The organism is Acinetobacter ihumii (genome assembly GCF_900625095.1).
In the GTDB taxonomy this organism is placed as follows: Bacteria; Pseudomonadota; Gammaproteobacteria; order Pseudomonadales; family Moraxellaceae; genus Acinetobacter; species Acinetobacter ihumii.
On record NZ_LR130760.1, the window covers coordinates 119,796 to 177,466 of the forward strand.

A 57,671-nucleotide genomic window follows, 5' to 3' on the forward strand; every position below is an offset into this window, starting at 1 on the left:
GACAGTAGTCATACACCGTCATTCCGCAGACATAGATATCAATCTGACCGTCAACACGTGGGACAAATTCAACTTTTTTACGTTGCTCTGAGTTATATAAAACGAATGGTTGCATAAGGCTCTTAAAACGTTCACCAAAAATAGTGTTACATCATAACGTAAGCCACATATTTCACAAAGACTTATCCATGATTTTTATGGGTATAGGAAAACTTGTACATTTTAAAATGTGCCAAGAATGGAGATGTGTTAGAATAACGCAAATTTTTTAGTAAAAAGATTATAGTCATAGCGGCTATAGTGAATTGTTTGAGTTCATTATTTATGACCCATGCCATCGATTTTAAAAAAATTGCATTGGAAACCATTGCGATTGAACAACATGCCTTAGATGTATTAGCCAATCAAATTGATGATCATTTCAATCAGGCTTGCGAGATTATTTTGCAATGTCAGGGGCGCGTAGTGGTAACAGGTATGGGCAAGTCTGGGCATATCGGTCGCAAAATGGCAGCCACCTTTGCCTCTACAGGCACACCTTCTTTCTTTATGCATCCGGGTGAAGCAGGGCATGGCGATTTAGGCATGCTGGTTCGGGGTGATGTCCTCATTGCGATTTCCAATTCAGGAAAAAGCGATGAAATTATGATGTTGATGCCTTTAATCAAACATCTTGAAGTGCCATTAATTACCATCAGCCGTGATAACACCGGTCCAATGCCTAAAAATGCAGATGTGGCCTTAACATTGGGTGAATCTAATGAAGCTTGCCCTTTAGGTCTAGCACCCACCTCAAGTACAACAGCAACATTGGTATTGGGCGATGCCTTGGCTGTGGCTTTACTTGAGGCACGTGGTTTTACTGCTGATGACTTTGCGCGTTCCCATCCAGCTGGGGCTTTGGGTAAACGGTTACTCTTGCACGTTAAGCACCTTATGCATACAGGTGAAGAGCTTCCTAAAGTTTCGCCGAATACGCCGATGAATCAAGTGCTTTATGAAATTTCAAATAAACGTTTAGGTTTAACCACGATTGTTGATGAACAAGATCATTTATTAGGTATTTTTACTGATGGTGATTTACGACGCCTGATTGATAAACAACAAGGTTTTGATGTGAAATTACCAGTGTCTGCGGTCATGATTCAACACCCAGCAACAATTTCTCAAGAAGCCCGTGCAGTTGAAGCATTGAAACAACTCAATGCTAAACATATCAACCAGTTTGTGGTAGTAGACGATCAAAATAAAGTCATTGGCGTAATTAGTATGCATGATCTGATTCAGGCAGGAGTAAATTAATACATGGCTTCTTATGCATTACTTGAACAGGCACGTCATATACAGGCTTTGGTTCTGGATGTTGACGGCATCTTAAGCGACGGATTTGTGACGCTGACCAATAATGGCGATGAAATTAAATCTTTTGACATCCGTGATGGATTGGGGATGAAGCTGGTGCAACAGGCTGGCTTAAAAGTCATTATTATTACCGGGCGTAAAAGTCAAATCGTTGAAAAAAGAATGTCTGACTTGGGTGTTGATCTGGTCTTTCAAGGGCGAGAAGATAAAGGTGTGGCACTGCGTGAAGCATGCGCTCAATTTAATTTAACCCCGAATGACTGTTTATATATGGGCGATGACTGGCCTGATCTGTCTGCCTTTGCGATAGCAGGCATGAGTGTGACTGTGCCAAATGGACACGTAGAATTACGCCGTAGAGCGGATCTGGTTACTCAGGCGATGGGTGGTCGTGGAGCTGTGCGTGAAGTCTGTGATATGTTACTGAATGCAAAAGGAGTTTACGAAGAACTTCTTGTAAAATATCTTACAGTACCTCATTAATAGTTTAAGCCAGTGAAAAAGGTGATATTGCGTCGCTTATGGATACCAGAGTTTTATATATTGTCGCGATTCTCATCGCAGCCATAAGTGGTGGTTATTATTACTACAGTGGCAAAGCCAAGAGACTTGAGGCAGATGGCAGTCGTAATATGACTTATTCTGCTCAAGACATTCACTTGACACAAACCAATGATCATGGACATCTTTACATACGGGCTCAAGTTGATCGACTCGAGCAAAATATGCAAAAACAAACGTCACGATTAGAAAATTTGCACGCTGCAATGTATGAAAATGGTCAGGTGAATGCGACCTTCTTTTCAAAAGTTGCCAATGGCTATGATGACAACGAAAAAGTGATTCTTTCTGGAGATGTTGTGGCAACTAAACTGGCTGAACAAGGTGAGATTGTTTTTCGTACAGATGAGTTAACCACTTACCCATCCACAAAAATGATTGAAACCAGTCATCAGGTTGATGTGCAATCACCACAGGCTTCTTTTATCAGCAATGGTTTAAAAGCTAATCTGGAAAATGGACAATACGAGTTTTTTAATATTCGAGGAAAGTATGCACCAAACTCTTAATTCGATGTCTTGTTTGACTTTCCTAAAACAAATTTGCAGCTTGAGTGTGGTTGCGATGATCTCTGCGTCTGCTTTGGCACTTCCTTCAGACCGAAATCAACCCATTTCTCTGGTGGCTGATAAAGCAACCTACAATGATAAAACAGGAATCACCACTTATACGGGTAATGTCGTCATTGAGCAGGGCACGATGAAGCTTCAGGCAGATTCGATCGTCGCGCAGCTGAATGAAAAACGTAAAATACAAACTATTACCGCCAATGGACGACCATCGAAATTTCAGCAACAAATCAGTGCTGAAAAAGGAATTGCACGTGGTGAGGCGCAAAAGATTGTCTACAACGCAGATAGCGGGATTATCACCTTAAATGGAAATGCCTATTTATTTCAGGATGGTGCCAGCATTCGGGGTAATAGCCTGAAATATAGTATGAATAAGGGTGATATTGAAGCACAGGGCTCAAGTTCTAATCGTGTCCAACTGATTATTCCACCATCAAGTTCGAGAAGTTTTCCAGGAGCGCGTGATTAATGGAGCAGTCACTTCAAAAACCACAAACCCTTTGCATCAAACATCTAGCAAAAAATTATAATAAACGCTGGGTGGTGAAGGATGTATCTTTTCAAATGCAAAGTGGACAGATTGTGGGATTGCTTGGTCCAAATGGTGCAGGTAAAACCACAAGCTTTTATATGGTGGTGGGGTTGGTGCGTATGGATAAAGGAGAAATCCATTTAGATCAGCAGGATCTTTCTCATTTGGCCATGCATGAACGTGCCAGAAAAGGCATTGGCTATTTACCACAAGAAGCTTCTATTTTTAGAAAGCTTACCATTGCCGAAAATATTATGGCGATATTGGAAACACGTAAAGATTTAAATAAACAACAGCGTGAACAACGTCTTAGTGAATTACTGGCTGACTTTAAAATTGGTCATATTAAAGATTCTTTAGGAATGAGTGTTTCGGGTGGTGAGCGTCGTCGTGCGGAAATTGCGCGTGCTTTAGCAGCTGATCCTAAATTTATGTTGTTAGATGAACCATTCGCAGGGGTTGATCCCATTTCAGTGGGTGATATTAAAGAAATTATTCGCAATCTGAAAGAACGTGGAATTGGTGTTTTAATTACGGATCATAATGTACGTGAAACATTGGCCATTTGTGAACATGCTTATATTGTGAGTGAAGGTTCGGTGATTGCTGAAGGTTCTCCACAAGAGATTTTAGAAAATGAACAGGTCAGAAAAGTCTATCTTGGTGATGACTTTACGGTTTAATTATATTACTTGATAAAAGTAAATTCGTTAAGAATATCGAATTTACTTTTATCTGATATTGAAAATTTTTATCATAATTTTCTTCAATAATTTTTTAAAAATTAGATGAAATTTATAATAAAAATATGTAATATTTTTAATTATTTTTTCCTATTTAGCTAAATACTAAAAATTTATACTTTATTGTTCTATTGAGTTTTAATGGCTTGACTTGGGAATTGCTTAAATTGAAATAATTTAAGATCATAAAAATTTAAGACAAAAAAGCTTTCTATTTTATTTTAATAGTTTATTAATTTTTTAAATAAAAAATATATGTTCTTGTAAAATTTCCAAAATCATTTTGTTTGTATGATTAACTTTATATCAATTTTTTTTATATATAAGCAAAATATATCATTTTCCCTAATGCAAATTATTCATATATTTTTTATAAAAAGTGTGACATGTTTAACTTTTTAATGTAATTTATAAGAATTAATTTTTATACAAAATTTTACATTTATTGGGGGTTTTTATGGTTCGTAACTATTCTGTTGCTGTTTTAAGTCTCAGCCTAGCAGCATGTATGACATCACTCAGTCCTTACTCAAAGCCTTCGGATTTATTATTTCAGAAAAAAGATACAGTTAAGACTCAAGTCATACATGTGTCACGAGATAATAAGCTATGTGCCAATGATAATGAGAATAGACAGACTTGTCCGATTGGTTTTTTTGTGGATGATTTTAAAGCTGGAAATTTCTACATTAATAATCAGGCAGATTTTTATTTAAAGCCTGATAGTTATGTTATTAAAGTCAAAAGTTGTAAAACAAAATGCGAAACCTATCAATTGAAAATTAATCTACATGATCCTTATCAGAATAAGAATTTTAAAATCTCAATCGATAGCAATGACAAGCCTTTTATCACTCAAGTCAATACTAAAAAGTGAGTTGACTCTAAGAAATTTATTCTGACTGGCTAAGTAAGAGTGAAAAGAAACGAGATGTAATTTTTTAAAAAAAGATTATGTCTAATCAAATAGATGATAACCAATCTTTTTAATGATATTTGATGAAAAAGTTGGTGCTTGGCGGAATTTGATCTTTCTTGACAGGCTAATGCTCAAAGGATTGAGCATAACAATAGAAAGCAAATTACCAATTATGTATTAAGGGTTTAAATAATGGGGTCGCCCATTATATTTGGGTATACAGGTATGACTAAATTCATTGTTACAGAAAAGAAATCTTTAGAAAAAAATACGGTAGATAACTCGCAAATTATATTAAAAGCGGCTGCTATCGTTCAGGTCAACTTACATCGAAAAGATGTCGCTGAGTTTATTCAGAATGGCAATAATTTAATTTTAAAACTTCAGAACGGCGATATTATCACAATTGAAAATTTCTTCGTTCAATACGAAGATAAACTCGTTTCAGATTTAGTTTTTGAAGACAATGAGTGCGCTTTTTTATGGTTTGATTGGAATAATGGAGCACCACTATTTAAAGAAATTTCAGGTTTGGAAAGTCTTTTACCAATAGCAAGTGGGGCTAGTTCAGGTGCATTATGGCCTTGGGTTGCAGGTGGGGCTGCGATTGTTGGTGGTGTTGCATTGGCAGGTGGTGGAGGCAGTGGAGGTGGAAACTCCAATAATGCGACTCCGAATAATAAGGTCCCACAAGTTCTTGATATCGATAAAGAACAGCCTATCAGTGTTGTGGAAGACAAACCTAAAACTGGGACAATTGTAAATGTTACAGATCCAGACGGTGATGATCTTACCTATACAGTCAGCAGCAACCCAAGCCACGGTACCGTAACGATTGACCCGGCGACAGGTGCCTATACCTATACACCTGCTGCCAATTACAATGGCAACGATAGCTTTGTGGTGACGGTTGCTGATGGCAAAGGGGGCAGCACCACAGTGACTGTTCCAGTCACTGTGACTGCGGTGAATGATGCACCAGTGGCACAAGCGATCACAGCAACAGGAGCAGAAGACAGCATCATTGCGGTGAGCCTCAGTGGTACCGATGTGGATGGCACGGTAGTGAGCTTCAAGCTCAGCACACTTCCAGCCAATGGCAGCTTCTACAGCAATGCTGCTGGGACAGGCATTGCATTAACGACCACAGATGTGATCACAGCGAGCACAAACGGAGCGACGATCTACTTCAAACCGAATGCGGACTGGAATGGCAATACCAACTTCCAATACAGTGCAACCGACAACAATGGTTTAGTCTCAAGCAGCACTGCGACAGGCACCATTACTGTGACTGCGGTGAATGATGCGCCAACTGCAACAGCCAGTTCAATCAGCACCGATGAAGACACGCCGGTGAATGGCAGCGTAGTTGGACAAGATGTCGATGGGGACAGCTTAACTTATAGCGTAAGCGGTAATCCAAGCCACGGTACCGTGACGATTGATCCGGCGACCGGTGCCTATACCTATACACCTGCCGCCAATTACAACGGCAATGACAGCTTTGAAGTCAAAGTAGATGATGGCAAAGGTGGCAGCACCACAGTGACTGTTCCAATCACTGTGACTGCGGTGAATGATGCACCGACAGCGACAGCCAGCTCAATCAGCACCGATGAAGACACGCCAGTGAATGGCAATGTAGTTGGACAAGATGTAGATAACGACAGCTTAACTTATAGCGTAAGCGGTAATCCAAGCCACGGTACGGTGACGATTGACCCGACGACCGGTGCGTATACCTATACACCTGCTACCAATTACAACGGCAATGACAGCTTTGTGGTGACGGTTGCTGATGGCAAAGGGGGCAGCACCACAGTGACTGTTCCAGTGAGTGTTGCAGTCGTTAACAATGCGCCAACTGCAACAGCCAGTTCAATCAGCACCGATGAAGACACGCCGATAAATGGCAATGTAGTTGGACAAGATGTAGATAACGACAGCTTAACTTATACAGTCAACAGCAACCCAAGTCATGGTACGGTGACGATTGACCCGGCGACCGGTGCGTATACCTATACGCCAGATACCAATTACAATGGCAACGATAGTTTTGATGTTCAACTAGATGATGGTAAAGGTGGTATAACTATTGTCACCATTCCAGTCACGATAGTAGCAGTCAATGATGCCCCAGTACCACAAGCAATCACAGCAACAGGAGTAGAAGACAGCATCATTGCGGTGAGCCTCAGTGGTACCGATGTAGATGGCACTGTAGCGAGCTTCAAACTCAGCACACTGCCAGCCAATGGTAGCTTCTACAGCGACGCTGCTGGGACAGGCACTGCATTAACGACCACAGATGTGATCACAGCCAGCTCAAACGGAGCGACGATCTACTTCAAACCGAATGCGGACTGGAATGGCAATACCAACTTCCAATACAGCGCAACCGACAACAATGGTTTAGTCTCAAGCAGCACAGCCACAGGCACCATTACTGTGACTGCGGTGAATGATGCGCCAGTACCACAAGCGATCACAGCAACAGGAGCAGAAGACAGCATCATTGCGGTGAGCCTCAGTGGTACCGATGTAGATGGTACAGTCGCGAGCTTCAAACTCAGCACACTGCCAGCCAATGGTAACTTCTACAGCAACGCTGCTGGGACAGGCACTGCATTAACGACCACAGATGTGATCACAGCCAGCTCAAACGGAGCGACGATCTACTTCAAACCGAATGCAGACTGGAATGGCAATACCAACTTCCAATATTACCGAACACCGATTTCTTAAAAGGTTCGGTGGAGTTAAGCCCACGTGGTGAGATTATCATCAATGAGCGTAATGAAACCAATGTTGCAGGGGTATTTGCAGCGGGTGACTGTACCACTGTGCCGTATAAGCAAATCATCATCGCCACAGGTGAAGGTGCGAAAGCATCGCTATCCGCATTTGATTATATTATTCGGAATAGTTGATCACTTGCTTGACTAAAAACCTGATCTGGTTTTATAGGCTTAGCCTCCTCGAATGCTAAGCCTTTTTTTTTATTGCATTTTTTAACATTTTAATTACAAATTATAATCGCGTTATGCAACCTGTTATAGCTAATATTTAGCTATCCAAATTTTTCTGGATGCCACAATTAAAAAGGAACATATCATGAATAAGTTAATGATGATCATTGGTCTTGCTGCGACCGTTGCCCTTGTTGGTTGTAATAAAGACAAAGCACCTGAAACTGGGGCAACCACAGGTGAACATCTTGAAAACGCAGCAACTCAGGCGAGCCATGATGTTGAACATGCAACCGCTGACGCCGCTACAAAAATTGATGCTGCCACAGATAATGCTGTCGCGAAAATAGACGCAGCGGCAGATCATGCTGCTGCAACCACTGAACATGCTGCGGATAAAGCTGAGGCTGCAACCCGTGAAGCTGCACATGATGCAGCGACTTCAGTTGAGAAAACAGCACAAGATGTGAAAAAAGATACTCAGAACTAAGTGATCTGCTTCAAAAAAATCCCGCTTATGACAAGCGGGATTTTTGATTAAACTTGTTCATCACGCTTAAATACCAATTCTGATTCACTCGAATTGTCCGCATCAAAATAGTAACCATCACTATTAAATGCTTTTAGGTCTTGTACTTTCTCCAATTTATTTTCGATGATAAACCGAGCCATTAAACCTCTGGCTTTTTTAGCATAAAAACTAATGACTTTGTATTTGCCATTTTTTTGGTCTAAAAATACGGGCTTTATAATTTGCGCGTCAATCAATTTTTCATTGACAGATTTGTAGTATTCATCAGAGGCAATATTCACCAAAACATCAGTTTTGGTATGTTCCAAATCTTTTATAATCAATTGGGTAATTTGATCATCCCAAAATTCATACAGATTATGCCCTTGCGGGTTTTGTAATTTGGTTCCCATTTCTAAACGATATGGCATCATCAAATCCAACGGACGAAGCAGCCCATATAAGCCAGATAACATGCGTAAATGTGTCTGAGCAAATTCGATATCAGCCTGCTTTAAACTATATGCATCCAAGCCAGTATAAACATCACCTTTAAAGGCATAAATGGCTTGTCTTGCATTGGCAAGCGACAAATCAGCTGTCCAGTCACGAAAACGATCGGCATTTAAAGTGGCAATTTTGTCGCTGACGCTCATCAAATTGGCAATTTGGGAAGCCGACAATTCACGACAAACTTCAATCAACTGCTCAGATTGAGTCAATAATCTTGGTAAAGTATGTTTATCTGTTGGTAATGTTGTTTCGTAGTCTAAAGTCTTGGCTGGAGAAATGACTGAAAGCATAAAAACCTCAATAAACCGATGAATGAATAATAAGTTAGACTATAACATTTTCAATATGAAAGCTCATTTAGGATTTTGTTCACGATCATCGTTTATTCAAATGTCAGGTTGTGTACCGCACTTTAGAGTCGTCGATTACTGATAGATTCTGGAGTAAGCCAATCCTGCTTCTCCAGAATCATAGTATCTATTCACTATTTGACACTTTCCAAAGCGGTGACCAATAACTTCCAGCATTTTTCCACTGTATCTACTTTCACCCGCTCACCCGGTGCATGAGCCCCTTGAATATCGGGTCCAAATGACACCATTTGTAAGTCAGGATAGTGTTCAGCAATAATGCCACACTCTAAACCCGCATGAATAACTTTCAAATGTGGTTCGATCTTAAATGCGGTTTGATAAGCTTGCTGTAAACATTTTAATGCTTCAGAGTCAGGGTTGGGTGTCCAGCCTGAAACTAACGGCGTAAGCTCGGACTTAATGCCCAATTTGCTAAAATGCGTCGCAATCTGTTCTGAAAAACGAGTCGCTTCGCTATTCACCATGGAGCGAACCATAATCAGAGCCTTCGCTTGTTGTTGATTGAGCTGCACCACACCTATATTGTTTGAGGTTTCAACGACATGGTCCAAAACCTTGCTCATTTTTTCCACACCATAAGGACAAGATGCTAAAGCTCTTAACCATGAGGTTTGTTGTTGCGGATGAATCACTTCGGTTAAGGTCTGTTCTTTAACTTCAACCGTTATTTTTAAACCGTCATCAATGCCTCTTAATTTTTCTTGGTAGTGCTGCTCATACGCTTGTACATGCTTGCGTAAAGTCTCAATTTGCTTTTCTTCAATCACAATTAAAGCGGTAGCTTCGCGCGGAATTGCATTACGCGCACTTCCCCCACTGAATTCAACCAGATATGCGCTTAATTCAAATAAATGTTGCTGTAATAGTCCAATCAATATGACGTTGGCATTACCACGCCCCAAGTGAATATCGACGCCTGAATGCCCACCTTTCAATCCAGAAACCGATATTTCAACCGTTTTGAGTCCAGCTTGCGGAGTCGCAATATAAGTCAGCTTTTGTTGTGCCTCGACATCCTGACTGCCTGCACAGCCTAAATATAACTCACCCCACTCTTCGGTATCCATATTGAATAACCATTTACTTTTTAAAACGCCACTTTCAAGTAATCTCGCGCCACTCATCCCCGCTTCTTCATCGACGGTGAGTAAAACTTCAATGGGACCGTGCGCAATGTCATCAGATTCCAATACAGCTAAGGCTAAAGCAACGCCAATGCCGTTATCAGCACCTAAAGTGGTATCCTTGGCAATCAACCAGCCATTCTCAAGCACAGCTTGAATCGGATCTCGAGTGAAATCATGAATGGTGCCCGAGTTTGCCTGCGTCACCATATCCAGATGTCCCTGCAAAACCACACCAGTGACCTGTTCTTTGCCTTTACTTGCAGCTTTACGAATAATCAGATTGCCAACCTGATCCACATACGTTTCCAAGCCTAATTGTTCCGCCCATGTTTGCAGGTGATCACGCAGTTTTTGTTCTTGTTTGGACGGTCGTGGAATGTTGCAAAGGGTCTGAAAATGTTTCCAGACCAATGTTGGAGAAAGTTGGGAAAAATCGACAGATTGCATGTATTGAAGACTCTGAAAATCTCTATAGATACATGAAAATATACACCTCTGCTCATGAGGCGAGTAGCTTTTATTGTGGTATTAATTTTTCCATTCAAATGCTGTAAAAGTTTGATCTGACTTTAGACTATTTTCAACGGCTTGAGCCAACTGACGGATTACGCTTTGAGTTTCTATTTTTTCAAACCAATCTTGTTCTTCTTTAGGATTTGCCGTGATTTCACACATCATATGACCCTCATCATTTTTTTGTGTGCAGGTTACAGACAAAGGCAACTGATGGTTTTCAATATTCACTTCGACTTTTTCATGTTCATGCGCAATGTGTTGTGCATCAAAGCCATACTCACCCAATTGTTTAAATAAAAGTGCAGCCACATATTCTTGGGTGATACGTGATCGGTTCGCTGGTTGTTCATCATGATGATTTGTACATTTAGCGATGAATTGTAATTTTCTCATGCTGCTACCCTGCATTTATCGTTATTACTAGACTTTAGCATAGACCAAGAAACAAACGGCAGCCAAGTCGAAACTTCGCTGCCGTGTCGCTTTTATGTGAATGAGTATAGCCGATTAATATGAGAAAACTATTGGCTGACCTGAATGTTCAAGCCCGCACGATTAGCCAACTCGGTAAATGTCGGAAAACTGGTTGCTACTGTTTCAGTACCAACAATTTTAATCTCTTCAGAAGCACGTAAACCCGCCATACTAAAACTCATGGCAATACGATGATCATGATGTGATTCAATTTCACCGCCTGTAAAGATCGCTGACCAGTCGCCTGCTTTTCCTTTACCTTCGATAATAATACCGTCATCTGTAGGCGTACAATCAATGCCCATAATTTTTAAGCCATCTGCCATGACTTGAATCCGATCAGACTCTTTCACTCGAAGCTCTGCCGCACCCGTTAAAATAGTTTGACCTTCTGCACAGGCTGCTGCAATAAATAATGCAGGAAATTCATCAATCGCCAAAGGCACTTGGTCTTCAGGCATATGAATACCTTTTAGGGTACGTGTACCTTTGATGTGAATGTCTGCAATCGGCTCACCGCCTGCAATACGTTCATTTTCTACAGTCAGATCCGCACCCATCTGTTTTAAAATTTCAATCACACCTGTACGAGTCGGGTTAATCCCAACCGCTTCCAGTACTACATCTGAACCTTCTGTAATGGCTGCACCCACCATAAAGAACGCAGCAGATGAAATATCGGAAGGAACCTGAATATTGGTGCCGACTAATTGACCACCGCCAATGAGTGAAATTTTATTACCTTGGGTTTTTACCTCATAGCCAAAAGCACGCAACATACGCTCGGTATGGTCACGGGTAGGTTCAGGTTCAGTCACAGAGGTTTCACCTGCTGCCCATAAGCCTGCCAATAAAATCCCAGATTTAACTTGTGCCGACGCCATCGGTAAATCGTAATGAATGCCTTTTAGGGCTTGATTGCCTGTAATGCTCACCGGTGGTGTGCCTTTTTCACCCGTGGTCTGGATTTGCGCGCCCATTTCACGAAGTGGCTTGGCAATACGCTCCATTGGCCGCTTTGAAAGTGAAGCATCACCCGTCATGACTGAATCAAACTTTTGTGCAGAAAGCATGCCTGACAGTAGGCGCATACTGGTGCCAGAATTGCCCATATAAAGTGCACCAGCCGGAGCTTTTAAACCCTGCATGCCAACACCATGAATGGTCACTTCACCATTTTTAGGGCCTTCGATGCTCACGCCCATATCACGAAAAGCTTGTAAAGTGGCTAAAGCATCCTCACCTTCCAAAAAACCTGTAACATGCGTGGTTCCTTCTGCAATTGCACCAAACATAATGGAACGATGTGACACAGATTTGTCACCCGGCACGGTAAATTTACCTTGAAATGATTTTTTTCCCGGTAGTATTCGAAATTCCTGTGTCACCTTATTTTTCTCCATAAAGGGTTTCTGGGCTAGCATATGATTAAAATGTTGACGTGCAGCCTGAGCATGTCCGAGTAGACCCATTAGCGCATGCGAATCTTCACTCTCAATCAGTTGTCGAAGCTTGGCAAGCTGCTGTTCAAAGCCATCAACCGCTTTGAGTATCGCGGATTTATTGGCAAAAAAGATATCATGCCACATTTGCGGGTCACTGGCGGCAATCCGTGAAAAATCGCGAAAACCACCCGCCGCATAACGGAAAATATCCAGATTATCTTCACGATTGGCAAGTTGCTCAACCAGATTAAACGCCATCAAGTGTGGCAAATGACTGGTGTGTGCAAGCACTTCATCGTGCTTTTCCACATCCATACAAATCACTTCTGCTTTGGCTGCTGACCAAAGTTGAATCAGCTTTTCGACAGCCCAATCAGCACTGCTTGGCAGCGGCGTTAAAATCACTTTATGATTGGCAAATAAATCAACTTTACCTGCATGCACACCGGTATGTTCACTGCCTGCAATGGGATGTCCCGGCACAAAACCTGCTGGTAAATGTTCACCGTAAACAGCTTTGGCTGCCGCAACGACATTACCTTTGGTACTGCCTACATCAGTTAAAATCACATTTTCATTCAAATAGGGTTTGATTTGCTGCAAAACATTTTGCGTGGCGCGAACAGGTAAAGCCAATATAACCAAGTCTGCATCTTGCACAGCGTCCATCGGGTTTTGATAACCCGCATCAATTAAGCCTAATGCTTGGGCATCATCCAACGTTTTTTGTGAACGGGTTGAAGCAACCACTGTGTTAGCCAAATGTTCAGCCTGTATCACGCGTGCCAGACTTGAACCAATCAGCCCCAGTCCAATAAATGCGACTTTATGAAATAAAGGTTCAGGCATCATGTATATATCTATATCCGTAAGCAATATTTAAAAGGACAATATCATTTCTTTGTCATTACAAAAATCAGGACAAAACTACAATACAGCCGCTGGATAAGAACCAAGTACGCGTAACTCTTTGACCGTTGGACGGATATCATTCAGTGCTGCTGCCACATTTTCCTGATCGATATGCCCCTCTAAATCAATAAAGAACACATAAGCCCATTTTTCAGGCAAAGCTGGACGCGTTTCAATACTGGTCAAACTAATCCCATGTTTTGCAAATGGTGCCAAAATATCCAGTAATGCGCCTGCGCGATCATGTGCAGATATCAAAAGTGAGGTTTTATCATTGCCGCTTTGTGGAATCTTTTCACGGCCAATGACTAAGAAACGCGTGGTATTTTCTGGATTATCTTCAATATTGCTATGCAAAATCTCAAGATTATAAAGTGATGCTGCAATATCAGAGGCAATTGCAGCCGAATGCCATTCATTACGAATACGACGTGCGGCTTCCGCATTTGAGTTTAATGCGACACGTTCAACACCCGGATAATGTGCATCTAACCATTGACGACACTGCGCTAAAGTTTGTTGGTGCGCATAAATCTGCTTAATGCTGTCTTTACGCGTATTTTCAGAGATTAAAAACTGATGATGAATACGCAATTCCACTTCACCAATCACATTCAACTGTGAGGTTTTAAAACAATCCAGTGTGTGATTGACAATTCCTTCTGACGAATTTTCAACAGGAACCACACCATAATGTGCGCTACCTGCTTCGACTTCACGAAATACTTCATCAATGGTCGGGAGCGGACGCACGATTGCATCTTTACCAAAATGCTTGAGTACCGCAGACTGGGTAAATGTCCCTTCTGGGCCTAAAAAAGCAATACTCTGCGGCGCTTCCAATGCCAGACAAGCCGACATAATTTCACGAAATAAACGTGCCATTGTGGTATCAGACAATGGGCCTTTATTGCGCTCCATGACTTTGCGCAGAACTTGAGCCTCACGTTCAGGTCGATAAAACAACGGATTTTCTTCGGCTGCAAATTTTGCTTTAGCCACCGCTTCGGCCAAACTTGCACGACGATTAATGAGTTCCTGAATCTGTTGGTCTACAGAATCGATATCATTGCGAATTTGTTGTAAATCGAGAGAAGTTGACGAGTTCTGATCATCATGGATCATTGGAATGCAGCCTCTGCAAATGGTTTGCGACAGTATATCAAGACTTGTCATGTTTGCTATAGCATCAGGAACAGTCAATTCGATAAAATCCTGATTTTCACTTCACATTGTTCTTTTTTATGTTTTAATGGAATTATTAAGAATCAATCTCATTTAAAACCCCATTATGCTTAAATCTTTCGCCTATACCTTACTCCCCTTTTCTGTTTGTGCAGTTTGCTCAGTATCTTATTCACAACCTATTGCCACACCTGCGCTAACAACGCAGATCGAAGGACCACGGCTAGATTTACAGCGTAAAGGGACAATTCAGCAGTTCAGTATGAAATCAAAATACACGCCCAATGAATATTTTATTCAGGTGTATATTCCGTATACGGCAGCGCCGAAAACTGGCTACCCTGTTCTCTATATGCTAGATGGCAATGCTGTATTTAATAATGCTAGCAGCATCGCTCAATCGCTTGATGGTGGTTCTGAAAAAATGGGGCTTGATCCAGTCGTCATTGTCACCATTGGCTATCCAAGTGATACGCAATTTTCAGGTCAACAACGCGCACTGGATTACACACCGCTTCCAAAAAATACTCCACAAAAAGATGAACGCTATCAATATGGCGGAGCAGAGAATTTTCTCAAATTTATTCAAAATGAACTCAAACCACGTATTCAGCAAAGTATTGAAATTAATCCTCAGCAGCAAACTCTTTTTGGTCATTCTTTTGGGGGTTTATTTACCCTTAATACTTTGTTTAAACATCCACAAAGTTTTAACCGCTATGTTGCGGCAAGCCCCTCTTTATGGTTTGATCAAAATCTATTGGCAAAACAGTTACAGCAATTTAAACCACAAAAATTAGATTCTAAATCCCCACTTTTGGTCATGACCACAGTCGGAACAGCAGAAGGTCGTGGCCGTTCTCCCAAAGGCAATCAAACTATGCAAAGTAACAGCGATTTCTTTAGGGAATTTGAAGCATTAACATCTGATCAGCTTAAGTACTGGCATTTTAGTCATCCTGCCGAGCAACACATTACCAACATGTATGCCAGCCTGCCTAAAACAATTTTATTGGCAGCCTGTAACAGCACAGAAAATTGTGAAAAATTATTTAATGAAAAGTAAATACTGAATCATCAATCAATTGGGTTTTCAAATTACAATTCATGACGCTTTGCATACAAAGTATCAATGTTGTTTTTTTGTTCAATCTTTAATCTATTAAGTTCCAATAAAAAGCTTCCTGAAACAGGGAGAATAAAAATGTCCAAAACCATTGCTACGCTTGTGACGCATGATTTTGAAGATCTTGAATATTGCGAAACAGTGCATGCCTATCGGGCGGCAGGTCATCGTGTGGTGAATATTGAACACCATGAAGGCAATATTGTGTATGGCATTCAACGTAAAACGTCCACCACGATTGATTTAGGCATTGATGACAGCGATGTTCATCACTTTGATGCTTTACTGATTCCTGGTGGTGAATCTCCAGAAGCACTTAAAAATGATCAACGTTTTGTTTTTTTTGTACGTCGCTTTGCCAATCTACAAAAACCAATTTTTATTTGTTGCCATGCTTCGCCCCTATTAATGCATGCTGGTGTCGTTAAAGGACGACGCATCTGTACTGTTCAAACGATTTTGGATGAACTGGAAAATGCGGGTGCTGTCTGTCTGGATCAGGACGTAGTGAATGATAATAACCTCTATATTTCCTCTCGTAGCCCAGATTTATTTCCAAAATTTGTTGATGAAACCCTAAAAGTTTTACGTCTCTAAGGATTTCTAAATCAAAATACGGCAGTTAAGCTGCCGTATTTTGATTTACTGTTGTTGCTTTATAAAATGTCAGTTTAAGCTTTACCAATGATGCCGCGCGCGACAATTTCTTTCATAATTTCATTGGTTCCGCCATAAATACGTTGAATACGCGCATCGACAAAGAAACGTGAAATTGGATATTCAGTCATATAGCCATAACCACCAAACAACTGAAGTAAATTGTCAGCAACCTTCATTTGCATATCTGTACTAAAGCTTTTCAATGCAGCCGCAGTTTCCACATCCAGTTTGGCTTGTTGGTACAGTTCAAGATTCTGATGATAAAAAGCAGCCGTTGCCAACTCATCAATTTTAGCCTGAGCCAAAACAAAACGAGTATTTTGGAAATTTGCAATGGGTTGACCAAAGGCCTGACGTTCTTTGACATATTGTGTAGTGACGTCAATCGCACCACGAATTGCCCCTAAAGCGGTTGCTGCAATCGCTGTGCGTTCACGTGGTAATTCCTGCATTAAATAGGCAAAACCCTGACCAGCCTGTCCTAAAAGCTGATCTTTAGGCACTTTGACATTGTCAAAGAAAAGCTCAGAGGTATCTTGAGAATGTAGCCCGATTTTATCGAGGTTGGTTCCCTTTTTAAAACCGTCTAAATGTGTATCGACCAAAAGCAGAGATACCCCTTTAGCCCGTGCTTGCGGATCGGTTTTAACAGCAAGCACCACCAAGTCGGCATGTTGACCATTTGAAATAAAGGTTTTAGAACCATTTAGAACATAATGATCCCCCTGTAAAATCGCATTGGTTCGCATTGCCTGTAAGTCAGAACCAGCACCTGGCTCTGTCATACCAATTGCACCAACCACTTCGCCACTGACCATTTTCGGAAGCCAGTACTGTTTTTGCGCTTCAGTCGCAATATGCAAAATATAAGGTGCAGCAATTTCTGAATGGCATGAAATTGCTGTAGAAAGTGCGCCATAACCTGCACGGGCAGATTCCTCAACTAACATGAGAGAATAATACGTAGGTACACCATAACCGCCATATTCTTCAGGAACATCGACACACAAAAAGCCATTTTCACCCAATGATGACCAAACTGAACGTGGCATAATCCCTTCTCGTTCCCATTGCTCATAATGCGGTGCAATTTGCTCATTCATATAACGTTTAAAATTATCGCGAAATAATTCCAGATCAGCATCATAAGCTAGCATCTTTTGTTCCTTTCCAAGGTTATTGTTTTCTCTGATCTTTGATGCTAATAATTTTTAGATAAAAAAGCATGTTGTATTGTTCAGAAAAGCAAAACTTTACAGTCAGTCAACCACTCTTGATCTGAGTTTAAATCCAGTCATGCGCTATTTGTGTAGATAAAAAATCCCTGACGAACTTGCATCAGGGATCTCAGTGCTGTCACGAAATCTTAATTATTTTTTCTTCACTATTTGGAGATATTCCTGATAGGACTCTTCTGCAAAACGTCGTAGAGAATCACCAATCGCGGCATATTGATATTCATTCAGATTGGCGAGTGATGCACGTGCAGATGGGTGCTGTACACCAAAACCAGAACCCGGCAGCAAGACCACACCGGTCTCATCTGCAACACGGAACAAGAGTTCGGTCGGATTTTTGGTTTTCATGACCCAGTCAGCAAATTCATCACCATAAAGTTGACGTGAAGTATTTTCAAGATTAATTAAAGTATAGTAATCCACCGAATTTGGATCTTGTGGAATGTCCACACCCAGTTGACGATACAACGTTGCATCGCGTTCACGTACCACTGATTTGACTGCTTTTTTATAATCCTGACGTGAGTCCATCATATTAAATAATGAGAACAACACCATTTGAACTTGCTGAGGGGTAGACAGACCCGCAGTGTGGTTTAAAGCAACATTACGACTATCCGCTACCAGCCGATCAATAAATTTGATACTCGCAGGATCAGTGGTGAGTGAACCATAACGTTTTTCTAAATCGTCTTTGTCCTTTTTCGACAAGGCTGCAATTTTTTTATCCAGAATATTTTCTTTGGCTGTTGCAATGACACCTAAACGCCATCCTGTTGCACCAAAGTATTTGGAGAAGGAATAAACCAAAATGGTATTTTCTGGGCAAATTGCAAACAAGGATTTAAAGTTATCTGCAAAGGTTCCATAAACATCATCGGTTAAAATGATCAGATCAGGACGTTTTTTTACAATATCGGCCAGTACTGCTAATCCTTCATCACTCATTTTTACCGAAGGTGGATTACTTGGATTAACAAGAAAGAAAGCTTTAATGTCTGGATCTTCAAGTTTACGCAGTTCAGATTCTGGATATTGCCATCCCATATTTGGATCTGCATGAATCAAGACTTCTTCCAGTTGATAATCATTTAATTCTGGAATTTCAAGATAAGGGGTAAAAACGGGGACACCAATTGCAATTTTATTGCCATAATCGATCAGCTTATTTTCTTTTAAGGAGTTGAAAATATACGCCATAGCGGCTGTACCCCCTTCAACCGCAAATAAATCGAGCGATTCCTTTGGCATGCCCTGTACACCCATTTCCCGCAAGATGTACTCTTTCACAATTGATTCACTAATGCGCAACATGCGGTCAGGCACTGGATAATTACACCCTAAAATACCTTCTACCATTTCGAGTAGAAAAGCATCTGCATCCAGACCCAATTGGTCACGTACATATGAGACGGCTTTTCCTAAAAAGACCACGCCGGGTTTATCTCGATTTTCCAGCACAAAATGGTCAAAGCGTTGCTGTAAACCCACAGGTCGAGGATATCCTCCCAAACCTTCTGGCATATAAGAAAAAGAAAACTCAGATTCTGTTGCTGAAAATAGGCCTAACTGAAAAAAAGCACGACGTGGAACGGTCGCCAAAAAGTTAGGATTACCACGCCCTGCATTGAGCATGATGCGGTCTGTCTTGCTTTGCGCTAAAGCAATTAATTCATCTTTTAATTCAAAAGGGCTAAGTTTTGCATATTTAGAATAATCTACGTTCGCCATGGAAGTGAACTCCTTATTTATTGTAAATCGATCGTTTTATAAAAATGTTAAGCCAGTCCGACAATTACAGGCCCTAATAATGTTAAGAATACATTGGCTAAGGCATAGGTGATGGCAAAGGGAACCGTTGGAATGGAGTTCCCAGCTTTATCCAAGACTGCACCAAAAGCTGGATTGGCACTACGTGCACCAGAAAGTGCACCGGCAAAGACTGCCACGTTGTCATATCTCAGGATGTAACGACCAAATAGCATCGTCAAGATCAGGGGCACCAATGTCACCACGACCCCAATCATAAATAGAGATAAACCGCTTTCTTTCACGGTTTGAATGGCTTGTAACCCAGACTGTAATCCAACAGCAGCGACAAACCCCGCTAATCCCAGATCTTTCAGTAACTGTGAGGCAGCCAAAGGCATATTGCCATGAATCTGATCACGACTACGCAACCAGCCAAACACCAAACCAGAAAGCAATGCACCGCCGCCGGCTCCCAGTGTTAAAGGAATATCACCGATATGTACCACAATGAGACCAATCGCCAAACCGATTGCAATACCCGCACCATGAAACACCCAGTCTGTTTTGATGCTTTCAGGAATTGCTTGTCCACCTTCTTTAACGACTCGGCTCAGATCACTTTGCGTACCATAAACTGTTACCACATCACCACGATGAAAAACAAAATCATCGCTTAAAGTGACCGCTTCACCATTACGCTTTATGCCTAAGATATAAATACCGTGTTTTAAATAAGGAGGCGTATTTGACTTTAAATCGCCTAGTGTACGATTGATGTATTTAGAATTTTTCAGGATAACTTCACTCGTCTCCATGATTAATTCCATACCTTCAGACGATTGCAACTCATGACCGATCTGACTGGCGACCTCTACGACACCTGTACGACGTCCCACCACCAACACGACATCGTTTGTCTGTAATACTGTCTCTGGACTAATATCAATCAGGCGATCATTTCGTTTGGCTTTTTCAATGGTGATAGTGCTGGCTGTAGACTCGATTTGCTGTATGGTTTTGCCATTTGCTTGCTCGACCCGATAAATACGGCTGACAATTTCTGGCATTGCCATTTCTTGTCCCGGTGCAAGTTCAACTGCTCCTTTAAGCAATTCTGACTGTGCTTTAATCGCATCATCACGAATTTCACGTCCCATGAATTTAGGCAATAAATTCACACAGACAATAATCGCACCCAGTGACCCAAACACATAAGTTACCGCGTAACCAATGGCAACATTCGCTTGTAGGCGTGCAATCTCATCGACAGGTAAATCCAGTCTGGAAAGAGCATCGCCTGCTGTTCCGATAATCGCGGATTGAGTCATCCCACCTGCTGCCAGTCCTGCTGCCAGTCCTTTATCCAGATGGAAAATTTTTGCCATAATAAGTACGGTGACCAAACCACAAATCGCCATAAATGCAGCAAGCAGGATTTCTTTTATAGAACTTGGACCCAGAGATTTAAAAAATTGAGGTCCACTTTCAAAACCTACTGCGTAAATAAATAAGGCAAAGAGAATTGATTTGACCCCATTATCGACTGAAACGCCTATTAGACTGAGCACCACTGCTACAAGTAATGAGCCTGCGACACCACCTAACTGAAACTTTCCAACCTGAAATTTACCAATCCAGAAACCTATCGCAATAGATAAAAAAAGTAATATTTCAGGGCTGTGTTTTAACACGCCTTGTAGCCATTCCATTATTTTTACCTCTCAATATCATTATTATTAAACTTAAATGTTGTTGATTTTTATTCTAAAACTCCCCGATCTTGATCAGGAAAGTTTTATTGGTCAGCATTATTTATATATTTATTTCTAATTTATTCGTATTTATTTTTGATGGCTCAAACCTTAATAGAGAAAGCCACCAAGACATTATTTTACTGGTTTATATTTTAACGATTCATGATCATTAAAAGCTATTTTTTGTGACATTGTTCAAGTAATAATATTGAGATCAACATCAATATTGCCACGTGTAGCATTTGAATATGGACATACAATATGTGCAGCATCGACTAATTTTTTAGCTTCCGCTGCATCCATTCCTTCTACATGTATATTCAGTTTTGCTTCTATACTAAATCCTGTCGGAATTGGACCAATTCCTACCTCTCCTTCAATGTAGGCATCTGCTGGTAGCGTGATTTTGTCACGATGCGCAACAAACTTCATGGCCCCTAAGAAACAAGCTGAATAGCCACCAGCAAAGAGTTGTTCTGGATTAGTCACTGCACCTCCAGCTCCCCCCATTTCTTTAGGTACACCAAGTTTTACATTCAGAACACCGTCCGAAGAAACCACCTGACCATCTCGTCCTCCTGTCGCTTTCGCTTGAGCGCGGTAGACCACTTTTTCAAGAGACATAATTTTCCTACATATTTTTATAAGGCTCTACTAATTTAAAACGAATCTTTTTTTATTTGGCACTTTTATGTTGTATAAATATAAACACCATGTAAATTATTGTTTCTATCAGTAAAGAATTTCTTATTAAAATACAACTACGACCTATTATTCCACACCCCATCCCCAACCATCTTTAATATAATCATTAGCATTATTTATATTTATAATCCAAATCAATTATTTAAAGAAAAAAATATATCAACCAGATAGTTAAAGAAATCTATACATTGTAAATAATATTCAATATTAAGATGATTTTGCATTGAATGCACATTTCATAAACTAACTACAATTTTCAATAACATTAAATTATACATAAAATAGGAAGAGACAAAATGAGCCATAATATTCTATTAGTTACTTGGACTACACCTTCACAAGCATATGAAGCATATAGTCAGGTAAAAAATCAAATCACGGATAATATTTATCAATTAGCTGTCATTGAGCGTCAAAAAGATGGTCAACTGGCAATCAACGATGGTTATAGTTTTACCGCAGGTAACAATACGGTAGGTGGCAGTCTGGTAGGAACACTAATTGGTATTTTAGGTGGTCCGCTTGGTATGTTACTTGGCTTTTCAACTGGTGCATTGATTGGTTCTCTGGCAGATCTTGATGACGTTGATTCTGATGAGGCCGTTCTGGCAGAAATTAGTAAACGGTTACCTGCTGGCTCTACAGGTCTAATCATAGATCTTGAAGAACAAGATGAAAGCGTAACCGACTCCCTGCTGGGTAGCCATGGTGGAACCATTTATCGTTGGGATTACGATGTGGTTGAAGCTGAGATTGAAGCCTCTATTGAAGCTTGGGAACAAGCCAATAAAGAAGCCAATAAAATTTTGAAAGAACAAAGAAAAGAAGAAAATAAACAAAAACGTCAGCAAAAGTGGTCTGATTTTAAAGCAAAATTTAAAAAATAATTAAATCACCGTATTTTTTAATTTTGAACTGCCTTCATCTGTCCGGTATTGTGCTCAAATAAATATATCGCCTATATGAAGGCAGTCTTATTCTTTTTTAATTCTGGTTTTACAGATATTTGATGGTGAATGTAAAATATTTTTAGAGTCTTTACTCGATAGGCTTTTTATTTCTTGCTTTGAAGTACATAGTATTTTACTTAACCACAAGTTTGCCTAAACTCTTCATTCATATCCCTTTTCAGTCTTTCTTTTTTACTGCTATGTATTCATCTGAACAACAAAATATGATCCAAAGTCTGGTCTGGTTTCGTCAGGATTTAAGAATTGAAGATCATTGCGCGCTATGGCATGCACGTCAGCAAGGTAACTGTATTGCAGTCGTGATTTTGTCACCAGAACAATGGAAAATGCATGATGATGCACAGGTAAAAATCGACTTTTATTTAAGACAACTCACTGTTTTAAAACAACAGCTTGATGTGCTCAATATTCCATTAATCATTGAAACAATTCCATTATGGCAAGATGTTCCTCTCTTTCTTCAACATGTGACTGAACAATATAATATTCACTCTGTTCATGCCAATATTGAAGCTGGTGTCAATGAACTGAAACGTGATCATGCAGTACAAGCCATATTGAACAGATTAGATAAGGAATTGGTGCTTTATCATGATCGTACTATTTTCCCACTGGGCTCAATACGAAATAAATCTGAGCAGCCTTATCAGGTGTTTGGCGCGTTTAAAAAAACCTGTTATGAGCGTTTATCGGTTGCATTGCCACAGTGTTTTCCCACAATTGAAAGTCAAAGTGCCGCTTTAAAGCTTAAATCACCCACTCAAATACCTTCAATGTCTGAACTGGGATTTGAGCCAGTGAATACTTCTATGCAAACCTTATGGCCAGTCGGACAAGGAATTGTTCAACAGCAACTTGATGATTTTATCGAGCAGCAATTATATGACTATCATCAAGGTCGGGATTTTCCTGCACAAACAGGTACATCAAAACTATCCGCTTATTTAAATATAGGAATCTTGTCGATCAGACAATGTTTGCAAGCCTTATTTCGGCATCAACAACATCATTTTATAATTGAGCATCAGGGACAGCAAACTTGGCTGGATGAATTGTTATGGCGCGAATTTTATCAGCATTTATTATTTGATTATCCTGAACTTTCTCGTCATCAACCTTTTAAGAAAAATACAAAAAAAATTGTCTGGCGAAATGCACATGATGATTTTCAGGCATGGACTCAGGGTCGAACAGGCATCCCAATTGTCGATGCAGGTATGCGTGAGTTAACTGCGACGGGTTGGATGCATAATCGGGTACGTATGATTTGTGCCATGTTTTTAAGTAAAAATTTATTGATTGACTGGCGTAAGGGTGAACAGTGGTTTATGCAACATCTGATTGATGGTGATTTGGCAGCCAACAATGGTGGATGGCAATGGTCAGCCTCTACAGGAACAGATGCTGTTCCTTATTTTCGGGTGTTTAATCCAATTTCACAGTCTAAAAAATTTGATCCTGATGCCATTTATTTAAAAAAATGGTTACCCGAATTGGCTGATTTAAACACTACCGAGGCACATGAACCTTATGCCAAGAATCCAAATTTGAATATTGACTATCCCAAAGCGATTGTTGATCTTAAACAGAGTCGTTTACGTGTCATTGATGTATTTAAATCACTTTAGAATTGGTGCTAAAATGCGTTTAAAATCGTTCATTTAAGTGATTGCATCTGTATCTATTGACACAACGACCTGACAAAAACAATCATTAAGGTTCATTATGAGTTACTCTCACCATATCGAAAATCATTATATTCATCGTGCTGGCTGGCTTCGTGCGTCTGTTTTGGGTGCCAATGATGGCATTATTTCTGTGACCAGTCTGGTCATGGGCATGGCAGCCAGTGGTGCCAATACGCATACATTACTAATTGCCTGTATCGCGGGGTTAATTTCGGGCGCAACGTCGATGGCAGCAGGTGAATATGTATCCGTTCAATCTCAAAAAGATATTGAACATGCAGATTTAAAATTTGAAGCACGTGAACTTGAAAAAAATCCACATTTAGAGTTGGATGAACTCACCATGATTTATATTCATCGTGGTTTAACGCCAGAGCTTGCAAGAGAAGTTGCCATTCAACTGACCGAAAAAGATGCATTACAAGCACACGCTCGTGATGAAATTGGGATTGTCGATCACACAGCCGCACGTCCTATTCAAGCTGCATTGTCTTCGGCATTGGCATTTTCACTCGGTGCCTTGTGTCCTATGCTGGCAATTTTATGTAGTTCCCCTGCTCATACTGAACGTGTAGTTTTAGTGGCTAGTGTTGTTTCTCTCGTTATTTTAGGAGCATTATCCAGCTATTTTGCAGGCACGTCCTTATGGAAAGGCAGTCTAAGAATTACGATTTGGGGTATTCTGGCGATGGCATTTTCAAGCTGGATCGGTTCTTTTTTTAACGTGGCTGGCGTTTAAATTATTTTCTCATTCATATAGCGCCAATAACGTTTTGGAACATACTGAATATGTAATTTGATATTGTTCCTTGCCTCAATATTGACGCTTTTAAAATAGTCTTTCCACAGTTGATCATATAAAGCTTCATGTTCATCCAGCTCTAAAGTAAAATTTTGACTAAATCCATTCTCAATATTTTTATCCAGCAATGATGCATCAAGCTCGACCTGATGGGTTTGTTGTAAGTCATAATAAATACCGTAATGACGTTTTTCATCATAAATCAACCATTTCTGATCTTGATAACGCGCTTTAAAATGTTTTTCGATTAATGGCAATACATTAAAATCTGGACGAACCAGACTCACAAATAATCCATCTTGAGTTTTTTTGAAGCGGACAAAAGCCTCCATTCGATGCTTCTCACGTCCTACTTGTTTGGTCCACTGTGATACACCCAGCACATCGGCGTGACCATAGTTTTTTTCAACCGAAAATGTGCTCTGGAATACATAAATAGCAAAATTAAACAAATGCTGAAATGCAATCAATTGCTCTGACAAGAACGTGTAGTGAAAGCGTTTAATGGCTTCATTGGAAAGTTTTTGAGTTAAACCTTTCCAGACACGCTGCGCATGTTGCTCTTGGCTGGCAACCACAATGCTTTCTGCAAAAAGCGAATCTTGTAGCTGATGTTCAAGAGCAAGCTGCACATCAAATTCTTTAAATTGAAATGCCCGAAAAATACAACTGAGTAAACCTGTAAAGCTGCCATCAAACTGATAAATGATCATTTGAAATGATTTCAATTCAATCGACTTGGTTAAAAACCAAAGCCCAACTGAGGGGAAAGTTGTTTGCTGTATTTCGACTGCCCCGATTGTAAAATTTGCTGACGAACCTGATGGGGTTGTAAATCTCTTTGAAACTGTGGAGTATCCATACAACGAATAAAATGCTGTGCTCGGCTATACGCCACGCCCATACGTTTAAGCTGATCGATCCGAAGTGCGCCAAAACGTCTAGCCTGCACAATTTTTTGTGCTGATTTCACCCCAATACCCGGTACACGTAAAATCATGTTGTAATCCGCTCGATTTAAATCGACTGGAAACTGTTCAGGATGACGCAAAGCCCATCCTAACTTTGGGTCTACATCCAAATCCAGATGCGGGTGTTGTGGATTAACAATTTCATCGGCAGCAAAGCCATAAAAACGCATCAACCAATCGGACTGATATAAACGATTTTCCCGAAGTAATGGGGGGGCTGAACCGACCATCGGTAAGGCTTTTTCTTGTTCATTGATTGGAATATATCCTGAATAATAAACACGTTTCAGTTTAAATTCCTTGTAATGGCGATCTGCCATCATCATCACATCATAATCTGTTTCATTGGCTGCACCGACCACCATTTGTGTGGTTTGCCCTGCGGGAACAAACTTTGGCACAGACCGAATCAGTTTGCGTTCATCTTTTAACTGAATGAGACGATCACGCACAATACCCAAATCCTTTTGCACTTCAGCATGCGTTTTTTCAGGTGCAAAACGTTTCAGTCCATCTGCTGTAGGCATTTCCAGATTAATGCTCATACGGTCTGCATATAAACCTGCTTCGGTGATTAATTCTGGCGATGCACCCGGAATGGTTTTTAAATGGATATAGCCATTAAAGTTTTCCTCCAGTCTTAACTTTTTTACCACCTGCAACATGCGTTCCATGGTGTGATCCGCAGATTTAAAAATGCCCGAACTTAAAAACAAGCCTTCAATATAATTACGCCGATAAAAGTTAATGGTCAGATCAACCACTTCCTGCACAGTAAAAGCAGCGCGTTGAATGTCATTGGAACGCCGCGAAACACAGTAAGCGCAATCAAAAATGCATACATTACTGAATAAAATTTTCAGCAAGGAAACACAGCGACCATCTTCGGTGTATGAATGACAAATCCCTGAGCCTGTATTACCCAAACCTTTGTCTTTATTTTTTCGATTACTACCGCTTGATGAACAAGACACATCATATTTAGCGGCATCAGCTAAAATTTGCAGCTTTTCGCGGATACGATCTGACATGAAAATCACCTGTGAACTCACTTTGTTCTAGTATAAAAAACCGTGGCCTGAACAGGTGCTTTAACGTCTATTTAAACGACATGAGCTGTCGCTTAAAATGTAACGGATATTGGAGAGAACTAAAATAACAGTGGTGTTTCATCTGGTCGATGTTCGACTGACATCTCGTGTTCATCTTTTAGATTGACACCAGAAAAATCCAGTTGTAAAGATTTTTTCATTAATGAAATCAAACGCTGTGTCGCAATTGTCACGGGAAGTCCCGCTGGACGTACATTTGAAATGCAATTACGCATGGCATCATGACAGCCCAAATGTGCATCATAGGTATAATAGATTCCCAAACTATCGGGAGAACTTAAACCGGGACGCTCTCCAATCAGCATCACCAACATTTTAGCATTTAAAATTTGAGCAACTTCATCGCCTAAAGCAACACGGCTGCCTTGTGCCACCACCAAGGGGGCAACTGACCAATCAAGTTGTTTAAATTCATGCATTAAATGATCAATTAGGCTGGGTGCATTTTCATCAATCGCCCGTGCAGACAAACCATCTCCCATGACCATCACAACATCATATTTCTGAGGATTTTCGGCTTGATATTGTTGTAATTGTTGACGTGATTGTTCGCTTAGACTTCGACCTAAATCTGGACGTTTAAGATAAGTTTCTTTATCTACAGCGCAACTTTGCACCACCAGTAACGCATGCTTGAAATGCAAAAGCTTGTGTTTGAATTGCTCAACATCCAGCGCGTGTAAAACCGCATCTTTAGCCTGTGCATGTGCCAGTTGAAACTCCAGTAATGGTTTGGTCGGCACACTACAACCCACACGTCCCAATGCAATTCGCGCATCGGTAAAACTTTTTAGTTTGCTCCAGACATCCTGATGCAAGGATTGATCATATTGAGTGTCTTTCATTAATGCCATAACGTCCTCCTGTTAAGACATCAACAAGCGTGAAAATTTTTCTGGTAAATGTTCTGCCCATTGAATGTGATGCTGTGACTGTTTAAAAATTCCCTGTTGTTCAAGCCATGATTTAAACTCAGGTGCGGGTTCTAATCCTAATAATTGGCGGACATACAATGCATCATGAAATGATGTGGTTTGATAGTTCAGCATCACATCATCCGAACCGGGAATGCCCATAATAAAATTAATCCCTGCATTGCCTAATAAGGTGAGCAGGATATCCATGTCGTCCTGATCAGCATCGGCATGGTTGGTATAGCAAATGTCACAGCCCATAGGCACACCAAGCAATTTGCCACAAAAATGATCTTCTAAACCTGCACGAATAATTTGTTTACCGTTATAAAGATATTCTGGACCAATAAAACCAACCACAGTATTGACCAATAATGGCTTAAATTTTCGGGCAACCGCATAGGCACGTGCTTCTATGGTTTGCTGATCGACACCAAAATGGGTATTACTTGATAATGCACTGCCCTGACCCGTTTCAAAGTACATGACATTTTGCCCTAAGCTGCCTCGCTTTAAACTTAATGCTGCTTCATAACCTTCTTGCAAAACAGCTAAGGAAATACCAAAGGCATCATTGGCTTGCTGAGTTCCTGCAATAGACTGAAACATTAAATCAATCGGTACGCCTCGGTTTGCCAATTCAATACCTGATGTCACATGTGTTAAAACACAAGATTGGGTTGGAATTTCATAATGCTGAATGACATGATCCAAGAGTTTTAAAAGTTCAGATAAATTCTGCAAATTATCTGTGGCGGGATTAATTCCAATGACTGCATCGCCATTTCCATACATCAAACCATCCAGAATACTGGCTGAAATTCCCAGTAAATCATCGGTTGGGTGATTCGGCTGTAGCCGTGTCGATAAATGCCCTTCTAAACCAATCGTATTACGAAATTGAGTTACTACCCGACATTTCTTCGCCACCAAAATCAAATCCTGATTGCGCATGATTTTACTGACCGCAGCCACCATTTCTGGAGTTAAGCCTGTTGCAAGTTCAGCCAATTTATCGGTTGTAGCATCTTGACTGAGTAGCCAGTTCCGAAAATCACCTACAGTAAAATGCGAGATTGGATAAAACGCCAAAGCATCATGATCATCAATAATGAGACGAGTAATTTCATCATCTTCATACGCAGTGACGGTTTCATTTAAAAAATGCTTAAGCGGTAAATCGGCCAATGCCATTTGAGCTGCAACACGTTCTGTGGCATCGGTTGCAGCAACCCCTGCCAGTTGATCGCCCGAACGTTCAGGAGTTGCTTTTGCCAATAATGTTTTTAATTCTTTAAATACATAACGTTGATTTGCAACCGTAAACTCAAATGACATATAGCCCTCCTAACGTAGATTTTCTTCGGCCGATTTAATATTGGCGAACTCTTCCTCAGGTGTGCCTGTCACCAGATGATGTCGACTGTAGAACATGAAATACAAAATAAATGCGACATAAATAGCAGCAGCCATTAACCAGACTTTAGGATCGACCAGAAAACCTGCCACTACCGCGATTGCAGATAGAATTAATGCAATGGATGCAGTGACAATACCACCCGGTGCTTTATAAGGACGTGGTAAATTTGGACGCGAAATTTTGAGTTTGATATACGACATCATCATCAACACGTATGACAAAGTTGCACCAAAAACAGCCATGAGAATGAGCAAATCACCTTCACCAGACAAGGACAGTAAAAAGCCGATAATACCGGGAATAATAATGGCCCAATGCGGTGTTTTATTTTTATTGGTTAAGGATAGTTTTTTGGGCAAATAGCCTGCTCGGGATAATGCAAATATTTGACGCGAATAGGCATAAATAATAGAAAAGAAACTCGCAATCAAACCGGCTAAACCGACAAAATTCACAAAAGCAGCCAGCCATGTGTTTTTACCATAAACAGCAACCAGTGCATCCACCAACGGTGCACCGGAGGCTTTTAATTGATCTGCACCTGCTGCACCAGCGCCTAAAAATAAAATCAGTATGGCGAAGGCAGCTAAAATCAGCATAGAACCAATTAAACCACGCGGTAAAGATTTTGCAGGATCTTTGGCTTCTTCCGCCGCCAACGGCACTCCTTCGACCGCTAAAAAGAACCAGATTGCATAAGGGACCGCAGCCCAAATTCCAATATAACCCATCGGTAAGAAGGAACTGGCTCCTGCATGATCAGTCATCGCAATATTAAATAAATTCGCGCTATTAAAATGTGGAATCATGGTCACGATAAATACCACAAGTGCCACGGAAGCAATCGCGGTAATCACGAACATGATTTTAAGTGCTTCGCCAGCACCTTTGAGATGAATCCCCATAAAAATCAGGTAACACACCAGATAAACTGGCCAACCTCCTATTCCAAACAATGACTGGCAATATGCCCCAATAAACACCGCAATCGCCGCTGGAGCAATCGCATATTCAATGAGAATAGCCGTACCTGTCAAATAGCCACCCAATGGTCCAAAGGCGGTACGCGCAAAACTATAGCCACCACCTGCTGTGGGCAGCATGGTCGACATTTCCGACATCGCAAGACACATACATAGATACATGATTGCGACCACGACAGTTGCGATGAACATGCCACCCCAACCGCCCTGCGCCAGTCCAAAATTCCAGCCCGCAAAATCTCCTGAAATGACATAAGCAACGCCTAAACCCACCAGAAGAATCCACCCCACTGCCCCTTGTTTAAGTTGTCGTTGAGCAAAATATTCATGATCTGTTGCCGACAAAGGCAGATCATTTGTAATTGATTTAGTCTCTGACATGATCTTTCTCTCATTTTTCATTTTTATGAGAAAAAGCAAGCATAATTCATACCAAGTCATATCCAATAAAAATTTGAAAAATGAAAAACTATTGAAAATCATAAACAATCAATTAAATTAGCTTAAAAATAAAAAATAGATTGCTTGAAACGCGTTTTAGGTTTTAGTCATGATCCATTTAGTAACAAAATAACCAACATTATTTGCATGTTTTTGTCGTTCCACGCTATGTTGAAACAAATGATTTGGATGAGCAAAGCATGTCTGTTTTAGAACGATTAGAAATAAAACACCCCATTCTGTTGGCCCCGATGGCAGGTGTATCCACACCAGAACTGGCAGCAGAAGTTTCTAACTCAGGTGGCTTAGGTGCTTTGGGTCTGGGGGCAAATACGGTTGAAGCAGCAAAAGTACAAATTTTAAAAACGCAGGAACTCACGGATCATCCCTTTCAAGTCAATTTTTTCTGCCATCAATCTCAAGCTTTAAATGAGGTTGATGCCAAAAACTGGATCGAATATTTAAAACCCGCATTCGAACGTTTTAATGTCTCTGTACCCAATGAATTAAACTGTATTTATCCAAGCTTTCTTGATAATGACGAGTTTCTCAATCTCGTTTTAGAAACGCGGCCTAAAGCCGTCAGTTTCCATTTTGGTATTCCGCATGCGCATCAGTTACGTGCACTTCGGGAAGCGGGCATTATCACATTGGTTTCAGCCACTAATCTGCTGGAAGCACAAGCGATAGAAGCTGCTGGGGTTGATATCATTATTGCACAAGGCATTGAAGCTGGTGGGCATCGGGGCATATTTAACCCAGAGATTGATGGCGCTGTTAAAACCAGTGATTTACTTCAGTTGATTGTTCAGCATTGTCAAATTCCTGTAATTGCTGCTGGTGGTATTATGAATGGTCGTCAAGCAAAACATATGATGAATCTTGGTGCACAAGCCGTGCAACTGGGCACAGCGTTCGTTCAATGTAAAACTTCAAATGCCAATGCAGCCTATCGTCAGGCTCTTTTAAATCACCCCTTAACACAAATCACCTCCAGTATTTCTGGTCGACCTGCACGCGGAATTATGAATCATTGGCAGACTCAGATAGATCAACCACAACGTCCGACGCCACCTGCTTACCCTTATACTTATGATTTGGCTAAACAACTTCATGCCGTAGCAAGTCAACAAGGTGATCAGAGCTTTGCGGCATTTTGGGCAGGCAGCAATGTGGCTCAAATTCGTGAGATGGAAGCTAGAGATTTAATCAATCAACTGGTTCTGGAAATGGCTGAATAAGCCATTTTTACTTATAATGTTGTATTACCCAGAATTATGAATGCCGCTCCACAAGCATGTATACCAGATCCAGAACTGGACATTCATAACCCATAGCAGTTAAAGCGGCAGTCACCTGAGCACGATGATGGGTACCATGATTAAAAACATGTAATAAAGTCGCTGCATAAGGTAAACATTTTTGCTGACCTGTCGTGGTCTGATAATTTAAATTACCATTCAATGTGACGTCATCAAGCCGTTCAATCAATTCAATCCAGTTTTTACTTTTAGATTCTAATTGAGCAAGAAGCCGCACATGATCAGTTTCAATCGTTGTATTTAGTTTGGTTTGAGGAGAAATATTTTGCGCGAAGCGGACATACCAGATATAGTGTTCACCTGCCAATAAATGATTCAAGGTACCAAAAATACTGTTAAAAAATAAACCGGCATCTCGATATAGATCATCTTTTACTACATTTTTTAAATAGACGCCAAGCTGCTGGGTTGCCCAGATATTATAATCTGCCATGAGCAATAACGTTTCTTTGCTTATTAGATATTGCCCAGACATTTAATAATTTATCCTAAACTTAGCTGATTGAGAGTAGATCTACTTTTTCAACCTGTACATCATCCATAGACTGTCCAAAATTCAATAATTGGTCAAAATAGTCCCGAACCACTCGTGCTTGTTCCAGTGTGCTTTCCATTTTATACATCCGTTGGCGAAATTCATTACTTGAACGTAAGCCCTTGGTGTACCAAGCAATATGTTTACGTGCAATTCGACATCCTGAATACTCCCCATAAAATTGATAGAGTTCATCCAAATGCCCCATTAAAACATCTTTGACTTCATCAATAGCAGGGGCATCTAAATGCTGACCCGTTTTTAAATAATGGGCAATTTCACGAAAAATCCACGGTCGACCCTGAGCTGCTCGCCCAATCATAATTGCATCGGCACCGGTATAATCCAACACAAATTTGGCTTTTTCAGGACTGTCAATATCGCCATTGGCAATGACTGGAATCTTTAAAAGTGCTTTGACTTGTTGAATCAGATCATAGCGTGCTGTGTTTAAATACATGTCTTCACGGGTTCGACCATGTAAAGCCAATGCTGCAATACCCGCTTGTTCCGCGCGTTGTGCGACCCTTAAAATATTTTCATGACCGTTTAAATAACCCAGTCTTGTTTTTAAAGTCACAGGCACATCGACCGCAGCAACCACTGCATCCAAAATACGTGCGACCAAGTCCTCATCTTGTAATAACGCCGAACCTGCCAGCTTATTACATACCTTTTTCGCTGGACAGCCCATATTAATGTCAACAATTTGTGCCCCATTGGCGACCTGGTAACGGGCAGCTTCTGCCAATTGTTCAGGATCAGAACCTGCAATTTGTGCTGAAATAGGCGCAAGTTCACCATCAAAATTAGCACGATATAAGCTTTTCTTTGTCATTCGCAAGGTTTTATCAGCCGTCATCATTTCACTGACTGCATGCCCTGCACCAAAATACTTGCACAGCGAACGAAATGGACGATCTGTGACGCCAGCCATAGGGGCCACAATTAAATTATTTGACAGTTGATAAGGGCCAATATACATAATATTCATGCATTTTTCGATCAGCATAGTATACTGCATCTGTCCTTTTGACTCATCTTTTTATCAAGGTGTTTTGTTTGTATGAACAACTCATTTAAGTCTGGTTTTTATTTTAAATCTTTGTGTACGCTGGCATTGAGTGTCGCATTGACAGGTTGTGGCGATAGCACTTGGTGGTCAAATAAAGATGAGCCAGAATTTAAGCTAGAACAAATAAAACGGGTTATTCCAACACGTGTCAGTGGTCGCGAGTCATGGGCCAATGATATTGACGATATCATGGAAAAACTGGGCATTCCGAAAACCAAGGAAAATGTATGTAGCATTGTGGCTGTCGTAGATCAGGAGTCCAATTTTGTGGCTGATCCTGTCGTGCCGGGTTTGGGTGAAAAAGCAGTCAAGGAAGTCAATACTCGCCTGAATGAAAAATTTGAAGAAAAATTAGGGGCTACCCTTGGTGGTCAAGTCTCTGGTTATTTTGAGGATGTTCTTAAAAATCAGCCATCGCCTGACAACAACTATATGAGTCAGATGCGCAAAGTCCGTACTGAACGTGAGTTAGATGTCCTCTATCGGGAAATTTTTGACTTTATGGCCAGTCATTATCATGTTAGCGCATTAACGGGGGCTGCCAAGCTGGTAGGACAAGATATTGGCGAAAGAATGAATCCGATTACGACACTCGGTTCCATGCAGGTTCTGATTAGCTATGCTCAGGATCACAAACGTTCACGTATGATGACCACCAATGCATTACGTGATGACTTGTATACTCAATATGGGGGGTTGTACTACGGTATTCATCGTTTAATGATGTATCCAGCCGATTACAATAAACCTATTTATCGATTTGCTGATTATAACTCAGGCATGTATTCTAGTCGTAATGCCGCTTTCCAAAGTATGCTGAATGATTTAACACCCAAAGAACTGGATCTGGATGGTGATTTACTCCTTTACAATAAAGATGGTAGCCCTAAAGCAACGCTAAGCCAGTCTGAAAAAGAATTGATTTCTGTATTTACACAGAACAATATTTTGGTCACACCGCGGCAAATCCGTTCTGATTTAAAAAAGGAAAAGGAAAAATCCTTTGAAGATACTCAAACCTATATTGCTGTAAAAAAGCTGTATCAGGCAAAAACTGGTAAAGAACCAATCTATGCCATTATGCCGCAAGTCATCATTTCTGGACCTAAATTAAGTCGAGACTACAATACCAATTGGTTTGCCTCTCGCGTTAATGGAAGATATGAAACATGTATGCAACGAGCGAAAAGAATAAAGCTGTAAATCTTGCACTGTTTGATTTTGATGGCACCCTGTGCAGCAGAGACAGTTTTACTGGTTTTATTTTTTATGCTTTATCTAAACGGCATATTGTTCGTAAAACGATTAAAATCCTACCTTGGATTCAAGCCTATTATTTAAAGCTTTATCCTGCACATGCGATGCGTTTAAAGCTTTTTGCCACGATGTTTCGTGGCAATTCAGCACAGCAATTACAGCAGTTAGGTCAAGAATATGCACAGATTTTACTAAAAAATCTGGATGCAGGATTGCTTCAACAATTACAACAACATCAGGCGCAAGGCGATCGAGTGGTCTTGGTTTCTGCCTCTATTGATCTTTATTTGAAGCCTGTATGTGAACTTTTAAATATTGATTTGATTTGTACGCAAGTGGAAGTTAAAGACGGAAAAATTACAGGGCAATATTCTACCCCTGATTGTAGTTCAGAACAGAAAAAAATTCGAATCCATCAATGCTATCAACTAGATCATTATGATCAGGTCTATGCGTATGGAAATAGCTATGAAGATTTAGAAATGTTTAGTCTGGCAGATTGTTGTTATATGGTGGGTGAAGATGAACACTTACCTGAGTTAAGTGATGTAAAAAAGCTGGCTTAAAATCTGGTCTAAATGAACCTTTTATTTTAAGAGATGAATTTTGTCTTTAACACCAATATATTCCTTGATCAGTTACAACTCAAAACAAGCTATATAGCTATAATGAGCAAGTATTTGTATATTTTAAATACACTCAAACTGATCAATATGCATGTGTGATTTTCATCTTCATTGCATTCAGATCAAAATCACCTTTGCAAATTACGCAATTGATGCAGGAAAACTAATCACCTGCTCAATCCGCATGCTTTCAGTTGCAATCATGAGTAGACGGTCCACGCCCAGAGCAATGCCAGAACAGGCAGGCATGTTGGGCAAAGCAGCAAGTAAATGCTCATCGAGGGGCATTTCTATCAATCCTTGTTGTTTACGCTCCAAATTATCTGCCTCAAAACGCTGTCTTAAAATTTGTGCATCCAGTAATTCATCATAAGCATTCGCAAGTTCCAAGCCTTCAATATAGACCTCAAAACGTGCTGCGACTTGCTCACCATCTTCATCGATACGAACTTTGGCCAATGATGCCATTTCAGGTGGAAAGTCGGTGAGAAATACTGGCGTATCAAAGCCCAAACTCGGCTCAACAAAATGTGAAAAGAGTAAATCGATATAAGCCAGACGATCCTCCCCCAAATCCAGTGTCAGTCCCACACGTCGAGCAGTATCTTTAAGTTGTTGTAGAGTGGCTTGTAATGGATTAATTTCAAGACGATCCTGAAAAGCATGTTTATAACTCAGAATCATGGGGCGAATCTCATCAAAACGATGCTTGAGACACGCTTGCAACAGATCAGCGGTTTCATGCATTAAGTCTTTTAGATCAAAATCTGGACGATACCATTCCAACATGGTAAATTCGCTGTTGTGCTTGCGTCCATGTTCATCATCCCGAAAGACTTTACAGATTTGATAAATCGGGCCACTGCCACTGGCCAGCAAACGCTTCATGGCAAACTCAGGTGAGGTTTGTAGATATTGAATCCGCTGTTTGCCTTCAATATGCCGCAAGGCTCGAACGGATGCTAAATGTACATCTGTTACCCCTGCCTGAGAAATAATTGGGGTTTCAACTTCTAATACGTCACGTTCAGAAAAAAATCTGCGAATGGTCTGATAAAGTCTGGCACGTGCTTGCAGTGCTTGAAGCGAACAGGTCGGTTGGTAGTTTTTTAAATTGAGATCTGGCTGCTCACTCATGCTGCTGGTCCTCCATGCGCAGCCCATTCACGGCGTAGTGGATATTCTTTTCTTAATCGATCAAAAGCTTGTTGATCAACTTTGCCCTCTTTTAAACAGGCACGTAAGGCATCATCATCACGTTGAATATCATAAATATCAGACAAATGTTGCTGTAGTGCCTGCTGCAAAGGCAAATCTTGAAAGTAGGATGTGCAAACAGGAAGCTCAGATTCAAATGTTTTGTGGGCTTGGAAACCGAAATGCTGACAAAATGCCTGATAGACCATTTGTGTACCACGCGCTTTACCTTCCAGACTATAACCTGCAATATGTGGTGTCACCAAACTGACTAAATCGAGCAATTGCTCGGAAATCACCGGTTCATGTTCAAACACATCCAATACCACCTGACGCTGGTTCTTTTGGATATCCGCAATCAAAGCAGCTTCTTCAATCACAGGTCCGCGAGCGCTATTGATCAAAATCGTTTGCGCTGGAATACGCGCGAATGTTTCCTCGTTAAGAAGATGATAAGTGGGATGATCACCTGTTTTGCTGAGTGGAACATGGATTGAAATCGCGTGGCTACGTTGCAGTAATTCATCCAATGAAACATTGTCGATGGATTCAAGCTGCACATATGGGTCATGACCCATCACCTGCCAACCGAGTAACTTTGCCATTTGAGCCAAACGGCGACCCACATTTCCCAGACCAATAATACCCAATATAAATTTTTGGTCTTGTTGTAATAATTCAGGTCTTAAATGTAATAACGCTGTAATGACATATTCAGCCACCGCTTGCGCGTTACATCCAGGTGCATTACTCCAAGCAATGCCTTGTTGTTGCAGCGCAGTAAGATCCATATGGTCTGTACCAATGGTTGCACTGCCCACAAATTTTAATGCACTATGATCGATTAAAGCATGATCAACCTTAGTCACAGATCGAATGATTAAAGCATCAGCATCCTTGACATCTTGATGCTGTAAATGCCTGCCACCACGCTGTTCAACAGTGCCAAATTCGGAAAAAAAGTAGTCGGTAAATGCCAGATTTTCATCTGCAATAATCTTCATGCGCTGTCCCAGTCACGTGCTGGCGTTTATCATAACCTGTCACTTGGCATGTGACTACGCTACAGATTTATAAATTGATTTTTATGAGCATGCTGCATTTAAAATACGATGTTTAAATGCGGTGCTGGAATGAAGCGATTCAATTCATCGCTTTCTTGCAATGCGGCTTTGTTTTAACATCGCTTGCTTGCATCACTGTTTAGATCTTCTTTATTATTCTCACTAAAAAAATAAACAAAAGGCTAATGAAATAAATTGACTCTATCTATTTGTTCTCTGGTTTAAGGACGAGATGCAACATATGAGTCGCGCGAGTATGCTGAATCTGGTCAGCACGCGCATGAAAATAGCGTTGTGACAAATCATCCCCCGAAGCATCTTCAAGCACTTCAAATCCCATGTGTCTGACTTGTTGATGTAAATGAGCGGAATTAAATTGTCCCATTAAAGGTTCACGTAAAATTTGAGTAAATTGAGCAACGAGTTGCGCGCCTATTTTTTCGATGCCGTGTAGACCATTAAAATCGATCGAATAATCCAAAACCACTTCGCTTTGCGCCGCAGTAAAATCAGCAATACTTTTTAAAGTACCTAACGTAGTTTCGGGCTGCAAATAATGGGTGGTGCCTAACCATGAATAAAAAGCAGGACGATCTTGCGCATAACCACTTCGAGCTAAAACCTCTCCCAAAGCTTCCTTTTCAAAATCGATGGCGACAAATTCGACATTGGCAGGAATATTGTCGAGCTGTTTAAGTTTCTGGATTTTTAAGCGTTGTGTATCGGGATGATCAATTTCAAAAATTTTTAACGCTGGATACTGTTGTGCCAAACGCAAGGCAAATGAATCTAATCCTGCACCGACCAAAACGTATTGATCTATCCCTTTTTGAATCGCCTGTTTTAAATGATCTTCGGCATAACGAGAACGTCCCACCACCTGAGCAGTCAGTAAACCCAAGCTTCGATTCAAAGGCAGTGAATTCAAAAGTTGATTGAGCAAAGGCAGCTTGAGCAGTGTTTTCCACGCTTTACTGGTCATCTCAAAAGCATACGCATCGGCAAAAATTGGATCTTGGGCAAATAAGTAATGCTGCGCGCGCAAGGCTGCCGCTGCTTCGGCAGTACGACTTGACTGTCCTTTTTTCATTGCATCTTCCTTAAAAATACACGCCAAATACAACTGATATGAAAATAGATTACTTTCATCAGTCCCTGTTATGATTTCCTTTTAGAGATAAACATAAAAAGGGCAAAAAGTTTCAGAAGAAATCCAATACATCTAAAATAAAAGCAGCCGGTTGCAAACCATAGACTGCTACATTTAAAAAATTGAATAAGATTAAGCGTCTATTTTGCTTTTGCTGAAGTTGCTTTGATAGCTGATGTCATAATCTCGCAGGTTCAAGGTTTGCAAACGCTGTTTTAATTTTTTTAATGACCACGGCCACGCTGCAAAGTTACGTCCATTAGCATCCAGATAATAACTCTTACAGCCACCCGCATTAAATACAGTGGTTTTTAAATGCTTCTGTACCAATTCATTATGCGCATGGATGACCTGCGGTTTAATGCTCAATTTGGCAATCTGATATTTTTTAATTTTTTGCAAACCATCCACAATATAATCCAATTGCGCTTCAGCTAAACCAATAAATGAGTCATACACCAATACATTTGGCCCAAGAACTAAAAAAGCATTGGGTACATTTTCAATATTGGTTCCCAAATAGGCTTCTGGAGAGCTACTTTTCCAAAGATCATTTAAGCATTCGCCTTTATCATTATAGACACGGCGGCCGATTGGAGGATGAGACACTTCAAAGCCTGTTCCCCAGATAATCACATCGACCTCATGACGCTCACCATTGGCAGCAATCACGGTATTGCCTTCGACTTTGACTAAACCATGTGGAATCAAATGCGTATTTGCCGCTTGTAAGGCAGGATAATAATTGTTGGCAAATAATAAGCGTTTACAACCAATAGTAAAATCTGGTGTCACATTTTTGAGCAATTCAGGATCTTTCACCTGATTTTTCAGCACTTGTTTAAAGATTTCACCCACAGGCTTTAACACGGAAGGATTACGCAATCCAAAGTTAATGGCATTGAGTGATTGTGCTACGGTTTTACGCCAAGTAGACTGAATCACAGGGAATTTTTCAATCACAGATTTACCAAAATCACCGAGCTCCATATCTGGTTTTGGCACCACCCAAGGCGCGGTACGCTGAAAAACAAAAAGTTCTTTTGCCAAAGGTTGAATTTGTGGCACAAATTGAATCGCTGAAGCGCCTGTCCCAATCACCGCAATACGCTTGCCTGTAAGATCGTAGTCATGCTTCCATTTTGCTGAATGAAACATTTCGCCTGTAAAGGTTTCGATATCCTCTAATTTTGGAATTTGCGCTTCGGTAATCGGCCCTGTGGCAAACACCACAGTCCGAGAAAGATACTGACCTTTATTGGTATCCAGCACCCAAATATTACGCTCATTGTCCCAAGCGGCTTTTTCAAGTTCAGTGTCAAATTCAACTTTTTCATGAACATTAAATTTGTGACTGACTTCTTCTAAATAACTTAAAATTTCAGGTTGACGTGCAAACAGATGGCTCCATTTGCTACTGGGTGCAAATGAATAAGAATATAATGCTGAAGGCACATCACAGCCGCAGCCTGGATAGGTATTTTCGCGCCAAGTGCCGCCTACACGCGATGCTTTTTCAATAATTTTATAATCGTGATAACCGACTTGATCAAGTCGAATCGCGGCTGCAATGCCCGAAATACCCGCACCGACAATAAAGGTATCATAGATATGTTGCGGCAATGCTTTGCTTTCAGCCGAGTTTAATTTTTTTGCTTGCGCTGTCATTTAGAATATCCTTGTATTTGAAAAATAGATTTTCATCTTTCTTTCGTTATTTCATTAATCTGTAGGACGTACCTAAAAATTTTGCATAAAGGTTTGGAGCTGCGCGCTTCATCAACCAGAAAAGTTTGGCATCCATCTGCGGAATGGTATAAAGCTTGTTTTTATCCAAACGATCCAGCGTCAGTTTTGCGACTTTGTCACTGGTGGTAAATGCCAGATGAGTCAGTGCATAATCCAAAATGCCTTTATGCGGCACTTTGCCATTTTTAATGATATTGGTCGGGACTAATGTCGGACATAACACATTGACCTTAATATCAAACTTTTTCAGTTCGGCAGAGAGCGTTTCAGACAATGCGCGTACCCCTGCTTTGCTGACGTTGTAGACGGTCATTTCAGGTGCAGCAGTATAGGATGCTGCTGAGGCCACATTGATAATCGCGCCATGTCCAAGCTGTTTAAACCTTGGAACAAAGCTACGGCAGCCATGAATCACGCCCCATAAATTAATGTCCATGCACCATTGCCAATCTTCCATCGACATTTCATCAAATTTTCCGCCCAAACCAATCCCGGCATTATTAATCACCAATGTGACTGGATTTTTTAGCAACTTTTCGGCCTGTTCAGCCAACTGTGCGACTTGTTCAGCTTTGGCCACGTCACACTGCACAGAAAATGCGGTTGCGCCGAGTTGTTCAATCAATTTGACCGTTTCTTTAGCGGCATCCAGATTAATATCTGAACACACCACTGCACCGCCGCGGCGCGCCAGTTCTAGTGCAAAACTACGACCAATGCCACTGCCCGCGCCTGTTACCACAGCATAGGCGTGTTGACTTGGCTTTTTTTGTTGAGCGCCGAATAATTTCATGGCATATCCTTATTGCTTTCAGCCCATCGACTGAACATGATGGTTTGAACTGACAAACGGCTTAGTGACGTACTGGCGGCGTAAATGTTTTCACCAGATAAGGCGCGATAGCTCCACCCTCAGACAGTAACTTGTCTTTGTAATATTCAAGAAAAGCCGAGGTATCATGATCATTGGGATGAAAATCTGGACGCAAGTAGTCAAAGATTTGTCCCAATGTACTGCCAAATACACCATCTTTCGGGCTAAAAATCAGGCTGACACCACGACCTGCATCTTTCCAGAACTTGCGAGTTAACATGTCTTTTGGCTTACGCAGTACTGGTACAAACAAGGTTGAAAATGGAATCAGACCGAGTATGGTTCCCAAAGCGATAAAAAATCCTGCTGCACGTAGTGGATAATTGCCATTCAATAATTGATAAACGTCATAAGCAATGTCTTTATGTTCGGATTCTTCTAACATATGCCACATCCACATCGCGCGGGTTTTGGCATCATCCGAATAATAAAAATTCTTTTCATGCTTCATCATGTATTCAGCAAGTACCGCGGTAAAATGTTCAATTCCTGCCATCATCGAAAGCTTTAAGGGTTGCGGAAATTTTAAGAAAATGTGTTCAAAGAATTTCTCACCTAAAAAACGATATAACCCCACAGGATAATTGATGGCTTCATGCGCAATCGCATCATTAAATTCATTGTGTAATTTAGAATGGATGGCTTCCTGCCCAATCAGTGAAGTAACACGCTGCTTTAATACTGGATCTTTGACCTGATCACGGTGGAAACGAGCGGTTTCAATCACCAGATCTTCACCGTAAGTGAGGAACACAGACAGTGTGGCAAAAAAAATCGTAGCGAACTGATTATTCATATAAAATGAAATATCAATTTCCTGACCTTTAAACCCAATCGCGATATGACGAATTGGAATAGACGGTTTTAAGGTATAATCAGTGGGTTCAAATTTAGGCGTAGATTTGAACGCTTGGACTGATTTTTTTACTGCGGTCGTAATCATGGCGACACCTGCTTAAAGCATTCAATTTGTTACATCATTCAATATTTACAACGTTCAATCATGCAAACTGAAAGATTGTTCGCACTTTCAAGACTATTTCATCCTAATCTGATCTTATGTTCGGATTCAATTCGGGTCTAAAGCATCAAAACCATGATTAAAAAATCAAGCTTGAAGTTAATTGGCTTAAAATTTAATTTTCATAAATCATTATTTTTATTAAAAATAAAACAACATGTTGGCAAAAAATAAGCTCCAAAATGATGATTTATGCAAGTGACTTTCTGCATTTATTTCATGTGGGTAAATTACACGAAATAGCTCATTTTTCACTGTTCGGATTTGTGTTTTTTAATTTGGTCATTCTGGCCTGACATGATAACTTGAATAAATATTCGGATTTCAAGGATGCCACATTGAGTACACGTAAACCGCGCCAGACTCGCGCTAAAGTCACGGTGGACACCATTATTGAAGCAGGTTTTATTTCAGTGGCTTTGCATGGCACCAGTGGTACCACCACTCGACATATTGCAGATATAGCAGGCGTCAGTGTCGGTTCACTCTATGAATATTTTAAAAATAAAGAAGAAATTTATGATGCAATGGCACATTCTTTTGTGCAGGAGATTCTGGATATGATTCAGAACCTCACCCCTATTATTATGAATATGGAACTAGAATCTGTCATTGAACTGATTTTTTATACTTTTCGTGATTTGTTAACACAGAATAATGAACGTTATTTAATCTGTTTGCGTTATGCCAGCGAACTGAAGTACGACAAATATATCAATCAGATTGAACGCGAACTGATGAACATTGTCATGCAATACATGATGAATAACCCCAAATATCTAAAAGTGAACAATCTGGCGGTGACTGCTTATGTCAGTATCAATAGTGGAATTTTTAATATCGCCCGACATTTGATTTTACCCAATCCCTATATCACTTTTGATGAATTGGTACAGGGCTTAAAAACCATGATTATGAGCTATATCAATGTCGAGCTGGCGAAAAGTACAAGCTAAGATCGCTCCATCACTCTAATTGATCCCCATCTGTTGCACTCAGATTTTTCACCATTATTTCAAGATTATTCCGGATTAAATACGCAAGATTAATATCAATCCCTTTGAGCATTTGTCGCTCCAGTTGAGCGATGACTTGATTACATTCTGCCAGCTTTGCCAAACCTTGAGCAGTGACCGTCAATAAAATACGACGACCATGCGTAGGATCTGGGGTTTTTTCAATCCAGTCATTGGCCAGCAAATCCTGTAAGATTTTATTGGCCGATTGCGGTTTGATAAAAGAACGCTCTGCCAGTTTGGCATTGGACAAATTAGCTTTGGCTGCCAAAACCGATAATGCGGTAAATTGGGGCAAACTAATATTTAAATCTTTAAGATGTTCAGTGAGATGTTTACTAATGATTCGATCCACGCGGGCGATCATATAGCTCAGTCTGGGTTCATCTTCTCGTTTTTTTTCAATTGAACTTGAGTTTGGCATCGTATTTGATCATCAAAATTTAAAGAAAGTATGAAGTTTGACTTCATACTTTCTTATTTCACTTAAGTTGTACTTTGGCTATGTGCTAACTTTACTGTCTGTTTAGGCTTTCTGACAAGCAGCAGTGCAGAAATTGCAGCAATCAAAATGATTGGGATACTTGATCCAATCACAATGGTAGAGCTTTGTCCTAACGATAATAGAAACCCTGCAAATAATGGTCCAGCAAATGAACCAATTCGCCCAATCGCCACCGCAGCACCGACTCCCGTTCCGCGCATTTCGGTTGGATAATACATGGCTGCCAAACCATACAGTGCAGACTGACCACCCACAATGAACAAACCACAACCCACCGCTGATAGTGCCAATAAAGCCACAGTCGGAGAAATAGACAGACAACACAGGGCGACCAAGATACCCGCATAAATAAATTTGATCACAGTTCCCATACGCATTTTATCTAATAACATGCCCATCAGAATCGAACCAAAAATCCCGCCAATGTTGTAGCCCATTTGCACATAGTTTGCTTCTAGTTTGGAAAGACCTTGTGCGCCCATCAATAGTGGTAACCAGTTCAATAGGAAGTACAAAACCACTAAAGTACAAAAGAAACTAATCCAGATTTGAATGGTGGACATGCGTCTATCTTTAGCAAATAGCACTTCAAAAAAAGGAATTGGGGTTTGTATTTTTTGCTGCAAATAGCTCTTAGACTCAGGTAAGTATTTCATAAGCAATGGAATCAGTAAAATAGGTGCAATCCCACCAACATAGAAAATATGTCGCCATTCGCTATCGCCTGCCAATGACATTGCGACCACGGAAGTCAGCAATCCACCAAAGGGAATGCCGCTATACATGATACTGACTGCGGTCGCTTTACGATTTTCTGCAACTGCTTCTGAAGCCAGTGTGATCATCATCGGTAAAGCACCGCCCATTCCTAGTCCTGTAAAAAAGCGAATGAGTAGTAACAAGCTATAATTTTCGGCATAGGCAGTCAGCAGCGACATCACACCAAAAATTAAAATACTTAAAATCAGAATTTTTTTACGACCCACAATATCGGCTAGTCGCCCACCGATGATAGCTCCTGGTAAAGTTCCAATAATTGCGGCACTAAATGCCCATGCCATTTGCGCATTATCCAGCATAAACTCTGCACGCATACGTGGTGCTGCGACACCCATGGATTGAAGATCGAAACCTTCAAAAATGGCGATGATGAAACAGAGTAGTAATGTCAGCTTTGCCCTACCTGACGGATGTAATACCTTATCCATAGTCCTTTCCTTATTTGACCAGATTTCCATAACCTTTTTTATTGTAATGTGTTTAAACAACACGATTAAAATATCAGTTAAGCTTATAAAAAAATCAAGAGTATTTTTAAAAAATTTCTCTATAAAATTAATTTAATAATAATTTTCATTAACTTATAAAAAATTTTAAATATTTTCAAAAAAGACTTGAATGTAAGTTTAACTGATATTAAATTAAATCCAGCACAGCACAATTGTCATTCAAGGAGAATACACATGACATATGAAAAACGTTGGGAAACCGTTGATGTACAATTAGATAATGGCATTGCATGGGTCACTTTAAACCGACCTGAAAAGAAAAATGCCATGAGTCCAACCCTGAACCGCGAAATGATTGATGTTCTTGAAACACTCGAACTTGATCCAAATGCCAAAGTTTTGGTGCTTACAGGTGCAGGCGATTCATGGACTGCGGGCATGGACTTGAAAGAATATTTCCGTGAAGTTGACAGTCAACCTGAAATTTTTCAGGAGCGTATTCGCCGTGATTCTTGTCGCTGGCAGTGGCAATTACTCAGAATGTATTCAAAACCGACCATTGCCATGGTGAATGGCTGGTGTTTTGGTGGTGGTTTCTCTCCACTGGTGGCATGTGATCTGGCAATTGCTGCGGATGAAGCGACCTTTGGTTTGTCTGAAATCAACTGGGGCATTCCACCGGGCAACTTGGTGAGTAAAGCAATGGCAGATACGGTAGGTCATCGTACATCATTGTATTACATCATGACAGGTAAAACCTTTAGTGGTAAAGAAGCTGAACAAATGGGTCTGATTAACAAAAGTGTTCCACTGGCACAGCTCAAAGCTGAAGTTACAGAGCTAGCACAGTGCTTACTTGAGAAGAACCCAGTGGTATTACGTACTGCGAAAAACGGCTTTAAACGCTGCCGCGAACTAACTTGGGATCAAAATGAAGACTATTTATATGCCAAACTCGACCAATGTAATCACCGTGATACCGAAGGTGGTCGAGAAGAAGGACTGAAACAATTCTTGGACGAAAAATCAATTAAACCGGGTTTACAGAGCTATAAGCGTACTGGTTAACTTTTGATTTTTATTGGCTATGTAAGGACACAACCCATGCAAAATGTACAGTTACTCATCCACGGTCAATCGCTTGATGCATCTAATCAGGCAAGTTTTGAACGAATCAGTCCGATTGATGGTCAGGTGGCAAGTATTGCGGCTGCCGCAACACTTGCAGATGTAGATCGTGCCATTGAATCGGCGCAGCAGGCTTTTCAGATCTGGTCAAAACTGTCTCCAACTGAACGACGCTTACGCCTATTAAAAGCGGCAGATTTAATGGATCAACATACCGATCAGTTTATTCAGATCGGGATGCAGGAAACGGGTTCAACAGCTACATGGTATGGGTTTAATGTGCACCTTGCCGCCAATATGCTACGTGAAGCAGCAGCCATGACCACGCAGATTGATGGTAGCCTGATTCCCTCTGATGTGCCGGGTAATCTGGCGATGGGGATTCGGGTTCCTTGTGGTGTGGTGGTGGGTATTGCACCGTGGAATGCCCCTGTAATTTTACCGACTCGCGCTTTGGCCATGCCACTCGCTTGCGGGAATACCGTGGTCTTAAAAGCCTCTGAGGCCTGCCCTGCAACACACCGTTTAATCGGGCAGATTTTACATGAGGCAGGACTTGGTGATGGCGTGGTTAATGTGATTACCCATGCGCCAGAAGATGCCCCACAAATCGTACAACGTTTAATCGAACACCCTGCGGTAAAACGAATTAATTTTACAGGTTCAACCAAAGTTGGAAAAATTATTGCTGAAACAGCAGCTAAATATTTAAAACCCGTTTTGCTTGAATTGGGTGGCAAAGCACCTGTGGTGGTGTTAAACGAAGCCGATGTAAATGAAGCAGTCAATGCGGTTGCCTTTGGTGCTTTTTTCAATCAAGGTCAAATCTGTATGTCGACAGAACGCGTTTTGGTTCAAGAGGACATTGCCGACCAATTTATTGAAAAGCTGATTGCAAAAACCAAGTCACTCAAAGCTGGTGATCCAACCGATCAAAACAACATGTTAGGTGTCTTAGAGAGCCGCCGAGCAGCCGAGCGTATTCAACATTTACTTGAAGATGCCAAAGCCAAAGGTGCTGACTTACCTTTAGGTATTCAGGTTGAAGGTACGACGATGCAACCGACATTGGTGCTGAATATTCAGCCAGAAATGTTGCTCTATCGTGAAGAATCTTTTGGCCCAGTCTGTACAGTTCAACGCTTTACTACGCTTGAACAAGGGATTGCCCTTGCCAATGATAGTGAGTTTGGCTTGTCATCGGCGGTATTTAGTCAAAATATTGCACAAGCCATGGACGTGGCAAAACAAATTGATTCAGGTATTTGTCATATCAATGGTGCAACCGTACATGATGAAGCACAAATGCCATTTGGTGGAACTAAATCCAGTGGCTATGGGCGTTTTGGCAGTAAAGCTTCCATTGCTGAATTTACTGAATTGAGATGGATCACCATTCAAACTCAATCACGGCACTATCCAATTTAAATGCTGGCCAATTTAGATGCAGCCCAATTTAGATATTGCCCGATTTAAAAGGTCAATTTAACTTGGCGGTTAAATGACAACTATACATATTTAATAAAAATTGCATGATGCAAAATAAGCGCAGTGATGCGCTTGCCATGGAGTGAAAGAAATGCAAATGAATGCCACTCAATCACAAGACCGCGAACGGTTTGTTCAACTTGGTTCACATGATATTGAATACAAATATCAGGATCAGGTGCTATATATTCAGCCGAAAGAGCAATTAAAGCTTTATCCGCAAAAGCTCACTGATCGTTTAATCCATTTTGCCAAAACTAAACCTGATCATGTTTTTGCAGCAAAACGCAATGTGCAAGGTCAATGGGTAAAATTAAGCTATGCAGATACGCTACAGCGCGCTTGGCATATTGCACAGGCCTTGCATCAACGTGATTTAAGTCAGGAACGTCCTCTCATCATTCTGTCTGGTAATGATCTGGAACATTTAACCCTCTCCATGGGGGCGATGTTGGCGGGTGTACCATTTTCTGCAATCTCTCCTGCTTATTCTTTAATTTCTCAGGACTTTGCCAAGCTTAAACATATCTTTGAGGTTCTCACTCCGGGCATGGTGTATGCCAGTGATGGACAAGCGTTTAGCCAAGCTATTCAAGCTTGTGCTGGATCGGATATTGAAATTGTCACCAACACAGGCATTGTAGGGCATCAGTCCTGTACTTCTTTTCAGTCTTTATTAGATACTCCTGTGACAGATGTACAAGAGTATTATCAAACACTGGATGAACATCAGATTGCCAAATTTTTGTTTACCTCTGGTTCGACCAAACTACCTAAAGCTGTACCTACCACACATTTAATGCTCTGCGTAAATCAGCAAATGTTATTACAGACTTTTCCTGAATTTGAGCAAACTCCGCCTGTGCTATTAGATTGGTTATCTTGGCATCATACCTTTGGTGGAAGTCACAATGTCGGTATTGCGCTTTATAATGGTGGCAGCATTTATATAGATGACGGCAAACCTGTTGCAGGTAAATTTGATGAAACCATTCACAATTTAAAAGAAATCTCGCCCACTGTGTATTTTAACGTCCCTAAAGGTTGGGAAGAGTTGACCGATGCACTGGAAAAAGATCAAGCATTGCGTGATCGATTTTTTAAAGATGTCAAAATTTTATTTTTCGCAGGCGCTGCGCTGTCAGAAGCAGGCTGGAATCGTCTGGATAAAATTGCTCAAGCACATTGCGGTGAAAAAATTCGCATTATGAGTGGTTTGGGTATGACCGAAACTGCGCCATCCTGCGCCTTTACCACAGGCCCCAAAGTCATGGCGGGTTTTATTGGCTACCCAGCACCCGGCTGTGACATCAAACTGGTACCACACGGCGATAAAATGGAGTTTTGTGTACGTGGTAAACACGTTATGCAAGGCTATTGGCGTTTAAAAGCAGATCAACAAAGCACTATTTTTGATGAGGAAGGTTTTTTCCATACAGGTGATGCTGTGCGTTTGGTCGACCCAAATGATCCAGCGCAAGGACTGATGTATGATGGACGTATTGCCGAAGACTTTAAGCTCAATACAGGGACTTTCGTCAATGTCGGCACCTTACGTAATAAGGTGCTCATTCAAGGTAATTTACTCATTCAGGATGTGTGTATTACGGGTTCAAATCTCAATGCCATCGGCTTTTTGATTTTTCCTAAACTGGATGCTTGTGCACAATATGCTGGTCTGAATCTCAAAGATCATAGCAGTGACGAGATACTAAAACACCCTAAAGTCCAGCAGTGGTTCCGTCAATTTTTACTGAATTTTAATAAAGACGCGACTGGTAGTTCAAATCGCGTATCGATGCTGTATTTAATGACTGAACCACCACAGCTTGATGCGGGAGAAACCACGGATAAAGGCAATCTCAATCAAGGCAATATTATCAAACGTCGAGCAGGCATGATTGATGAACTTTATCAAAAGCAAACTGATAATCCACTGATTGTTCGGATCCCTGTCATCAACCAATAACACATTGAAATAAAAAGGAAGTTCAAATTTATTTTTGAGCTTCATCCTTAGTTTTGCCCGAAAAAAGGTGAAATATGCAGCACGATACAGAATTTGAATTATTTCGCGATAATTATCGACGGTTCTTAAAAGAGCATGTTGCTCCTTATTATGAACAATGGGAACAGGATGGTCTAATTCCAAGACAGCTATGGAATTTACTGGGTGACAATGGTTTTTTATGTGTCGATGTCCCCGAAGAATATGGCGGTTATGGTGCACCTGTTCATTATTCACTGATGCTGGTTCAGGAAACCGCACAGGCAGGATTTAGCTCTTTGGCCGTTGCCATTGGGGGACAAAATGAACTGGTCTCACCTTATATTCAAAATATTGGTAGTGAACAACAGAAAAAATACTGGTTACCAAAAATGGTGTCTGGTGAAGTTGTCACCGCCATTGCCATGACAGAAGCCAATGCAGGCTCTGACTTACAGGCGATTCGCACACAAGCCATTTTAGAAGATGATCATTATCTAATCAATGGCTCCAAAACCTTTATTTCCAACGGTCTACATGCCGATTTAATTGTGTTGGTTGCAAAAACCGATCCACAGGCAGGTGCCAAAGGTATTTCACTATTTTTGGTCGATGCACATTTACAAGGTGTAAAAAAAGGACGCTCACTGCAAAAAATTGGCTTGCATGCACAAGACACTGCGGAGTTTTTTTTCGATCAAGTCAAAGTTGCTGCCACACAACGCTTAGGTGATGAAGGTCGCGGATTTGCCTACCTTATGCAAGAATTGCCACGCGAACGCCTGAGCATTTCTATGATGGCACTCGGCTCAATTTTAGGGGCAATTGAACTTACCAAAGATTATGTATTGCAACGCAAGGCTTTTGGACAGCCTTTAAGCCAGATGCAAAATACCCGTTTTGTGCTTGCTCATGCACAAATTAAGGCCAAAGCTGCACAGGCCTTTGTGGATCAATGCGCAGAGATGTATCGCCAACATCAATTAAGTGTCCATCATGTCGCAGCTTTAAAGTGCTTTATCACCGATACCCAATGTGAAGTCATTGATCAATTGCTACAACTGTTTGGTGGCTATGGCTACATGCAGGAATATCCAATATCACGTTTCTTTGTCGATGCCCGTGTACAAAAAATTTACGGCGGAACCAATGAGATCATGAAAGAAATTGTGGCGCGTGAACTATTGGGGAAATAATTCAAATTTTAACAACCGAGCAAGACAGATCGGACAATGAGGTCTTGCTTAAAACAACAATGATATTTCAGGATGAAATGCCATGTCTAAATTATGGATGTACTCTACGCTTATGCTTTCAGGTTCAGTATTTGCAGGGAGTTTTGTCGATAACAGCAGTATAGAACTGACCACACGAAACTTTTATTTTGATCGTGATTATCAGGAGCTTTCTAAATACCCAGCCGCAAAAGACTGGACACAGGGCTTTATTTTCAAAGCCAATTCAGGCTATACCGAAGGAACTGTCGGTTTTGGTCTGGATATTTTAGCCACCGCAGGTTTTAAACTGGATGCCAGTGCCAAATATGCAGGCACCGGCAATTTACCCCGAGACACAGTTACCAATGAACCTGCTTCAAGCTATGGTGAAATAGGCGTGACAGCGAAAGCTAAAATTAGTCAAACCGAACTTAAAATTGGAACACTCAGACCGATGAACCCAGTTTTAGTTGCCTCGCCTGCACGCTTACTGCCACAGACCTATCAAGGGATTTCACTGGAATCCAAAGATCTAAAAGATTTTGAATTACAGGCGGCTTATATCGATAAAGTGAACCATCGTGACTCCACCAATTTTGAGAATATTAAAATTTCAGGGGTAAATGGCCGCTTTAAAAGTGCTGAAACTGATGGACTCTATTATGCAGGTGGCTACTACAATCTCAATCCAAGCTTACGTTTGGGGCTGTTCTATCTGGATGTCAATAATCTCTATAATCAAATGACCACAGGCTTTTTACACAAATGGGATATTAGTCCACAAACCCGTTTCAGTAGTTATCTGCATTATTATCGTAGTCGTGATGAAGGACAAGCAAAAGCAGGCTTGGTCGATAACGATTTATATCATGCGCATTTTGAACTCAAACACCAAAATCATAAATTTATTTTTGGAACATTTCAGCATCATGGTGAAACGGCTTTTCCTTATTTAAGTGGCGGCGAAACAGGACTGCTGATTGATACATGGCCGGGGGAATTTCTCAATCCCAAAGAACAAGCCTACAGTTTCCGTTATGAATATGACTTTAAAGATTATGTTCCGGGTTTACGCTTTATGACGCGCTATACCATGGGGCGTAATATTGATGCTCCCAATCTTGGCGGAAGCAATTTAAAAGAACGAGAAACTGATTTTGATCTGGGTTATACCGTTCAAACTGGCTGGCTTAAAAATCTAGGGCTGCGCGCACGTTATGCAATGTATGACAATAATATGTCGGCAAATGCCAACATTAAACCTGTCAACGAAACCCGTATCAATATTGATTATACATGGAAGTTTAAATAAGCCCGATCGGCTCCAGATGATCTGGAGCCCAATGTACTGCATGGAAAATAAAAATGGACATGATTCAGAAGTTCCCCCCGATTCACCATTTATTAGGTGGGCATAACTTGCAATGGAATGAACAACAGCAAGAGCTTGAAATTTGTTACATGGCGCTGGAAAGTTTTACCAATCCAAGAGGTACTGTTGAAGGCGGCATGATTTGCGCAATGCTTGATGATGTCATGGGCTTATTTGCATTTCTTGCCAATGGGAAACAACCCGCCACCACCATTAATTTAACCATGGATTTTTTACGTCCATGTCAGGTGGGTCAGGTTTATACAAAATGTCGTTTTATCAAACAAGGAAAAGCTATTTTAAATATCGAAAGTGAGGCTTGGCAAAACAATAAGATGGTGGCGCGAAGTACTGCCAATTTTATGGTCTTAACTTAAATATGACCCAAAATTTAAATCAGGATATTTAAGAATGAAACAACGATTACAACAGAAATCTAGCCTTCAAAATATTGCATTCCTAAGCGTATGCCTCAGTTTAGCTGCTTGTGGTGACCATGATGATACTCAACAAACAAGTCAAAATATTCCTCAACTTAGTCCTGCCATAGGCAAAATGCTTAAAGGATCTTGTTCAGACCTACAAGGTTATCAATACAATCATACGACCATCAGCAATGCAACATTGCAGCCGGCAGGTACGCTGACTGTGGCAGGCAAAAACATCAGAGCGCATTGTTTAATTCAAGGCTATATGTATCAACGTACCAGCCCCATAGACGGACAAATCTACCAGATTGGTTTTGAAATGCGTTTACCAATCGACTGGAACGGACGTTTTCTTTATCAGGGTAATGGTGGAACAGATGGCAATATCGTCACTGCTACAGGACAAGTTGGAAGTGGTGGCCCACTCAGTAATGCACTCAATGATGGTTTTGCTGTCATTTCATCAGATGCAGGACTTAACGCCGCTCAAAACCCTCTATTTGGTTTAGATCCACAAGCCCGAATGGATTATGGTTACGGTGCAATAACCAAGCTGACACCGATGGCAAAAGACCTTATCCGCGCGGCTTATAGTAAATATCCTGACCGATCCTATGCAGGTGGTACCTCAAATGGTGGTCGCCATGCCATGATTGCTGCCACACGACTCGGGGAACAATATGATGGAATATTGGCCAGTACACCCGGATCTCATTTACCCAAAGCTGCCGCAGCACAGTTATATACCGCTCAACAGCTACGTCGTGTAGCAACTGACGAAAATGATTTAAGTACAGCTTTAAGCTTCGACGAACGTAAAGTTTTGGCAAAAGCGATTCTGGATCGTTGTGATCATTTAGATGGTATTACAGATGGACTGGTTCAGGATGTGGAAGCATGCCGCACCGCCTTTAACATTCACCAGCATGTGCCCGTCTGTACAAACCAACGCGATGGAAGCTGTTTAAGCGCTGAACAAATCGATGTGCTTGCCAATATTTATCGCGGCCCTATAAATACCAAGGGACAAGCACTTTATGCCACACAACCTTTCGATCCCGGTCTACTCGGAAAAAATTGGGCAAGCTGGAAATTTGAATCATCTGTGGGAACTGCACGTGACCCTGTGGCTGTTGGCATCGTATTTCAAGTGCCACCTGATGCATCCATCATGCAAAACTCCAGACAATTTGCCTTTAATTATAATTTTGATACAGATTATCCGAAACTTGCAGCAGTGGATCAAACTTATCAGGAAAGTGCCTTATCTTTCATGCTCCCACCCGATGAACTGAATCTGGATAAGCTTCGTTTGCATGGCGGAAAAATGATTGTTGTACAAGGTACAGCCGATGGCGTTTTTTCAGTTGACGATACACAGCATTGGTATGACCAGCTTATAAGTAAATATCAAAATTTAGGGTGGGGCTAATCGTTTTGCCCGTTTCTTTCGTGTTCCCGGCATGAATCATAGTCGAGATGGCATCGCCACAGATCAGTTTGATGCCCTAACAGCTCTAGTTAATTGGGTCGAATATGGACAAGCACCTGATCGTATTATTGCCACTGCTCGTGGGGCAGGTAATCCTAGTGGCATCATAAACACCGAATTACCCTCAGATTGGGCAGTTGATCGATCTCGCCCCTTATGCCCTTACCCACTCATCGCGCGCTACAATGGCAATGGCGATAGTGAAAAAGCCGAAAACTTTAGCTGCAAATAAGTTTAGAACAACAACCTTTCAATATCTCAAAAGCCCAATATCAATCATCAGAACTTTTATTCAGACTCACCAATCCTAAAAAAGGCCACAACTGTGGCCTTTTCTGCATAAAAAACTATTGCGCGGTATAACCACCATCCATGACCACTGCCTGACCTGTCACACCGCCTGCCTTGTCACTACATAAGAAAATGGCATAATCGGCAATTTCCTCTACACTCAATAATCGCTTTTGCGGAACCATTGCCAGAATCACATCCTCTAATGCACTGGTTTCACTGACATGACGAGTTTTAGCCAAATCAGCAATTTGTCCACGCACCAAAGGTGTATCGACATAACCCGGACACAAGGCATTTACGGTAATGCCGTCTCGTGCCGCTTCAAGAGCAGCAACCTTGGTCAAACCAATCACACCATGTTTGGCACTGTTATAGCCTGCTTTGCCCGCAAAACCAATGAGACCGTTAATAGATGCCATATTAATAATACGACCCGATTTTTGTGCTTTCATAATGGGAAATGCATGTTTAATTCCAATAAATGAGCCCGTCAGCATTACTGCAATTAATTTTTGATAGATTTCAGTGGGAAAATCTTCAATTGCTGCGACATGTTGAAAACCTGCATTATTAATCAGGATATCCAATGTTCCAAAAGTCTCTGTCGCATGTTTAATCGCAGCTTGATAGGCTTGTTCATCGGTCACATCACATGGTGCAGACAAGGCTTCAAAACCCTGATTTTGCAATTCGGAAGCCGCTTGCTCACACTTGTCAGCATTCATATCAGAAATCACTACTTTTGCACCTTCTTGTGCAAATTTTTTTGCAATTTCCAAACCAATACCGCTCGCTGAACCTGTAATAAATGCCACTTTAGCGTCTAATAATTTTGCCACTTTTTTACTCCTCTCTAAATTGAACGCCTAGCCCTCTCATGCACTCAGCGTTTCTTCATTTATCGATCTGAATTCATTCTCTATTTCTATATCTTAAACAATACCGAACCAAGTAAATGCAGCAATCGCGACGAACACTGCGACTGTTTTAATCATCGTAACTGCAAAAATATCTTTATAGGATTGCTTGTGTGTTAAGCCTGTTACAGCAAGTAAGGTAATCACCGCGCCATTGTGAGGAAGTGTATCCATACCGCCCGAAGCCATAGAAACAATTCGATGCATGACTTCTGGTGGAATACCAGCCGCGAGAATTGCCGCATTGTATTGTTCAGCCATCGCACTTAATGCAATGCTCATTCCGCCAGATGCAGAACCAGTAATCCCTGCCAAAACAGTCGTGGTAACTGCACCATTCACCAAAGGGTTGCTAAATGCTGTTCCAAGGGCATGACTCACCAACACGAAGCCCGGTAATGCCGCAATAATTGCACCAAAACCATATTCAGAAGCAGTATTCATCACTGCCAATAATGATCCTCCAATGCTGGCATTTACCCCTTCTTTAAACTGGCTAATGACACGTTGATAATCAAATAAAATAGCCGCAATAATACCCACGATCAGTGCCAAACCGACCGCCCAAATCGCACCTGTCTTTGCCACATCTACGGTATAATTCGCCAAACCAATGGCATTAAAATCAAAACCATTTGGATACCAGGTTTTAATGGCAGATGATAAATACTTATTCATCACAGCGACCAAAATTAAAGGTACAAATGCCAAAATTTGACGTGTGACTGAGCCATTGCTACGGTTATGATCTTCACGAGATTGTGAATCGTTTTGGATTATTGAGGCATCCTGTTCAACAGTATCCGTACTTGCAAAACCAGCGTAGCCTTCACCTGCTTTCATTGCGACATTTTTACGCCATTCCAGATAAAGCAGCCCCATGCTCAGTACAAAAATCGCACCAATAATGCCAAGGAAAGGCGCGGCATATATGTCTGTGCCAAAAAACGTAGTTGGAATAACGTTCTGAATTTGTGGTGTACCCGGCAATGCATCCATGGTAAAGGTAAACGCCCCCAGTGCAATGGTTCCCGGAATTAAACGCTTTGGAATATTGGCTTGTTGGAAAAGTTGATTGGCAAATGGGTAAATCGCGAAAACGGCAACAAATAGGCTGACACCACTATAGGTCAGAATCGCTCCCAAAAGCACCACCGTCAAAATGGCTTTTTTTGCACCAATCCAACTGACAATCGTTTTGGCAATGGATTCGGCAATACCCGACATCTCAACCACTTTACCAAAGATGGCACCGAGCAAAAACACCAGAAAATAGTCTTTAATAAAAGCCACCATTTTCGGCATAAAAACGCCTGAATAAAACGGCAATACATTCGCCGGATTAATCAGAAAAACTGCAAGTAATGCACATAAGGGCGCCATCAGAATAACTGAAAAACCTCTGTAGGCCGTATACATGAGCAAGCCTAAAGACAGCAGAATAACAAATAAATCCCACATATTTCTTCCTAC

General features: G+C 40.9%; 50 protein-coding genes and 2 pseudogenes (1 of these 52 only partly in view). 25 read left to right on the forward strand and 27 right to left on the reverse strand.

Going from position 1 to position 57,671, the window contains the following annotated elements; translation table 11 throughout:
* Positions 1-115, reverse strand: the beginning of a protein-coding gene (cysS, locus tag E0D95_RS00600; protein WP_130802059.1) for a cysteine--tRNA ligase. 1,307 nt of this gene lie to the left of the window's left edge; the window shows 115 of its 1,422 coding nt (coding positions 1-115); its start codon is at positions 113-115; its stop codon lies beyond the left edge, outside the window.
* Positions 116-324: 209 nt separating this feature from the next.
* Here cysS and E0D95_RS00605 point away from each other — a divergent pair, with 209 nt between their 5' ends.
* The 9 genes and pseudogenes from E0D95_RS00605 (at position 325) to E0D95_RS00645 (ending at position 8,151) form a co-directional block, all read left to right on the forward strand.
* Positions 325-1,302 (forward strand): KpsF/GutQ family sugar-phosphate isomerase, encoded by a 978-nt coding sequence (locus E0D95_RS00605; protein WP_130802060.1) that lies wholly within the window; start codon positions 325-327, stop codon positions 1,300-1,302.
* Positions 1,303-1,305: 3 nt separating this feature from the next.
* Positions 1,306-1,845 carry a KdsC family phosphatase gene (locus E0D95_RS00610; protein WP_130802061.1) on the forward strand — a complete coding sequence of 180 codons (540 nt, stop codon included), beginning with the start codon at positions 1,306-1,308 and terminating at the stop codon, positions 1,843-1,845.
* Between the two features lie 38 nt (positions 1,846-1,883).
* Entirely contained in the window at positions 1,884-2,432 is a 549-nt protein-coding gene (gene lptC, locus E0D95_RS00615) for an LPS export ABC transporter periplasmic protein LptC (RefSeq protein ID WP_130802062.1), read from the forward strand.
* On the forward strand, positions 2,416-2,964 hold the full coding sequence (gene lptA, locus E0D95_RS00620; protein ID WP_130802063.1) for a lipopolysaccharide transport periplasmic protein LptA: 549 nt from the start codon (positions 2,416-2,418) through the stop codon (positions 2,962-2,964). Before lptC ends, lptA begins: the two co-directional genes overlap by 17 nt.
* Positions 2,964-3,710, forward strand: coding sequence for an LPS export ABC transporter ATP-binding protein (gene lptB / locus E0D95_RS00625; protein WP_130802064.1), 747 nt, complete (start codon positions 2,964-2,966; stop codon positions 3,708-3,710). The genes lptA and lptB overlap by 1 nt, the downstream gene beginning before the upstream one ends.
* A 517-nt stretch (positions 3,711-4,227) precedes the next feature.
* Positions 4,228-4,647: a hypothetical protein gene (locus E0D95_RS00630; RefSeq protein WP_130802065.1), complete on the forward strand. Its 420-nt coding sequence runs from the start codon at positions 4,228-4,230 to the stop codon at positions 4,645-4,647.
* Positions 4,648-4,914: 267 nt separating this feature from the next.
* Positions 4,915-7,437, forward strand: coding sequence for a tandem-95 repeat protein (locus E0D95_RS00635; protein WP_165443221.1), 2,523 nt, complete (start codon positions 4,915-4,917; stop codon positions 7,435-7,437).
* Positions 7,404-7,622, forward strand: a pseudogene (locus tag E0D95_RS00640) (FAD-dependent oxidoreductase); the annotation flags it as partial. The gene E0D95_RS00635 and the pseudogene E0D95_RS00640, both read left to right, overlap by 34 nt.
* A 184-nt stretch (positions 7,623-7,806) precedes the next feature.
* A complete protein-coding gene (locus E0D95_RS00645) occupies positions 7,807-8,151 on the forward strand; it encodes a hypothetical protein (protein WP_130802067.1) in 345 nt (114 codons plus the stop codon).
* A gap of 47 nt (positions 8,152-8,198) precedes the next feature.
* Here the strand turns inward: E0D95_RS00645 and yaaA are convergent, their stop codons facing one another.
* From yaaA to pheA, 5 genes are all read right to left on the reverse strand, one after another.
* The gene (gene yaaA, locus E0D95_RS00650; protein ID WP_130802068.1) at positions 8,199-8,975 is read right to left on the reverse strand and encodes a peroxide stress protein YaaA; all 777 of its coding nucleotides are present in this window, start codon (positions 8,973-8,975) and stop codon (positions 8,199-8,201) included.
* Between the two features lie 194 nt (positions 8,976-9,169).
* Positions 9,170-10,633 (reverse strand): aminoacyl-histidine dipeptidase, encoded by a 1,464-nt coding sequence (locus tag E0D95_RS00655; protein ID WP_130802069.1) that lies wholly within the window; start codon positions 10,631-10,633, stop codon positions 9,170-9,172.
* Between the two features lie 81 nt (positions 10,634-10,714).
* Positions 10,715-11,095, reverse strand: coding sequence for a hypothetical protein (locus E0D95_RS00660; RefSeq protein WP_130802070.1), 381 nt, complete (start codon positions 11,093-11,095; stop codon positions 10,715-10,717).
* Positions 11,096-11,223: 128 nt separating this feature from the next.
* A complete protein-coding gene (locus tag E0D95_RS00665; protein WP_130804809.1) occupies positions 11,224-13,470 on the reverse strand; it encodes a bifunctional prephenate dehydrogenase/3-phosphoshikimate 1-carboxyvinyltransferase in 2,247 nt (748 codons plus the stop codon).
* A 78-nt stretch (positions 13,471-13,548) separates the two neighbouring features.
* On the reverse strand, positions 13,549-14,658 hold the full coding sequence (gene pheA, locus E0D95_RS00670; protein WP_130802071.1) for a prephenate dehydratase: 1,110 nt from the start codon (positions 14,656-14,658) through the stop codon (positions 13,549-13,551).
* A gap of 166 nt (positions 14,659-14,824) precedes the next feature.
* Between pheA and E0D95_RS00675 the strand changes: the two genes are divergently transcribed.
* Positions 14,825-15,784: an alpha/beta hydrolase gene (locus E0D95_RS00675; RefSeq protein ID WP_130802072.1), complete on the forward strand. Its 960-nt coding sequence runs from the start codon at positions 14,825-14,827 to the stop codon at positions 15,782-15,784.
* A 138-nt stretch (positions 15,785-15,922) separates the two neighbouring features.
* On the forward strand, positions 15,923-16,441 hold the full coding sequence (locus E0D95_RS00680; protein ID WP_130802073.1) for a DJ-1/PfpI family protein: 519 nt from the start codon (positions 15,923-15,925) through the stop codon (positions 16,439-16,441).
* Positions 16,442-16,515: 74 nt separating this feature from the next.
* Here E0D95_RS00680 and E0D95_RS00685 read toward each other — a convergent pair whose 3' ends face one another.
* The 4 genes from E0D95_RS00685 to E0D95_RS00700 form a co-directional block, all read right to left on the reverse strand.
* Entirely contained in the window at positions 16,516-17,661 is a 1,146-nt protein-coding gene (locus tag E0D95_RS00685; RefSeq protein ID WP_130802074.1) for an acyl-CoA dehydrogenase family protein, read from the reverse strand.
* Between the two features lie 213 nt (positions 17,662-17,874).
* Entirely contained in the window at positions 17,875-19,473 is a 1,599-nt protein-coding gene (locus tag E0D95_RS00690; RefSeq protein ID WP_130802075.1) for a bifunctional aspartate transaminase/aspartate 4-decarboxylase, read from the reverse strand.
* A gap of 47 nt (positions 19,474-19,520) precedes the next feature.
* A complete protein-coding gene (aspT, locus tag E0D95_RS00695) occupies positions 19,521-21,206 on the reverse strand; it encodes an aspartate-alanine antiporter (RefSeq protein ID WP_130802076.1) in 1,686 nt (561 codons plus the stop codon).
* Between the two features lie 237 nt (positions 21,207-21,443).
* Positions 21,444-21,872: an organic hydroperoxide resistance protein gene (locus tag E0D95_RS00700; protein WP_130802077.1), complete on the reverse strand. Its 429-nt coding sequence runs from the start codon at positions 21,870-21,872 to the stop codon at positions 21,444-21,446.
* A gap of 377 nt (positions 21,873-22,249) precedes the next feature.
* Here E0D95_RS00700 and E0D95_RS00705 point away from each other — a divergent pair, with 377 nt between their 5' ends.
* The 3 genes from E0D95_RS00705 (at position 22,250) to E0D95_RS00715 (ending at position 25,351) form a co-directional block, all read left to right on the forward strand.
* Entirely contained in the window at positions 22,250-22,840 is a 591-nt protein-coding gene (locus E0D95_RS00705) for a DUF1269 domain-containing protein (protein WP_130802078.1), read from the forward strand.
* 287 nt (positions 22,841-23,127) lie between these two features.
* Positions 23,128-24,552, forward strand: coding sequence for a cryptochrome/photolyase family protein (locus tag E0D95_RS00710; RefSeq protein ID WP_171478522.1), 1,425 nt, complete (start codon positions 23,128-23,130; stop codon positions 24,550-24,552).
* Positions 24,553-24,649: 97 nt separating this feature from the next.
* Positions 24,650-25,351 (forward strand): VIT1/CCC1 transporter family protein, encoded by a 702-nt coding sequence (locus E0D95_RS00715; RefSeq protein WP_130802079.1) that lies wholly within the window; start codon positions 24,650-24,652, stop codon positions 25,349-25,351.
* Here the strand turns inward: E0D95_RS00715 and E0D95_RS00720 are convergent.
* The 5 genes from E0D95_RS00720 to eat form a co-directional block, all read right to left on the reverse strand.
* The gene (locus E0D95_RS00720) at positions 25,348-26,127 is read right to left on the reverse strand and encodes a TIGR03915 family putative DNA repair protein (RefSeq protein ID WP_130802080.1); all 780 of its coding nucleotides are present in this window, start codon (positions 26,125-26,127) and stop codon (positions 25,348-25,350) included. The two genes, E0D95_RS00715 and E0D95_RS00720, sit on opposite strands and share 4 nt — an antisense overlap.
* A 29-nt stretch (positions 26,128-26,156) precedes the next feature.
* The gene (locus tag E0D95_RS00725; RefSeq protein ID WP_130802081.1) at positions 26,157-27,416 is read right to left on the reverse strand and encodes a putative DNA modification/repair radical SAM protein; all 1,260 of its coding nucleotides are present in this window, start codon (positions 27,414-27,416) and stop codon (positions 26,157-26,159) included.
* Positions 27,417-27,535: 119 nt separating this feature from the next.
* On the reverse strand, positions 27,536-28,351 hold the full coding sequence (gene eutC / locus E0D95_RS00730; RefSeq protein WP_130802082.1) for an ethanolamine ammonia-lyase subunit EutC: 816 nt from the start codon (positions 28,349-28,351) through the stop codon (positions 27,536-27,538).
* A 12-nt stretch (positions 28,352-28,363) separates the two neighbouring features.
* A complete protein-coding gene (locus E0D95_RS00735) occupies positions 28,364-29,749 on the reverse strand; it encodes an ethanolamine ammonia-lyase subunit EutB (protein ID WP_130802083.1) in 1,386 nt (461 codons plus the stop codon).
* Between the two features lie 9 nt (positions 29,750-29,758).
* Complete coding sequence (gene eat, locus E0D95_RS00740; RefSeq protein ID WP_130802084.1) at positions 29,759-31,195, reverse strand: ethanolamine permease; 1,437 nt, start codon at positions 31,193-31,195, stop codon at positions 29,759-29,761.
* A 260-nt stretch (positions 31,196-31,455) separates the two neighbouring features.
* Here eat and E0D95_RS00745 point away from each other — a divergent pair, with 260 nt between their 5' ends.
* The gene (locus E0D95_RS00745) at positions 31,456-32,496 is read left to right on the forward strand and encodes an NAD(P)H-dependent flavin oxidoreductase (RefSeq protein ID WP_130802085.1); all 1,041 of its coding nucleotides are present in this window, start codon (positions 31,456-31,458) and stop codon (positions 32,494-32,496) included.
* A gap of 34 nt (positions 32,497-32,530) precedes the next feature.
* On the opposite strand, the gene E0D95_RS00750 is transcribed toward E0D95_RS00745, so the two are convergent.
* Together E0D95_RS00750 and dusB are read right to left on the reverse strand one after the other, a co-directional pair.
* Positions 32,531-33,052 (reverse strand): DinB family protein, encoded by a 522-nt coding sequence (locus E0D95_RS00750; protein WP_130802086.1) that lies wholly within the window; start codon positions 33,050-33,052, stop codon positions 32,531-32,533.
* 19 nt (positions 33,053-33,071) lie between these two features.
* Positions 33,072-34,097, reverse strand: a complete 1,026-nt coding sequence (dusB, locus tag E0D95_RS00755) for a tRNA dihydrouridine synthase DusB (protein ID WP_130804811.1) — start codon at positions 34,095-34,097, stop codon at positions 33,072-33,074.
* Positions 34,098-34,178: 81 nt separating this feature from the next.
* Between dusB and E0D95_RS00760 the strand changes: the two genes are divergently transcribed.
* Together E0D95_RS00760 and E0D95_RS00765 are read left to right on the forward strand one after the other, a co-directional pair.
* Positions 34,179-35,390, forward strand: a complete 1,212-nt coding sequence (locus E0D95_RS00760) for a DUF1615 domain-containing protein (protein WP_130802087.1) — start codon at positions 34,179-34,181, stop codon at positions 35,388-35,390.
* Positions 35,357-36,010, forward strand: coding sequence for an HAD family hydrolase (locus tag E0D95_RS00765; RefSeq protein ID WP_130802088.1), 654 nt, complete (start codon positions 35,357-35,359; stop codon positions 36,008-36,010). Before E0D95_RS00760 ends, E0D95_RS00765 begins: the two co-directional genes overlap by 34 nt.
* Positions 36,011-36,211: 201 nt before the next feature.
* On the opposite strand, the gene epmA is transcribed toward E0D95_RS00765, so the two are convergent.
* From epmA to E0D95_RS00795, 6 genes are all read right to left on the reverse strand, one after another.
* Positions 36,212-37,207, reverse strand: coding sequence for an EF-P lysine aminoacylase EpmA (gene epmA, locus E0D95_RS00770; protein ID WP_130802089.1), 996 nt, complete (start codon positions 37,205-37,207; stop codon positions 36,212-36,214).
* Positions 37,204-38,271, reverse strand: coding sequence for a 4-phosphoerythronate dehydrogenase (locus tag E0D95_RS00775; protein WP_130802090.1), 1,068 nt, complete (start codon positions 38,269-38,271; stop codon positions 37,204-37,206). Before E0D95_RS00775 ends, epmA begins: the two co-directional genes overlap by 4 nt.
* A gap of 265 nt (positions 38,272-38,536) precedes the next feature.
* Positions 38,537-39,421: a class I SAM-dependent methyltransferase gene (locus E0D95_RS00780; protein WP_130802091.1), complete on the reverse strand. Its 885-nt coding sequence runs from the start codon at positions 39,419-39,421 to the stop codon at positions 38,537-38,539.
* Positions 39,422-39,613: 192 nt separating this feature from the next.
* The gene (locus E0D95_RS00785) at positions 39,614-41,149 is read right to left on the reverse strand and encodes a flavin-containing monooxygenase (protein ID WP_130802092.1); all 1,536 of its coding nucleotides are present in this window, start codon (positions 41,147-41,149) and stop codon (positions 39,614-39,616) included.
* Positions 41,150-41,195: 46 nt separating this feature from the next.
* Positions 41,196-42,023 (reverse strand): SDR family NAD(P)-dependent oxidoreductase, encoded by an 828-nt coding sequence (locus E0D95_RS00790; RefSeq protein ID WP_130802093.1) that lies wholly within the window; start codon positions 42,021-42,023, stop codon positions 41,196-41,198.
* A gap of 61 nt (positions 42,024-42,084) precedes the next feature.
* On the reverse strand, positions 42,085-43,047 hold the full coding sequence (locus tag E0D95_RS00795) for a metal-dependent hydrolase (protein ID WP_130802094.1): 963 nt from the start codon (positions 43,045-43,047) through the stop codon (positions 42,085-42,087).
* A gap of 416 nt (positions 43,048-43,463) precedes the next feature.
* Between E0D95_RS00795 and E0D95_RS00800 the strand changes: the two genes are divergently transcribed.
* Positions 43,464-44,081, forward strand: a complete 618-nt coding sequence (locus tag E0D95_RS00800; RefSeq protein ID WP_130802095.1) for a TetR/AcrR family transcriptional regulator — start codon at positions 43,464-43,466, stop codon at positions 44,079-44,081.
* 10 nt (positions 44,082-44,091) lie between these two features.
* Here E0D95_RS00800 and E0D95_RS00805 read toward each other — a convergent pair whose 3' ends face one another.
* Positions 44,092-44,565: a MarR family winged helix-turn-helix transcriptional regulator gene (locus E0D95_RS00805; RefSeq protein WP_130802096.1), complete on the reverse strand. Its 474-nt coding sequence runs from the start codon at positions 44,563-44,565 to the stop codon at positions 44,092-44,094.
* A gap of 62 nt (positions 44,566-44,627) precedes the next feature.
* Positions 44,628-45,854 carry a 3-(3-hydroxy-phenyl)propionate transporter MhpT gene (gene mhpT / locus E0D95_RS00810; protein WP_130802097.1) on the reverse strand — a complete coding sequence of 409 codons (1,227 nt, stop codon included), beginning with the start codon at positions 45,852-45,854 and terminating at the stop codon, positions 44,628-44,630.
* Positions 45,855-46,103: 249 nt separating this feature from the next.
* Here mhpT and E0D95_RS00815 point away from each other — a divergent pair, with 249 nt between their 5' ends.
* From E0D95_RS00815 to E0D95_RS00845, 7 genes and pseudogenes are all read left to right on the forward strand, one after another.
* Entirely contained in the window at positions 46,104-46,943 is an 840-nt protein-coding gene (locus E0D95_RS00815; protein WP_171478550.1) for a p-hydroxycinnamoyl CoA hydratase/lyase, read from the forward strand.
* A 36-nt stretch (positions 46,944-46,979) separates the two neighbouring features.
* Positions 46,980-48,431 (forward strand): aldehyde dehydrogenase, encoded by a 1,452-nt coding sequence (locus E0D95_RS00820; RefSeq protein WP_130802099.1) that lies wholly within the window; start codon positions 46,980-46,982, stop codon positions 48,429-48,431.
* 142 nt (positions 48,432-48,573) lie between these two features.
* Positions 48,574-50,460, forward strand: a complete 1,887-nt coding sequence (locus E0D95_RS00825) for a feruloyl-CoA synthase (protein WP_171478523.1) — start codon at positions 48,574-48,576, stop codon at positions 50,458-50,460.
* A 74-nt stretch (positions 50,461-50,534) separates the two neighbouring features.
* Positions 50,535-51,674, forward strand: coding sequence for an acyl-CoA dehydrogenase family protein (locus E0D95_RS00830; RefSeq protein WP_130802101.1), 1,140 nt, complete (start codon positions 50,535-50,537; stop codon positions 51,672-51,674).
* A gap of 82 nt (positions 51,675-51,756) precedes the next feature.
* Complete coding sequence (locus E0D95_RS00835; RefSeq protein WP_213073688.1) at positions 51,757-53,007, forward strand: OprD family porin; 1,251 nt, start codon at positions 51,757-51,759, stop codon at positions 53,005-53,007.
* Positions 53,008-53,060: 53 nt separating this feature from the next.
* Positions 53,061-53,444 (forward strand): PaaI family thioesterase, encoded by a 384-nt coding sequence (locus E0D95_RS00840; RefSeq protein WP_130802102.1) that lies wholly within the window; start codon positions 53,061-53,063, stop codon positions 53,442-53,444.
* Positions 53,445-53,478: 34 nt separating this feature from the next.
* Positions 53,479-55,219: pseudogene (locus E0D95_RS00845) on the forward strand (tannase/feruloyl esterase family alpha/beta hydrolase).
* Positions 55,220-55,334: 115 nt separating this feature from the next.
* Here E0D95_RS00845 and E0D95_RS00850 read toward each other — a convergent pair.
* Both E0D95_RS00850 and E0D95_RS00855 read right to left on the reverse strand, forming a co-directional pair.
* Positions 55,335-56,120 (reverse strand): 3-hydroxybutyrate dehydrogenase, encoded by a 786-nt coding sequence (locus tag E0D95_RS00850; protein ID WP_130802103.1) that lies wholly within the window; start codon positions 56,118-56,120, stop codon positions 55,335-55,337.
* Positions 56,121-56,213: 93 nt separating this feature from the next.
* A complete protein-coding gene (locus E0D95_RS00855; RefSeq protein ID WP_130802104.1) occupies positions 56,214-57,659 on the reverse strand; it encodes a GntP family permease in 1,446 nt (481 codons plus the stop codon).
* Positions 57,660-57,671: the final 12 nt, after the last annotated feature.

Coding starts and splice junctions, on each gene's coding strand:
- E0D95_RS00610 (WP_130802061.1), top strand. CDS start 1,306: ATGGCTTCTTATGCATTACTTGAACAGGCACGTCATATACAGGCTTTG.
- E0D95_RS00665 (WP_130804809.1), bottom strand. CDS start 13,470: ATGCCTGAACCTTTATTTCATAAAGTCGCATTTATTGGACTGGGGCTG.
- E0D95_RS00760 (WP_130802087.1), top strand. CDS start 34,179: ATGAACAACTCATTTAAGTCTGGTTTTTATTTTAAATCTTTGTGTACG.
- E0D95_RS00660 (WP_130802070.1), bottom strand. CDS start 11,095: ATGAGAAAATTACAATTCATCGCTAAATGTACAAATCATCATGATGAA.
- lptC (WP_130802062.1), top strand. CDS start 1,884: ATGGATACCAGAGTTTTATATATTGTCGCGATTCTCATCGCAGCCATA.
- E0D95_RS00655 (WP_130802069.1), bottom strand. CDS start 10,633: ATGCAATCTGTCGATTTTTCCCAACTTTCTCCAACATTGGTCTGGAAA.
- E0D95_RS00675 (WP_130802072.1), top strand. CDS start 14,825: ATGCTTAAATCTTTCGCCTATACCTTACTCCCCTTTTCTGTTTGTGCA.
- yaaA (WP_130802068.1), bottom strand. CDS start 8,975: ATGCTTTCAGTCATTTCTCCAGCCAAGACTTTAGACTACGAAACAACA.
- E0D95_RS00745 (WP_130802085.1), top strand. CDS start 31,456: ATGTCTGTTTTAGAACGATTAGAAATAAAACACCCCATTCTGTTGGCC.
- E0D95_RS00775 (WP_130802090.1), bottom strand. CDS start 38,271: ATGAAGATTATTGCAGATGAAAATCTGGCATTTACCGACTACTTTTTT.
- E0D95_RS00795 (WP_130802094.1), bottom strand. CDS start 43,047: ATGATTACGACCGCAGTAAAAAAATCAGTCCAAGCGTTCAAATCTACG.
- E0D95_RS00700 (WP_130802077.1), bottom strand. CDS start 21,872: ATGTCTCTTGAAAAAGTGGTCTACCGCGCTCAAGCGAAAGCGACAGGA.
- E0D95_RS00840 (WP_130802102.1), top strand. CDS start 53,061: ATGGACATGATTCAGAAGTTCCCCCCGATTCACCATTTATTAGGTGGG.
- E0D95_RS00790 (WP_130802093.1), bottom strand. CDS start 42,023: ATGAAATTATTCGGCGCTCAACAAAAAAAGCCAAGTCAACACGCCTAT.
- E0D95_RS00785 (WP_130802092.1), bottom strand. CDS start 41,149: ATGACAGCGCAAGCAAAAAAATTAAACTCGGCTGAAAGCAAAGCATTG.
- E0D95_RS00685 (WP_130802074.1), bottom strand. CDS start 17,661: ATGCTAGCTTATGATGCTGATCTGGAATTATTTCGCGATAATTTTAAA.
- E0D95_RS00680 (WP_130802073.1), top strand. CDS start 15,923: ATGTCCAAAACCATTGCTACGCTTGTGACGCATGATTTTGAAGATCTT.
- E0D95_RS00830 (WP_130802101.1), top strand. CDS start 50,535: ATGCAGCACGATACAGAATTTGAATTATTTCGCGATAATTATCGACGG.
- E0D95_RS00715 (WP_130802079.1), top strand. CDS start 24,650: ATGAGTTACTCTCACCATATCGAAAATCATTATATTCATCGTGCTGGC.
- E0D95_RS00855 (WP_130802104.1), bottom strand. CDS start 57,659: ATGTGGGATTTATTTGTTATTCTGCTGTCTTTAGGCTTGCTCATGTAT.
- E0D95_RS00820 (WP_130802099.1), top strand. CDS start 46,980: ATGCAAAATGTACAGTTACTCATCCACGGTCAATCGCTTGATGCATCT.
- E0D95_RS00735 (WP_130802083.1), bottom strand. CDS start 29,749: ATGTCATTTGAGTTTACGGTTGCAAATCAACGTTATGTATTTAAAGAA.
- E0D95_RS00635 (WP_165443221.1), top strand. CDS start 4,915: ATGACTAAATTCATTGTTACAGAAAAGAAATCTTTAGAAAAAAATACG.
- epmA (WP_130802089.1), bottom strand. CDS start 37,207: ATGAGTGAGCAGCCAGATCTCAATTTAAAAAACTACCAACCGACCTGT.
- E0D95_RS00690 (WP_130802075.1), bottom strand. CDS start 19,473: ATGGCGAACGTAGATTATTCTAAATATGCAAAACTTAGCCCTTTTGAA.
- E0D95_RS00705 (WP_130802078.1), top strand. CDS start 22,250: ATGAGCCATAATATTCTATTAGTTACTTGGACTACACCTTCACAAGCA.
- E0D95_RS00750 (WP_130802086.1), bottom strand. CDS start 33,052: ATGTCTGGGCAATATCTAATAAGCAAAGAAACGTTATTGCTCATGGCA.
- mhpT (WP_130802097.1), bottom strand. CDS start 45,854: ATGGATAAGGTATTACATCCGTCAGGTAGGGCAAAGCTGACATTACTA.
- E0D95_RS00725 (WP_130802081.1), bottom strand. CDS start 27,416: ATGTCAGATCGTATCCGCGAAAAGCTGCAAATTTTAGCTGATGCCGCT.
- E0D95_RS00765 (WP_130802088.1), top strand. CDS start 35,357: ATGTATGCAACGAGCGAAAAGAATAAAGCTGTAAATCTTGCACTGTTT.
- E0D95_RS00710 (WP_171478522.1), top strand. CDS start 23,128: ATGATCCAAAGTCTGGTCTGGTTTCGTCAGGATTTAAGAATTGAAGAT.
- lptA (WP_130802063.1), top strand. CDS start 2,416: ATGCACCAAACTCTTAATTCGATGTCTTGTTTGACTTTCCTAAAACAA.
- eutC (WP_130802082.1), bottom strand. CDS start 28,351: ATGGCATTAATGAAAGACACTCAATATGATCAATCCTTGCATCAGGAT.
- eat (WP_130802084.1), bottom strand. CDS start 31,195: ATGTCAGAGACTAAATCAATTACAAATGATCTGCCTTTGTCGGCAACA.
- pheA (WP_130802071.1), bottom strand. CDS start 14,658: ATGATCCATGATGATCAGAACTCGTCAACTTCTCTCGATTTACAACAA.
- E0D95_RS00835 (WP_213073688.1), top strand. CDS start 51,757: ATGTCTAAATTATGGATGTACTCTACGCTTATGCTTTCAGGTTCAGTA.
- E0D95_RS00605 (WP_130802060.1), top strand. CDS start 325: ATGACCCATGCCATCGATTTTAAAAAAATTGCATTGGAAACCATTGCG.
- dusB (WP_130804811.1), bottom strand. CDS start 34,097: ATGTATATTGGCCCTTATCAACTGTCAAATAATTTAATTGTGGCCCCT.
- E0D95_RS00720 (WP_130802080.1), bottom strand. CDS start 26,127: ATGATCATTTATCAGTTTGATGGCAGCTTTACAGGTTTACTCAGTTGT.
- E0D95_RS00805 (WP_130802096.1), bottom strand. CDS start 44,565: ATGCCAAACTCAAGTTCAATTGAAAAAAAACGAGAAGATGAACCCAGA.
- E0D95_RS00630 (WP_130802065.1), top strand. CDS start 4,228: ATGGTTCGTAACTATTCTGTTGCTGTTTTAAGTCTCAGCCTAGCAGCA.
- lptB (WP_130802064.1), top strand. CDS start 2,964: ATGGAGCAGTCACTTCAAAAACCACAAACCCTTTGCATCAAACATCTA.
- E0D95_RS00645 (WP_130802067.1), top strand. CDS start 7,807: ATGAATAAGTTAATGATGATCATTGGTCTTGCTGCGACCGTTGCCCTT.
- E0D95_RS00780 (WP_130802091.1), bottom strand. CDS start 39,421: ATGAAAAAAGGACAGTCAAGTCGTACTGCCGAAGCAGCGGCAGCCTTG.